36 protein-coding genes and 1 tRNA gene (1 of these 37 cut by a window edge) are annotated in these 46814 nt (G+C 39.2%); 32 read left to right on the top strand and 5 right to left on the bottom strand.

What is annotated here, in order from left to right:
- Nucleotides 1–123, top strand: a 123-nt coding sequence (locus DW862_RS05835) for a sugar transferase (protein ID WP_133304313.1), incomplete at its 5' end; no start/stop codon positions are given.
- Nucleotides 124–156: 33 nt separating this feature from the next.
- Nucleotides 157–1530, top strand: a complete 1374-nt coding sequence (locus tag DW862_RS05830) for a lipopolysaccharide biosynthesis protein (RefSeq protein WP_074911389.1) — start codon at nt 157–159, stop codon at nt 1528–1530.
- Between the two features lie 158 nt (nt 1531–1688).
- On the opposite strand, the gene DW862_RS26715 is transcribed toward DW862_RS05830, so the two are convergent.
- The gene (locus tag DW862_RS26715) at nt 1689–1895 is read right to left on the bottom strand and encodes a DUF4372 domain-containing protein (protein WP_074911391.1); all 207 of its coding nucleotides are present in this window, start codon (nt 1893–1895) and stop codon (nt 1689–1691) included.
- Between the two features lie 169 nt (nt 1896–2064).
- Here DW862_RS26715 and DW862_RS05820 point away from each other — a divergent pair, with 169 nt between their 5' ends.
- The 11 genes from DW862_RS05820 (at nt 2065) to DW862_RS05765 (ending at nt 13073) form a co-directional block, all read left to right on the top strand.
- Nucleotides 2065–3159 carry an alpha-1,2-fucosyltransferase gene (locus DW862_RS05820; protein WP_081357953.1) on the top strand — a complete coding sequence of 365 codons (1095 nt, stop codon included), beginning with the start codon at nt 2065–2067 and terminating at the stop codon, nt 3157–3159.
- Nucleotides 3152–3877 carry a hypothetical protein gene (locus DW862_RS05815; protein WP_133304312.1) on the top strand — a complete coding sequence of 242 codons (726 nt, stop codon included), beginning with the start codon at nt 3152–3154 and terminating at the stop codon, nt 3875–3877. Before DW862_RS05820 ends, DW862_RS05815 begins: the two co-directional genes overlap by 8 nt.
- A gap of 10 nt (nt 3878–3887) precedes the next feature.
- Nucleotides 3888–4976, top strand: coding sequence for an acyltransferase family protein (locus DW862_RS05810; protein WP_074911397.1), 1089 nt, complete (start codon nt 3888–3890; stop codon nt 4974–4976).
- Between the two features lie 72 nt (nt 4977–5048).
- Nucleotides 5049–5795, top strand: coding sequence for a glycosyltransferase family 2 protein (locus DW862_RS05805; protein WP_074911399.1), 747 nt, complete (start codon nt 5049–5051; stop codon nt 5793–5795).
- Between the two features lie 16 nt (nt 5796–5811).
- The gene (locus DW862_RS05800) at nt 5812–7119 is read left to right on the top strand and encodes an O-antigen ligase (protein WP_081357954.1); all 1308 of its coding nucleotides are present in this window, start codon (nt 5812–5814) and stop codon (nt 7117–7119) included.
- Nucleotides 7097–8188 carry a glycosyltransferase family 4 protein gene (locus DW862_RS05795; protein WP_074911402.1) on the top strand — a complete coding sequence of 364 codons (1092 nt, stop codon included), beginning with the start codon at nt 7097–7099 and terminating at the stop codon, nt 8186–8188. Before DW862_RS05800 ends, DW862_RS05795 begins: the two co-directional genes overlap by 23 nt.
- A gap of 16 nt (nt 8189–8204) precedes the next feature.
- Nucleotides 8205–9326 carry a glycosyltransferase family 4 protein gene (locus DW862_RS05790; protein ID WP_120067445.1) on the top strand — a complete coding sequence of 374 codons (1122 nt, stop codon included), beginning with the start codon at nt 8205–8207 and terminating at the stop codon, nt 9324–9326.
- The gene (locus DW862_RS05785) at nt 9323–10291 is read left to right on the top strand and encodes an NAD(P)-dependent oxidoreductase (RefSeq protein WP_074911406.1); all 969 of its coding nucleotides are present in this window, start codon (nt 9323–9325) and stop codon (nt 10289–10291) included. The genes DW862_RS05790 and DW862_RS05785 overlap by 4 nt, the downstream gene beginning before the upstream one ends.
- A 1094-nt stretch (nt 10292–11385) precedes the next feature.
- Complete coding sequence (locus tag DW862_RS05775; RefSeq protein WP_008770851.1) at nt 11386–11742, top strand: hypothetical protein; 357 nt, start codon at nt 11386–11388, stop codon at nt 11740–11742.
- A gap of 346 nt (nt 11743–12088) precedes the next feature.
- The gene (locus DW862_RS05770) at nt 12089–12535 is read left to right on the top strand and encodes a PepSY-like domain-containing protein (protein WP_004315194.1); all 447 of its coding nucleotides are present in this window, start codon (nt 12089–12091) and stop codon (nt 12533–12535) included.
- Nucleotides 12536–12572: 37 nt separating this feature from the next.
- On the top strand, nt 12573–13073 hold the full coding sequence (locus DW862_RS05765) for a PepSY-like domain-containing protein (protein ID WP_004315193.1): 501 nt from the start codon (nt 12573–12575) through the stop codon (nt 13071–13073).
- Between the two features lie 64 nt (nt 13074–13137).
- Here DW862_RS05765 and DW862_RS05760 read toward each other — a convergent pair whose 3' ends face one another.
- The 3 genes from DW862_RS05760 to DW862_RS05750 form a co-directional block, all read right to left on the bottom strand.
- Nucleotides 13138–14346: an L-serine ammonia-lyase gene (locus DW862_RS05760; protein ID WP_004305771.1), complete on the bottom strand. Its 1209-nt coding sequence runs from the start codon at nt 14344–14346 to the stop codon at nt 13138–13140.
- 19 nt (nt 14347–14365) lie between these two features.
- Nucleotides 14366–15418 (bottom strand): magnesium/cobalt transporter CorA, encoded by a 1053-nt coding sequence (gene corA / locus DW862_RS05755; RefSeq protein ID WP_008021512.1) that lies wholly within the window; start codon nt 15416–15418, stop codon nt 14366–14368.
- Between the two features lie 86 nt (nt 15419–15504).
- Nucleotides 15505–18006, bottom strand: coding sequence for an endonuclease MutS2 (locus DW862_RS05750; protein ID WP_120067444.1), 2502 nt, complete (start codon nt 18004–18006; stop codon nt 15505–15507).
- A 133-nt stretch (nt 18007–18139) separates the two neighbouring features.
- Between DW862_RS05750 and DW862_RS05745 the strand changes: the two genes are divergently transcribed.
- The 12 genes from DW862_RS05745 to DW862_RS05690 all read left to right on the top strand — a co-directional run bounded on the left by DW862_RS05745 (nt 18140) and on the right by DW862_RS05690 (nt 33813).
- Nucleotides 18140–18224, top strand: a tRNA-Ser gene (locus tag DW862_RS05745).
- Between the two features lie 174 nt (nt 18225–18398).
- A complete protein-coding gene (rlmF, locus tag DW862_RS05740; RefSeq protein WP_120067443.1) occupies nt 18399–19334 on the top strand; it encodes a 23S rRNA (adenine(1618)-N(6))-methyltransferase RlmF in 936 nt (311 codons plus the stop codon).
- Between the two features lie 50 nt (nt 19335–19384).
- Complete coding sequence (locus tag DW862_RS05735) at nt 19385–20152, top strand: N-acetyltransferase (RefSeq protein ID WP_120067442.1); 768 nt, start codon at nt 19385–19387, stop codon at nt 20150–20152.
- Nucleotides 20153–20306: 154 nt separating this feature from the next.
- Nucleotides 20307–22064 carry an AraC family transcriptional regulator gene (locus DW862_RS05730; protein ID WP_118407655.1) on the top strand — a complete coding sequence of 586 codons (1758 nt, stop codon included), beginning with the start codon at nt 20307–20309 and terminating at the stop codon, nt 22062–22064.
- Between the two features lie 65 nt (nt 22065–22129).
- On the top strand, nt 22130–22492 hold the full coding sequence (locus DW862_RS05725) for a DUF488 domain-containing protein (RefSeq protein ID WP_008021523.1): 363 nt from the start codon (nt 22130–22132) through the stop codon (nt 22490–22492).
- Nucleotides 22493–22576: 84 nt separating this feature from the next.
- The gene (locus DW862_RS05720) at nt 22577–23809 is read left to right on the top strand and encodes a Cof-type HAD-IIB family hydrolase (RefSeq protein WP_008021524.1); all 1233 of its coding nucleotides are present in this window, start codon (nt 22577–22579) and stop codon (nt 23807–23809) included.
- Nucleotides 23806–24921: an isochorismate synthase gene (locus DW862_RS05715; protein ID WP_008021526.1), complete on the top strand. Its 1116-nt coding sequence runs from the start codon at nt 23806–23808 to the stop codon at nt 24919–24921. Before DW862_RS05720 ends, DW862_RS05715 begins: the two co-directional genes overlap by 4 nt.
- Before the next feature lie 19 nt (nt 24922–24940).
- Nucleotides 24941–26608: a 2-succinyl-5-enolpyruvyl-6-hydroxy-3-cyclohexene-1-carboxylic-acid synthase gene (gene menD / locus DW862_RS05710; RefSeq protein ID WP_120067441.1), complete on the top strand. Its 1668-nt coding sequence runs from the start codon at nt 24941–24943 to the stop codon at nt 26606–26608.
- A gap of 3 nt (nt 26609–26611) precedes the next feature.
- Nucleotides 26612–27436, top strand: a complete 825-nt coding sequence (gene menB / locus DW862_RS05705; RefSeq protein WP_004310001.1) for a 1,4-dihydroxy-2-naphthoyl-CoA synthase — start codon at nt 26612–26614, stop codon at nt 27434–27436.
- 172 nt (nt 27437–27608) lie between these two features.
- Nucleotides 27609–28634, top strand: coding sequence for an o-succinylbenzoate synthase (locus DW862_RS05700; RefSeq protein WP_008021533.1), 1026 nt, complete (start codon nt 27609–27611; stop codon nt 28632–28634).
- A gap of 51 nt (nt 28635–28685) precedes the next feature.
- Complete coding sequence (locus tag DW862_RS05695; protein ID WP_120067440.1) at nt 28686–32720, top strand: DEAD/DEAH box helicase; 4035 nt, start codon at nt 28686–28688, stop codon at nt 32718–32720.
- A gap of 1 nt (nt 32721) precedes the next feature.
- Entirely contained in the window at nt 32722–33813 is a 1092-nt protein-coding gene (locus DW862_RS05690; protein WP_120067439.1) for an AMP-binding protein, read from the top strand.
- 768 nt (nt 33814–34581) lie between these two features.
- Here the strand turns inward: DW862_RS05690 and DW862_RS05685 are convergent.
- Complete coding sequence (locus tag DW862_RS05685; RefSeq protein WP_008021539.1) at nt 34582–35145, bottom strand: RNA polymerase sigma-70 factor; 564 nt, start codon at nt 35143–35145, stop codon at nt 34582–34584.
- A 172-nt stretch (nt 35146–35317) separates the two neighbouring features.
- Here DW862_RS05685 and DW862_RS05680 point away from each other — a divergent pair, with 172 nt between their 5' ends.
- The 7 genes from DW862_RS05680 to DW862_RS05650 all read left to right on the top strand — a co-directional run.
- Nucleotides 35318–37309, top strand: a complete 1992-nt coding sequence (locus DW862_RS05680; RefSeq protein WP_120067438.1) for an SUMF1/EgtB/PvdO family nonheme iron enzyme — start codon at nt 35318–35320, stop codon at nt 37307–37309.
- A gap of 94 nt (nt 37310–37403) precedes the next feature.
- A complete protein-coding gene (locus DW862_RS05675) occupies nt 37404–38324 on the top strand; it encodes a FecR family protein (RefSeq protein WP_120067456.1) in 921 nt (306 codons plus the stop codon).
- A gap of 254 nt (nt 38325–38578) precedes the next feature.
- Entirely contained in the window at nt 38579–41872 is a 3294-nt protein-coding gene (locus DW862_RS05670) for a SusC/RagA family TonB-linked outer membrane protein (protein ID WP_120067437.1), read from the top strand.
- A gap of 23 nt (nt 41873–41895) precedes the next feature.
- Nucleotides 41896–43509 carry a SusD/RagB family nutrient-binding outer membrane lipoprotein gene (locus DW862_RS05665; RefSeq protein WP_225449719.1) on the top strand — a complete coding sequence of 538 codons (1614 nt, stop codon included), beginning with the start codon at nt 41896–41898 and terminating at the stop codon, nt 43507–43509.
- A gap of 24 nt (nt 43510–43533) precedes the next feature.
- The gene (locus DW862_RS05660) at nt 43534–44619 is read left to right on the top strand and encodes an endo-beta-N-acetylglucosaminidase family protein (RefSeq protein WP_120067455.1); all 1086 of its coding nucleotides are present in this window, start codon (nt 43534–43536) and stop codon (nt 44617–44619) included.
- A gap of 22 nt (nt 44620–44641) precedes the next feature.
- Nucleotides 44642–45856: a DUF1735 and LamG domain-containing protein gene (locus tag DW862_RS05655; protein WP_120067454.1), complete on the top strand. Its 1215-nt coding sequence runs from the start codon at nt 44642–44644 to the stop codon at nt 45854–45856.
- A gap of 24 nt (nt 45857–45880) precedes the next feature.
- Nucleotides 45881–46814, top strand: partial view of a BT_3987 domain-containing protein gene (locus DW862_RS05650; protein ID WP_008021554.1) — the 5' portion only. The gene runs 347 nt beyond the window's last position; the window shows 934 of its 1281 coding nt (coding positions 1–934); it begins with the start codon at nt 45881–45883; its stop codon lies beyond the right edge, outside the window.

Genomic DNA, 46814 nt, shown 5'->3' with positions numbered 1-46814 from the left:
CAGATGGAGGAACGTGTAAAGGCTGATATTTGGTATATGGAGCATTGGACAATGTTGCTTGATATATATATCATTTATAAGACGGTGGCGAATGTAGTTGTAGGAGAAAAGAACGCATATTAAGACTAGTAAGGTCAAAGAAGAGAATTATAAAATATGGGTAGCATTTGTACATATCTAAGTTCACATATAGCATCATTTTTTTCTAGTGGTAGTGCACGTAGTATTGCTGTGAAGAAAAATATAGTGGGTTCTTTACTCCTTAAATGTATTAGTATTTTAATTTCTTTACAGGTCGTTCCTTTAACGATTGATTATGTAAATCCTACACGTTATGGTATTTGGCTTACAATCAGTTCCATTATTGCTTGGCTCTCTTATTTTGATTTAGGATTTGCGCATGGCTTTCGTAATCGGTTTGCGGAAGCGAGAGCAAAAGGTGAAAATGGTTTAGCTAAAGAGTATGTTAGTACTACATATGCAGTTCTTTTTTTACTTTTCTTTATTGTTTTCCTTATTGCATTTGTAGTTAATAATTTTTTAGATTGGGGGGAACTTTTAAATATAGCTCCTAGTTATAATAAAGAACTTCAAGTTGTATTTGGGATTTTAGCATGTTTTTTTTGTTTGAATATAGTAGCAAGTGTATTTACTACGATGTTAATGGCTGATCAAAAACCGGCATTAGCATCTTTAATTCAAACTGGAGGTCAATTACTAGCTTTCATTGCAATTTATATCCTTACTAAAACAACGATGGGTAGTCTTGTTGCTTTAGCTTTTGTTTTTTCAGGAATTCCCTGTTTCTTACTTATACTGCTGTCTGTAGTTCTTTTTTATACTAAAAAATACAAAGATATTGCTCCCTCTATTAAAAGTATCCGTTTCTCTTTGACTAAGAATATATTGGGTTTGGGAGGACAATTTTTTGTTATAACAATTTCAGCATTGTTCATTTTCCAATTTATCAATATTTTAATTTCTCGTATAAAAGGTCCTGAAGCTGTTACACAATATAATATTGCATATAAATACTTTAATGTAATCGGTATGGTAGTAGTTGTTGTTTTAACGCCATTTTGGTCTGCTTTTACCAATGCTTATGTGCAAAAAGATTTTGTGTGGATGAGGAATATTGTGATAAAGTTAGAACGAATGTGGTTGTTGACTATTCCAGTTCTTATTATTATGGTGTCATGTGCTGATTTTTTGTATAAATGGTGGGTTGGAGAGAAAGTACAAATATCTCTTTCTTTATCTATCAGTATGGCTGTATATGTTTGGTTTCAAATTGGGGGTAATGTATATATGTATCTTATTAATGGAACTAGTAAAGTCAGATTACAGTTGATGGTTTATTTAATATTTGCTGTTGTTTCAATTCCAGTCATAAATATTTGTTGTATTCATTATGGCATTGAAGGAGCTTTAATTGTTCCTACTATTGTTTTTGGGTTACAGGCATTAGTGGGAAAATTACAGATAACGAAAATTATAAATAAAGAAGCTAAAGGAATTTGGCTCAAATAAAGTTTAATAGTACTCTGTCGAAAGCATATACCATATCTTTGAGGGCGATTCTGAAATAATAATCTTTATACAAATCGCTTGCACGTTTGATAAGAACTTGAGCGAAATTTTTATAAATAAGACAATCTTTATTCTCATTCATCTTTGTAATAGTCGATTTATGTATGGGGTAGTCCCAAATGATATGGTTTGGAAGAGAATGCAGTAAGGGTAGCTTCTATTACTACTCGAAGACTAGAACTCCTTGTGAACTGAGCATAACTCATAACCATGAACTGGTCACGACAAGTGAACTTCTTGGTTTTGTAGTCTCTTTTATATTTGTAAATACATTTTTTGAGTTCATAGTCAATAACAAGAATCATGCCTTTGAGCAAAGGCAGTCTTTCCGTTTAGCATGATGAATCTAAATAAGAGGATTACATCTACCAAAAGTATTGATTCTTTATCGAAAAAATGATAAACCATTATAAACTATTGAATATTAATTAAAAATGTTTCGGAATTCTATTTCGGACACTAGTGTTATGAATAATGAAAATGTATTTCGTTACAACAGGGGGAGGCTTAGGTAATCAGATTATGTCATATGCTTTATGGCTATATTTGAAAAAATCGGGATGTCGAACGATTCTTTATCTTAGAGTTAATCATTTGTCGAAAATATTTAATGTAAAGGGGGGCTTGATAAAGAAGCCTTACTTTAATTTTTTTATATTTGTAATAAAGCAGTGGGGTAATTATATTAGAGTCTTTAATCGATTTTTTCATAGAAGAAAAGTTGTAGAATATTCTTCTTTGTTGGGAATAAATGTGATTGATTATCCGGAGTGGATGGATTATAAATTTATTAATAGGATACTACCTGAATTGAGACAAAATTTGTCATTTCCTGAAGATGATAATGATAATAATAAGCGTATTATAAATATGATGCGAGAGTCAGATTCTGTTAGTATCCATGTTCGAAGAGGTGATTATCAGAACTCTGTTCATTGGAGAGTTATTTTAGGAGATATTTGTGATAAAAAATATTATGAGGATGCAATTGAAAAAGTTTATTCTCTGTTGTCTAAACCTGTTTTTTTTATTTTTTCAGATGATATAGAATGGGTTAAGTCTAATCTTAATTTAGATCATCCAGTTTTTGTTGATTGGAATCAAGGAGAAAATTCGTTTCGCGATATTCAGTTAATGTCGTATTGCAAAGTGAATATAATAGCTAACAGTACTTTTAGTTTATGTGCATCTTGGCTTAATGTAAATACGAATCCAATACGAATTGTTCCTTCTAAATGGTTGAATAGCTATTTTGATAATTTATTAATTAAATATATACCTTCTGATTGGATTATTATTAATAACAAAAAACCAACCATTTCTATCATAACTAGTTCTATTCTTTCAGAGTGTTCTATAAAAGATATTTTAAAACAACGATATTCTGATTTTGAATTAATACTTAATGATAGTGGTGAGGTGAAAATTTTTGATGGTCGGATTAAAAACGGAGAGATAAATGGTAGATATATTTATAATTACACGCAGAGTGATTCTTTAAAATTTAGAAATCGAAATTATCTCTGGAATTGGTTATCGAAAATATATGCAGACGAATTATATGGATGATATCGTTTTATTATTAACAGCTTGTATTAATCCTAATGGGATGTCGTATACTGTAGTTCAGGATATTGAATTACGTAAAAAGCAGTATAGAGAGAGTTTGTCTTTTTATTTAACTCATACCAAATATAAAATTGTTTTTATCGAGAATTCAAATACAGATATATCTTGCCTATATCAAAAAGAAATTTCTGAAGGTAGATTAGAATGTATTACTTTTGATGGGAATAATTATGATCGTTATTTAGGGAAAGGCTTTGGAGAAGCTTTAATTTTGAATTATGCATACATTCACTCAAAATTAATTGCTCAATCCCATTATATCGTAAAAATAACTGGTAGAGTAATTGTTGAGAACGTGATAGAATTAATAGACTCGTGTTCTTTGGATAAGAAAAGTGTGTATTGTGAATTGGGGTTAAGAGAGAAAACTACAGTTTCAGTATTTTTCATAGCTCATAAAGACTTTTATCCATTATTTCTTTCGAAAAGAAATTTGATTAATGACTTTTCTAAGTGCTATTTCGAAAAAGTATTATTTCAGTCTATTTTAGAATGGAGAAAGGATATTCATCATAAATATTCTCCTTTCTATTTACCTGTCCATTTGAGAGGAATATGTGGAACTTCTGGTGCTGTATATCCTACTGGAAATAGAGTAAAGGCTTTTGTAAAATATATATTATACTTATTTTTTAAACGATTTCTTTTTATAGAATAACTAATGTCGCATGAAGGATACTATGGGAATTGGAGATGATTCTTCTCTATCATCTTGTGCTTCTTCTGTTATAGGGGAAGGTATTTCAGAGAAACATTATTCTAGCTTAAAATGCTCTAAAAAAAAACATAGTATTTTAGTTGATAATCTTTGTGTATTTGCTATGTTACTTGTTTTAATAGGGCATGCTGATGTCGTTGATCATTATCGTACATTATGGATTTATAAGTGGGTTTATCTTTTTCACATGCCTTTGTTTTTCTGTGTTTCGGGATATCTGTTTGCATTAACTGAAAGTTACAGTTTGAAAGTAAGTACATTTGTTAGGAAAAAGACATTTCGATTGTTGATACCTTTAGTCGTAATTACAACGATTGGATTCCTGCTAAAGTCACAAATAGGAATAGCAGCAGAACGTCCTGTTAGTACGGACTTTATATCTTATTTGCATTGTTTTCTATATCCTAATGATAATCCTGTTGCTTATCTTTGGTTTCTAACTGTCTTGTTTGAAATTCAAATTCTCATATTTGTTTACTATAATTTTTTGGCTATTAATGTAAAATGGTTGCTTCCTATTGCTATTGTGGCATTCTATATTATTCCAGAAATAAATTTTTTGTATGTTTCACAAGCAATTTATTACATTGTATTTTTTGTATGCGGAATATTGTTCTGTAGATATGAAAAAGAAGTTATTGATTACTTGCATTTAAGAAGCTGGGGTATGATGATATTATTGGGAGTGCTTTCTGTTAGTTCTCCATATATCATATTACCAATTTATTTTGCAATTATATATGCATTGATAGGAATATTTTTTAGTATTTCATTAGTGTTGAATCTGCAGAAAAAAAACATCAAAATATTCCCGAAATTACGTAAATATACTTATACTATTTTTTTGTTGTCGTGGTTTTCTCAATCATTTTGTCGTACGGTTCTTATGTCTCATTTTAATTTTTCTTATTGGCCTTATATTACTGTGATTTCCTTTATTTCAGGTTTATTTATCTCATATGGTATTGGAGCTGTAGCAAGTAGATATTTAAAAACAGGAGTGTTGGCCCGATTTCTTCGGATTTCTATGGGATTATAACTTGTTTTTGTTGCAAGTTGGTGATGTATGTGTAATTAATATTTTCAGTATAAATGTAAATCAAATTTTGAAATGAAGTTATTATCAATTATTATTGCTACATATAATGCAGGTAATACATTAGATGCTTGCTTGACAAGTATAACTAAACAGAAAAGTAGTGAGATAGAACTATTAATTATTGATGGGGGGTCCTCCGATAAAACTCTTGATATAATTCATTCCTATGGAGATAAAATAGATGTTTTAATATCTGAGCCAGATAAAGGTATTTATGATGCATGGAATAAAGGTATATCACATGCAACAGGGGCTTGGATTATGTTTATAGGGGCTGATGATATATTGGTTGAGAATTCATTGTCACCCTATATACAGTATGTTAAGCAAATATCTACCCAAAATTATGATTTAATAACTGCGTGCGCATATTTTGTCGATTTGAAAGGTAAATTGATAAAGAAAGTGGGTGAACCTTTTAGTTGGGAAAGAGAAAAAAGGAATATGAATATTTCTCATGGTTCCACCTTACATAATAGAAATCTTTTTCAAAAAATAGGTAAATATTCATTGGAATATAAAATATGTGCTGACTATGAGTTGTTGATACGAGAAGGACAAAATCTTTGTTGTGCATTTTATAATCAGGCGGTACTTGTGTTTAAAGTAGGTGGGGCTAGCTTTTCTATGGAATGTCAGTATGAGACATTCAGAATCAGAAAAAAATATCATACCGTACCTTTAGTTATCAATCTGTATCTGTGTTTGAGGAGAATGGTAGGGATTATGTTGAAATCTATTGTATACATTACCAAATAGAATAACAATAGTGTCATTGACTTCTAAGAAATATTACTTTTTACTTTTTCTTATTGTTCTATTGATTGGGTTTCAACAATTCCCAGTTCTTCGTATAGGGGGAAGTTTTAAAATATATGAGCTACTATCTTTGATTCTACTATTAAAATTTAGGAATCATGGATTTTGGACTAGTAAGCTTATTGCATTATGGGTATTATTTGTACTTTCTCCTATTGTCAGTTTTTGCTATTCATGGCTTTTTCTTGATATCCCTTCTGATTTTTATTTGCGTTACCCTGAAGCAACAGAGTCTTTCAAATTTGGAAATAGAATATTTTCAGTATTGCAAATAATATATATGCTTTTTTGTTTTTCAGCTCTCTCGGGTATCTATCGAGAACGACGACTATATAAATATTTTGATTATCTGCGGAGGTATATTGTGATTATAGGAACATGTATAGCTGTATATTCTTTATTTGCTCTTTTTGTTTATGATCCAATACCATATTTACCTTCGTTTCTTCAAAATAAGTCTGTTTATGATTTTAGAAGTAGCGGTCTATCTCAAGAACCAGGGAATTATGTAATCTATCAAGTGTGGGTTGTGTTATTTACTTATTATGCGAAAGAACTATTTTCAATAAAAGTTTGGTTATTTATGCTGACAATAAATGTTTTATCGTTATTTTTCACATTCTCAACTTCACTCATTGCTTTTGTTGTATTGATTATATTGTCTTATTTTCTTTGTTCTACAACTAAAAAACAAAAGATATCCATTGTATTTATATCCTTTATTTTCTTTTGTGTCGGATATTTTGTATTACTTGAAAGTGGGTACTATGATTTGTTTGAGACTTTATTTTTAAATAAAGCAACCAATTTTTTTTATGCGCCAGATCATACATTGGATAGTGGCAGTTTTAGGAGTTATACAGGTCGGATTGGATGGGAAATTTTTTATAATCAGCCTCTTTTGGGTGTGGGAGTAGGAAATAGTGTTTATTATATGCATTTATATGAATTTAAGATGGGAATTGTGAATTTTGGGGATACGTTGAGTTTAGGAATATTCCCTCAAAATCTTTATGCTTGCGTATTTGCAGAACAAGGACTTATTGGTGGTTGTGCTTTACTGTTTTTTTTATTAGCAGTAGTGAAGGAACTATGGAAATATCGGAATGAAAAACCTTATGGACGAATGTTTTTTGTAGGAGGTCTTTTTAATGTTGCAGTAACACTGTCTAATCCTCTCGTTTATGCATTGTTTATATGGGTATTTTTGGTATTGGCTTTGGGTTATAATAAGTATATTCATGAAAAAGATTCTAATTTTTGAGGGTAGAGAAACTATAGGTGGGGGACAAATCATAACGAAGCGTATTTGTGACATCCTCTCATCCAAATACGATGTCTCTGTATTTATTCCGGGTCAAGATAATGGTATATCTAACTTATTGTCTAATTATAAACAATACCACTACCAATTAGTGCCATATTCTAGTGGAAAAAAAAGAATAAAAGATTATTTTTTATTCTTTTATAATGCATTTTTTACATATCAAATGCTACGTAAGTTATTAAAGGAAAAGCATTTTGATTTGTTGTACATTCAACACCAAAATATTCTTCCTGTTTGTGTATTAGCAAATTGGGGGGTAAGAAATAAAATAGTATCCCATCTTCATGTTATTTATATCGATAAACAAGCAAGAAGAATGATATGTTGTTTTTTGAATCATAAGTACGTGAAAAGAATCTTTGGTGTATCAAGATATACACTTTCGCAGTTATCTCAGCAAAATTTGAAAAAGAGTTCTATATTATATAATCCGATTCCATTAAGAGAAAAAATAAAGATAAGTTGTTCATCTCATAAAATAGCAATAGTAGGGGATGTTGTTAGATTTAAAGGTCATCACATTGTGTTTGAAGCGATGCAATCTTTACCCGAAAATAGTGAGCTTCATGTAATTGGCAACCTTTTGGATAAAAAATATTTGGAACAACTGCAGTCTTTCTCGATTAAGTGTGTCTATACCGGATTAATATCAGATGTTGCAAATTACCTTGTTGAAAATCAAATAAGTTTAGTGATAATTCCTTCCATTTCTCCTGAAACATTTTCTTTGTCAATGACCGAAAGCTGGGCACTAGGTATTCCTACAATTGCTACTGATGATTATGGAATGAAAGAAATTGTTGAAAAATATATACCACTTTATTGCGATGTTATATTGTTTAACAAGGGGGATGTTGTTGATTTAGTAGCAAAAATTTTAAATCTTTATAATGATGAATGTTTATATCGGAAAGTTTCTGATGCTGTTTATTGTGTTATCAGAGAGCATTTAAATGAAGGAAAATTTAAAAAAAGACTTTTGAATGAAATATCATCAATTATATAAATAAGGTTGATCAAATATGAAAGTAGCTATCATCCAAGAATGGTTAGTAACCGTTGGCGGTTCAGATAAAGTAGTCAAAGCTATTGCGGATGTATTTCCTGACGCAGATATTTACACCTTAGTTGCTAAAAAACAAGTTTGTGACGAATTAGGGATTGACTGGAATAAAGTCCATACATCATTTATTCAGAAGTTGCCTTTAGGGGTAAAGAAGCATAGGATGTATTTGCCTATATTTCCGTTTGCAATAGAACAGTTTGATTTACGGGGATATGATGTGATTATATCATCTTCTCATGCTGTAGCCAAAGGAGTTCTAACCAAAGCGGATCAACTGCATATTTGTTATTGTCATTCTCCTATTCGTTATGTATGGGATATGTATCATGAATACTTGGAAGAATCGGGGTTGACAAAAGGCTTGAAAGGATATCTGGCTAAATATATGCTTCACCGTATTCGTAAATGGGATTTGATATCCAGCTTCCGGGTTGACTATTTTATAAGTAATTCAGATTATGTGGGACGTCGAATTCAGGAGACATATAGGCGGGATGCTGTAACAATTCACCCTAATATTGATATTTCTAACTTTGATTTGTGCGTAGAGAAAGAAGATTTCTATTTAACTAGTAGTCGTTTGGTGGGATATAAGAAAATAGATCTTATTGTCGAAGCTTTCAGTCGTATGCCTAATAAAAAGCTGGTTGTGATTGGTGGAGGTCCTAATTTGGAAAAGATACGTAAGATTGCCGGGCATAATGTAACTGTCATGGGATATCAGTCATTTGCGGTACTAAAAGAAAAGATGCAGAAAGCTAAAGCCTTTGTTTTTGCAGCAGATGAGGATTTTGGTATGATTCCGATCGAAGCGCAATCATGTGGGACTCCTGTTATTGCTTATGGCAGGGGAGGTTCTTTGGAAACAGTAAAAGAAGGAGTAACAGGTCTTTTCTTTTATGAACAAACTGTAGAATCGATTATTGATGCAGTAGAAAGATTTGAAAAACTAGAAACATCGTTTGATCCTAAAATAATACGTAACCATGCGGAGACTTTTTCGGAAGAACGTTTTAAGAAGGAAATAAAGGAGTTTGTAGAGTTAAAATATAATGAATTTAATCATCTATTGAAATGAGTTATTTTATATTTGGCGGTTCCGGTTTTATCGGTACGCATCTTATTGCTCTAATTGATAATTTATATCCGGGTACAAAAATATACAATCTGGATATTGTGGAGAATAGCCATGAAGGTAAATCTACATATATCAATTGTGATGTTCGTTCTGAAATAAATATTGATGTTCCCGTTACTTCCGAAGACGTCATCTTTAACTTTGCAGCCGTTCATCGTACCCCGGGGCATCCGGACCAGGCTTATTTTGAAACGAATATTCGTGGTGCAGAGAATGTATGTGCTTTTGCCGAGAAGTTCGGGATAAAGAAAATCGTTTTTACCAGTTCCATAGCTCCTTATGGTGCAGCAGAAGATTTGAAAACAGAAGAGACGCTTCCCACACCGAACACGCCTTATGGAATTTCTAAGTTAGTGGCTGAAAAAATACATACGATTTGGCAGGCAAAAAAGTCGAACGAACGACAACTTACTATTGTTCGTCCGGGTGTGGTATTCGGTAAAGGGGAAAATGGTAACTTTACTCGTTTGTATTGGGGTATCCGTGGCGGTAAGTTCTTCTATCCGGGCCGTAAAGATACGATTAAAGCTTGCATTTATGTGAAAGAATTGGTTCGCTTTATGTTTTATCGTTTAGAGAATCATAATGAAGGAGTAGAGTTATATAACTGTACATATGAACCAGCTTTTACTATCGAGCAAATAGTAGAAACGATGAAAAAGGCTACGGGAGTACAACGTACTGTTGTCGAGGTGCCGGGAAGTCTTCTAATGACAGTTGCAAGGATTGTCGGTCCGTTAGGGGGAAAAGCTTTAGGTATTTGTCCTGCTCGTGTGAAGAAGTTAATGATTTCTACTAATATATGCGGAAAGAAATTGGCTGATTCGGGGTATAAGTTTCATTATACATTTGAAGAAGCTATTAAGGATTGGTATAGAGATAACGATAATAAGTATTTGAGATGATTTTTCTGAAACAATTTGGGTATATAAAATAAATGTTGAGATGTAATAAACACGTGAGTGTTTCGTATGTGAGATGAAAAAATGTAGGTCCCTAGCTTCATGCTGTTTACAGCATGATTCTCCTACATTGTGGATTAGAAATAGCGCGACGGCGCATTTCTAATCTACGCCCTGACATCGGAGGTTAAAGCCGATGTGAATTTCCCACTATATCAACTGTCTGTGAAGATCGTTGATATTTCCTGATTTTACGTATAGTGATGTATTTAGATACACAAATATAAAGAAAAAACATTGGGAGATTTGTATCGAAATATCCCAATGTTTGATTTCAATCATTGAGATGTTTTTTTCAAATCTTCCGATGTTTTTCTGACTCTCCAAAAGGACAAAAGGACAAAAAGGACATATATGACTGTTTTTATTCATCTTAGTATAAGAATCATGAGGTATATTGCTGATCTTTATTATGTTAAATGATTTTGTAGACGTGTTACCTTACGAATGTTGAAATCGTGTTTTGCGCCAACCTGAATCGTTTTGTCTGTCATGAAATGATTGGGCAACTCTTGAACAAAATTACCTATATTGTCAGGATTATTTGGTGAAAGGGCCGTGCTTGGAAAGAAGAGCGATATCTTGTTCGCGTTTGCTTCCGCCTTCAATAATACAATCATTCGACAATAAGGTAAAATTATTGTGCAAATTTCGGGGGAATAAAGGAGTTCCTTTCTGGAATTCCTCTCCCAACTAATAGGCTTCGTCGTTGGTATTGGAATTTTTATAGTACCATAGGGGATTTTTGTCCTTATGTCCTTTTGTCCTTTTGAAAGGAGGGCGCGTTGGTGGGGGAAAGAAGAGGTGTGTTAGATTTGTAACTTGCTTGTATCCAGTAGATAAACTCTCGTTGCTTTTTTAGGGACGAAAATTTGTATGCTCGAAAAAATGCAGGAAGCTCACGTAATATGCTTTTTTGTGAATAGTGTCAGTGACAGTTGATTTTAGCAGTGAATCGCTAATTGTTTCCCTATGTGGACAATATTTGATAAGGTAATAAAAACTGAAATATTATAAATTATTAATCATAGAATGACATGGCAAAAGAAAAACAGAAACCATACGAGTTTTTAAGCAATTTGGTATTGGCTTTAATGGGAACGGATCGTATTTTCAGTAACAGTTTCTTTTCCAGCGAATTTGCTATTTCTCCTAATACTCTGAGTGAGATAAGACGGGGAGAGGATATGTGCATTTATCAGTATGTACGGGTGATACGGTGTATGATGAAGTATCTTCATTTAATTGTTCGGATGGATATGTTATTGAAGGAATTAAGAGCCGTATTAGCTTCCAATTGTGATTTGGTGGTTGCTACGGTTCCGCACCGTTTTCACGGAACTTACCAACCGAAAGAGTGGGTGGTAGTAATGCATTGGGATGGTATAAAATAAATGTTGAAATGAAGAAATATGTAGGTCCCTAGATTCATGATAAACTCATGAAATCCCTACATTTTGCAGGTTAGAAATCGTACAGCGGTATATTTTTAACTTGACCCTCGTATCGGTGTAAAAACTGATATGTATCTATATGTGAAATATACCAACTGTCTGTGAGGATCGTTGGTATATTGCGCTTTAAGGGAACGTTGTACCATAGGGGAGTGGAAAATAGAATAGATGGTTAAAGAATACAAAAAAAGAGCAAACTCATAATATTCCTAAATCTTTCCGGAATCTGTATCGTTATTTGTAGCATAGAATAAAGTATAGTATTAACGCTAAAAGAATAACGATTATGAAGAAATTTCTATCTCTACTTGTACTGGCTCTGGTAGCCGTGCAGTTTTCATTCGCAAAAGATGTGATAACTAAAGACATGAATCAGTTGCCGCTTCCGGCACGTAATTTTATCAATAGTAATTTTACAAAGCCACAGGTTGCCCATATCAAAATTGATAAGGATATGATGGAATCTACCAAGTATGAAGTGTTATTGATGGATGGTACGGAAATTGATTTTGACAGTAAGGGAAACTGGGAAGAGGTAAGTGCTAAGAAAGGGCAGACTGTTCCTGTTAGTATTGTTCCGGGATTCGCTGTCAACTACCTGAAAGCACATAATTTTGTGAATGAAGGAGTGACGAAAGTGGAACGTGACCGCAAAGGGTATGAGATTGAATTGTCTACCGGGCTTTCTTTCAAATTTGATAAGAAAGGAAAATTTATCAAGGCTGATGATTAACTAGTTGCAGTAAATAGACCTAAACAAGAAGATAACTATGTGGAGATTTAAGTTTAGCGCATGGGCAGTAGTGTTGCTTATGACTGCCCTTTCTTTCGGCGCATGTGATAATGACGATGATGATACTTTTGTTCCGCCCAGTAATATTACGGAGGCCTTGAAACAGGTATATCCGGCTGCCCAGAATATAGAATGGGAGATGAAAGGTGCTTATTATGTAGCTGACTGTTGGGTGAGCAATGATGAATTGGAAGTCTGGTTTGATGCTAATGCCAACTGGGTGATGACAGAAAATGAACTGAACAGTATCGATCAGTTGGTGCCGGCTGTTTATACGGCTTTTATAGATTCTAAATATAACGCGTGGGTAGTGACAGATGTATATGTGTTGACATTTCCACAGAATCCGATGGAATCTGTGATTCAGGTGAAACAAGGTAGCCAGCGCTACTCGCTTTATTTCACGCAGGATGGCGGATTGATACATGAGAAAGATATCAGTAACGGAGACGATACGAATTGGCCGCCAACTGAATAATTTTTAATCATAAAAATGACAACGGACTATTTCTATAAAAGGAATGGTCCGTTGCTTTTTATAATTACATTTGTTTGTAATCCTTGGCCAATCCTCCTTCACTTGTTTCTTTATAGAGTGACGGTAGGTCATGTCCGGTCTGTTTCATCACTTGCACTACTTTGTCGAAAGAGACACGGTGCATGCCATCGGTGAAAGCTGAATAAAGATTAGCATCCAGCGCACGTGCGGCGGCGTATGCATTTCGTTCGATGCAGGGAATTTGTACCAATCCGCATACCGGGTCGCAAGTCATTCCCAAATGGTGTTCCAGGCCCATTTCTGCTGCATACTCAATTTGTGCAGGACTGCCCCCGAACAATTGATTGGCGGCAGCCGAAGCCATTGCGCAGGCAACACCTACTTCTCCCTGACAACCTACTTCTGCTCCGGAAATGGATGCGTTGAATTTGACGATGTTGCCAAACAAGCCGGCAGTGGCTAACGCACGTAAAATGCGCATATCGCTAAAGTCACGGCTTTTTTGAAGATGATAAAGTACGGCGGGCATGACTCCGCAGGAGCCACAGGTAGGAGCGGTTACTATTTTACCGCCGGAAGCATTTTCTTCACTTACTGCCAAAGCATAAGAGAAGACGAGCCCTCTGGATTGCAGGGATTGTTTGTATCCGGTAGCACGTATGTAATAAGTGGAGGCTTTCCGCCGGAGATTTAGTGGTCCGGGTAGTACGCCCTCTGCTTCGAGTCCACGGTGAATGGCATCTTTCATGGTAGCCCATACTTCAGCCAGGTAGTCCCATATATCTTCTTCCTCACATTCCTTTACGTATTCCCAATAACTTTTTCCGGTATCTTCACACCATTGGAGTATTTCAGTCATGTTTTCCATACCATATACATCGGGGCTTTCGATGGTTGGATTGTCATTATTTTCTGCCAGTGCACCACCACCGATGCTATAAACAGTCCAATTCTCCTGCACTTTATCGTTGCTATCCAGAGCTGCAAATGTCATTCCGTTCGGATGGAACGGTAGAAAGACTTTGGGCTGCCACACAATTTCTACCGGGGCAGTGGGTTGCAAAGTGTCTATAATGGCTACATCCGTCATGTGTCCTTTGCCTGTAGCAGCTAAACTGCCGTAAAGGGTTACTTTAAAAGATGCAGCATCCGGATGACGTTCCAGAAACATTTCGGCAGCTTTACGCGGTCCCATAGTGTGGCTACTGGAAGGTCCTGTGCCTATTCTATATAGCTCTTTTATCGATTTCATGACTGATGATGTGTTTTTGTTAATACCATTTCTTTTTTCTGAAGTACAAATATACAATAATACCGATAATTGCCATTACAATCCAGGCAAATAAATACCCGTATTGCCATTCGAGCTCGGGCATCCATTTGTAATTCATTCCCCATACTCCGACCAGAAATGTCAAAGGGATAAAGATGGTGGATACGATGGTTAACCTCTTCATGATGTCGTTCATACGTAAATCATTGTTGGAGATGTACAGATCGACTAATGAGGAAAGAGTTTCCCGGCAGATCTCAATGGTCTGTAATACAAATTGCAAGTGGTCGTTTACATCATTGAAAAAGGCACGGTTCACTTTGTGAATAAGCAGGTTTTCTGCCCGTAGTAACTTTATATATTGTTCTTTTAGTGGAAGGATAGATTTTTTCATCAGCATATATTGGCGTCGTAATGCCTGAATCTGAATACCGATGTCATCACCGCTGGTGATGGTGAGCAGTTCTTCTTCCAAATCTTCGAGTGCGTCATCAATGGAAGAGATTGTTGAAATATAGTTTCCCATGATGCTGTTGAGCAGCACGCTAAGTAGATAATCAGTCTGGCGGCTACGTATCTTCAGGACATCATTGCGCAGGGCGGAACTGACATCATCGAAGAAGTCGGTTTCTTTTTCGAGGAAAGTAAGTACGTAGTTATTACCTAGAATAAGACAAACTTGCTGTTGGAGCAACTCGTCCAGTTCGTCTTCTTCTTTATGTTCGTTGGGGTAGAATATTTTTAAGATCAGGACGATGTATTTGTCATGCTCTTCTATCTTGGTAGGATGATCCGCATTCAGTATATCTTGCAGGACTAGGAAGTCTATTTCAAAATGACTGCAAATTTCCCGGATAGTCTCCGTATCTTTCATTCCGTGTATTTGTAGCCAATTGATCCGATCGCTGTTCAGTGTTCCCTTGATGGCTTGAAAGGTGTCGTTGGCGCTTTCCTGCATCTCGGTAGCATTGTAAGTACAAAGATGTAAGTGGGTAGGAGTAAGACTGGCTCCTGTGTAAATAAGCTTTTCGCTTAACAGATTATTCTTCATGCTTTATTCTCGTTTTAGAAAACCACTGTAACAAAGGTAGTGGTTTTCTAAATGAGAACAAGTTCTTTGGACGTTTTGTTTACAGGTTAGTCAAAATCGACTACTGTGATTCCGGCACCGCCAAACTGCACATGTTCGTCGGCATAGTGGCTCACTCCCGGTACGGTGGCCAGATACTGGCGGATTAATGTACGAAGTATTCCCGTTCCTGTGCCGTGAAGGATGCGTACACGGTCCATGCCGACTAATATGGCGTCATCGATAAAATAGGTGACTGCTTGCAGAGCTTCGTCTCCACGCATTCCACGTACGTCAATGTCTTGTTTGAAGCTAAGCTTCTTTTCGTACATTTGGTCATGCGTCTGGCTACTGACAAAGGTGCTTTTGGCGATTCCTTCCATCTTGGGTGCATTATTACTACGTTCCAGACGGTCTATTTTTACGGTCGTTTTTATGCTTCCAAAAGCAACGGTTGCATTTTTACCATTGATTTCCATCACTTGACCGACACTTGTCTGTCCTTTGATTTTTACATTTTCACCTACTGCAATCGGCACTACTTTAGGAGCACTTGACGGGGAAGAGACTGCGGCTTTCGGTTCGTTTTTCTTATTTTTCTTCCGTTCTTGTTTCTCCTTTAATTTCTTCATTTTCTGTGCAATCTTCTCTTCGTGCTCTTTAGAAGCCAGCGCATCTAAAGAAGTACGGAAGTCTGTCAGTTCCTGACGTGCCTGGCGTGTCTTTTCCTTTTCAGCTTGTGCTTCCTTGATTGTGCGTATTGTGTTTTCAATGCGTGCATTGGATTCCTGAAGCATCCGTTCCGCTTCTTCTTTTGCTTGCCGGATGATCTCTTTCCGTGATTTCTGCAACTCTTCCATTTCCGTTTGGTAGCGGGCAATGGTTTCTTCCATGTGTTTTTCCCGTTGACGGATCGTTTGACGTTTTCCTTCCCAGTAACGCTTGTCGCGCACGATGTCCTGAAGGTATTTGTCGGCATTGATATATTCACTTCCTACGATTTCCGAAGCATCTGCAATGACATCTTCCGGCAATCCGATTTTTCGTGCGATTTCTACGGCAAACGAACTTCCGGGATTTCCGATTTGTAGCTGGAAAAGTGCTTGCATGAGATGGCGGTCGTAAAGCATGGCTCCGTTCACTACTCCTTCATGATCTTCGGCAAAATGTTTCAGATTCTGGTAGTGGGTGGTGATGACTCCGAATGTTCCTTTCTGGTTGAAACGTTTCAGGACGGCTTCGGCAATAGCACCTCCAATTTGCGGTTCCGTACCTCCACCGAACTCGTCAATCAGGATGAGGCTCCGTTCGTTGCAACTCTTCATCATGATTTTCATATTGGTCAAGTGAGAAGAGTAGGTACTCAAATCGTCTTCAATAGATTGCTCATCACCAATATCGATAAAGATGCTGCTGAATATACCGGCGTGACTGCGTTCGTGCAAGGGAATGAGCATACCGCATTGCAACATATATTGCAGTAAACCGACTGTTTTGAGGCAGACGGACTTACCTCCGGCATTCGGACCGGATATAATAAGAATGCGTTGTTTTTGATTCAGTTCTATATCCAGTGGTACGACTTTCTTTCCGTGTTTGGCAAGTGAAAGTTGTAATAAAGGATGCACAGCCATTGTCCAGTCCAGTAGTTGCTCATTCTCTACGGCGGGTTTCAGACTATTGGTCTGTATGGCGAAATAGCTTTTCGCGCGGATAAAATCTATTTCTGCCAGAAATTCGTATGATTGAAGAATTTCCGGGATAGACGGACGGAGAATGTTTGAAAACTCGGTAAGGATGCGAATAATTTCGCGTCGTTCGTCGCCTTCGAGTTCGCGAATACGGTTGTTGGCTTCTACGACTTCCGCCGGTTCTATAAACACTGTTTTCCCGCTAGCGGATTCATCGTGTACAATACCTTTGATTTTTCGCTTGAGTCCGGGTGCGACGGGGATCACCAAACGTCCGTCACGCATGGTGGGAGCTACGTCTTTATCTACGTATCCTTCGGATTGTGCGCTGCGCAGAATGCTGTTTAACGAGCGGGAAATATTTCCCATTGTACTGGCAAGCTCGCGACGTATACGGGCTAATTCGGTGGAAGCATTATCCTTGATTTTTCCATATTTGTTAAGGATGCCGTCTATTTTTCCTATCAGTTGAGGGAAAACGGCTATATCTCCTGCCAGTCGTTTCAGACTGGGGTAGGGGGTGTCGTTCTCTTCTTCATCTTCATTCCGATGGAGAAAGCGTACAATGTCACGGATGGTTTCTAATGAACGGCGCAGGTCGAATAGTTCTTGCTCGTCCAGATACATTCCTTCTATCCGCACTCGCTTTAGTGAAGGGCGGACATCAAAGAAAAATTGATCGGGAAATCCGTCTTCTTCCTGGATGATACGGACAAACTCTGTTACCTGGTTTAATTTCTCCTCTACTTCTTCATGTTGCTCGGAAAAGGTCATGTCTGTAACTCTTTCTTCGCCTAAAGTGCTAAGACACTTATCTTTTAGTAACTGTCTGATCTGGTCGAATCCTATCTTTTGCTCAAAATTTTGAGGGTATATCATATCTTTGTTCTTACTAATGGACTGCAAAAATACGATTAATTCGCGAAAAAATTATCAGAATGTTTGCAGATTTAAAAATGATTCGTACCTTTGCACCGCTTTCAACGGAAAGCACTTCTGATAAAGGAGTTTTGGAGAGGTGGCAGAGTGGTCGATTGCGGCGGTCTTGAAAACCGTTGTACTGCGAGGTACCCGGGGTTCGAATCCCTGTCTCTCCGCTTTTAAGCATTGAATATCAATGTGTTATAGAATAAGCATCCTAATTAAGGTATCAGAAAATGACCTTATGGGATGCTTTTTTATTTTATGATATTTTGGGGTGATTTGATTCCAATTTAGTGTATTAACAGGGAAAATTTGCAGACAGGAAAATTCTCTGTATCTTTGCCGACATGGCGCAAAAAGGTGAGTTACATATAAGAAATAAGCACAATGGTCAATACGATTTTTCGTTGTTGATAGAAAAATATCCTCCACTTAAGAGATTCGTATCACTTAATCCTCTGGGTGTACAAACTATAAACTTTTTTAATCCGCAAGCAGTAAAAGCTTTAAATAAAGCATTATTAATCAGTTATTATGGCATTCGGTACTGGGATATACCGAAACAATACTTGTGTCCACCCATTCCCGGAAGAGCGGATTATATTCATTATATTGCCGATCTTATTCAGCCGGATAGGGTAGCGAACGATTTGCAGACAGAGGAGGAAGATGCGAACGAACAGAAAACGAAATGCAGATGTCTGGATGTTGGGGTAGGTGCAAATTGTATTTATCCGATTATAGGGCACACAGAATATGGATGGACATTTGTGGGCAGTGATATTGATCCGGTCTCGATTGAGAATGCACGAAAGATAGTGACTTGCAACCCGGTATTGGCACATAAGATTGACTTGCGACTTCAGAAAGACAGTCAGAAAATTTTTGATGGAATTATCATGCCTGGCGAGTATTTTGATGTTACGATATGTAACCCTCCGTTTCATAGCTCGAAGGAAGAAGCGGAAGACGGAACCTTGCGCAAATTGAGTAGCCTGAAAGGGATGAAGGTGAAAAAAGTACAATTAAATTTTGGCGGGAGTGCGAATGAACTTTGGTGTGAGGGTGGAGAAATCCGTTTTATACTGAATATGATCTCCGAGAGTCAGAAATATCAGAAGAACTGTGGATGGTTTACCAGCTTGGTTTCAAAAGAAAAGAATCTTGAAAAGCTATGTGCTAAATTGAAGTCTGTGAATGCATCGGAGTATAAGATTATCAGAATGCAGCAGGGAACTAAAAGCAGCAGAATATTAGCCTGGCGATTTTCTAATAACTCATAATAATGAGTGCTTATTGATCTGTTATTTTTAAACCTATTAAATAAAATATTATGGAAACAAATTACATCACTTTGACGAAGGAGAATATTGCGGACGAACATATATGCTGTGCCTTTTCGGATAAGAAATGCAAAGATAGTTATGAGTTAAAAAAAGCATGGCTGAAAAAAGAGTTTGATAATGGTTATGTTTTCAGACGTATTGATGAACGGGCAAAAGTGTTCATCGAATATGGTCCTGCTGAAAAGGCGTGGGTTCCTGTCAGTGCTCCTAATTATCTGATGATAAATTGTTTCTGGGTATCGGGTAAATATAAAGGATGCGGGCATGGCAAGGCTTTGCTGCAGTCTGCTATTGATGATGCGAAATTGCAGGGAAAAGATGGTTTAGTTACCGTAGTGGGCACTTCTAAATTTCATTTTATGAGTGATACAAAATGGCTGCTGCGACAAGGTTTCCAAACTATAGAAAAACTTCCTTACGGATTCAGTTTGTTGGCTTTGAAAATAAATCCGGCTGCTCCCGATCCTTCATTCAACGACAGTGTATTGACAGGTGAGTGTCCCGACCGGGATGGAATAGTAGTGTATTATACTCATCGCTGTCCGTTTACAGAATTCCATGTTCGCGGTTCTTTGGTCAATGCAGCCAAGAGCAAGGATCTCCCATTAAAAATAATAGAATTAGAAACCATGGAACAAGCACAATATGCGCCTACACCAGCCACTATCTTTACTCTTTTTTATAATGGGAAGTTTGTTACAACCGATTTGAGCGCGTGTATTGAAGCCCGGTTGGGGAAGGCTTTAGGCTTGTGATTCTGTGAGATGAAGATTTATCAGAAACTAGGATTGGGATAAGAAGATAGCTAATGTTTCTTATTTTAATTTTGCAAAATTAAGATGCACCTTGCACTTTTTGTGGAAAATACATATCTTTGGATGCTGAATGATTAAAACACGGTAAGATCTTATGCGTTTTTTTGTATGTATTTTGGTGCTTTTATTTGTACACAATCAATTTTCGAGGGCTGATAAAACTTTAACTGATGATTCTCTGTATACGGAGAAATATATCAGGAATATTTATATTCCCGAACCTAGGCGTGCTCTGCAATTACTGGACGAAGTGGAGAACAGGAAAACGATTCCTTTGCGGGTTGTAAATGAATTGCGTAGTTTATCATATAGTAATATGTATATGAATAAACTAGCATTTATGTATGCAAGGAAAGCTTATTTGCTTGATTCTCTATATCAAAAAGATCCGAAACACATGCTGAAAATGACAGTACATTTGGCTGAATTTTCGGCAATGATGAGCAAATATAATGAAAGTATGCGTTATGCATTAGATGGAATCAGGCAGGCGCAAGAATTAGGGAACAGGGAAGCCAAAGCCAGGTTATTTTTCTGTATGGGGGAGAATAATTGGAGATTATCTTTTAAAGATAAAGCATACGATTATTTTAACCGGACTATTGAGCTTTTGCGGGGCTCAAAGGAGATGCGGGAAATGATGCTGCTCTCTTATTACTATGGAGCAGAAATGAGCTTTTTAATGAATGATTCTCGAATTGATGAGGCATTGAAAGTGGGTTTTGAGCGTGAAAAGCAGATTGAACGGCTTAAGGAAGTACCTCAAATCTCTGAAGATTATGTAGATGGCCAATATAGTTATTTATATGCCAAATTAGCTTACATCTATTGCATGGAGAAGAAATATGAGAAGGCGGAGCAATATTATCAGAAATACTTATCAAAGAAAGAGTCTCATACTCCCGACGGAAAAATGTACTCGGTTCCTTATTTGGCGCTTTCCGGACAATATGAAAAGGTTATTGATAATTGCAGGGGGTTCAAGGAATTGATGAGAACCCAGCAGGATACTTTGAATGAACAGTATCTGACTGTCCTTCGACAGGAGGTGAAGGCATATTTGGGTATGCATAAATACAAAGAAGCTGCCGAGATACGTGAAACGATTTTAACTATAACAGATAGTATCAATACCCGGGATAGAAACAATGCTGCATTGGAATTGAATGCAATGTACGGCGTTTCTGAAAAAGAAGAATATATTGCCGAACAGGCTTTTCAATTAAAAATAAGAAATATTACCCTCTGTTTTCTTGCATGTATTGTTGTGTTGACTCTGTTTATCGTTTGGCGTTTGTGGCATTTCAATCATATAGTCGAATATAAGAACAGGATGCTTGCCAGGCTTATAAACGAGAAATTTGCTAATAGAAAAGATGGGAACCAGTTATCGGAAGTATACGAACAACTGGCTGTTGTGTCGGAGGTTGAACCGGAACGTATTTCACCCGAAGAACTGGAAGAACTTGCTAACGATACAGATAAAGAAAGTGGGGAAGAAGAAGAGAATAAGAAGATATTTCAGGAACTGAATGATATCGTTATTCAGAAACAGTTATATCTTTCTTCAGAATTGTCGAGAGAAGATCTGGCACAAATCGTACATCTGAATAACGCACGTTTTGCGAGGATGATAAGAGAATGTACCGGAACCAATTTCAATGGATATATCAATGAATTGCGCATTAATTATGCCATTGAACTGATGAAAAAGCATCCTAATTATACGATACGTGCCATTGCGGATGAGGCCGGATTTAATAGCACCCCGATTTTATACAATCTTTTTAAGAAAAAGACGGGAATGACTCCTTACGAATTTAAAAAAGCACAGGATTCGTTACAGAATTGAGTGGATTCTGCTAAACAATTTTCGCATTTTCCGGTTTATCTATTTATAATTAACTATAAATAGAAATGATACAGGTTAGGATAAAGCGGGTTTACGAAGATTTTTCAGAAACAGATGGCTACCGGGTACTGGTAGATAAATTATGGCCACGTGGAATGAAGAAAGAATGGCTTAAGTACGATTATTGGGCAAAAGACATCACACCGTCTTCCACATTGCGTAGATGGTTTCACGAAGATATTCCCGGACACTGGGAAGACTTCGTCATACAGTATCAGAAAGAACTTGACGCTTCTTCCTCAATGGCTGATTTTCTGACTCTTATCAAGCCGCATCCGGTGATAACATTGCTTTACGCTTCCAAAGAACCGGTGTATAATCATGCCCGTATCCTCCGCGATTATCTGGAAATGCGTTTGAAAGAGTGAAATTAAAGTAATTTTTATCTGTTTACGCTTTCTGTCGTTCACTCAATTTCCTACCTTTGTAATCTAAATCAAAATCGTGTAATCATGAAGTATAAATTATTGGTTCTTGATGTAGACGGAACACTCCTCAATGATGCGAAAGAAATTAGTAAGCGTACATTGGCTGCCCTGTTGAAGGTTCAGCAAATGGGAGTACGTATTGTGCTGGCATCCGGCAGACCGACTTATGGCCTGATGCCGTTGGCCAAGATGCTCGAACTTGGAAACTATGGAGGTTTTATCCTTTCCTATAATGGCTGTCAGATTATCAATGCACAAAACGGGGAAATTCTGTTTGAACGTCGGATTAATCCCGAAATGTTGCCGTATCTGGAAAAGAAAGCCCGTAAAAACGGTTTTGCCTTATTCACTTATCATGATGATACGATTATAACGGATTCTCCTGAAAATGAACATATCCAAAATGAAGCCCGGTTGAATAACCTGCAAATAATTAAAGAAGAAGAATTTTCTGCTGCCGTTGATTTTGCTCCTTGTAAGTGTATGCTGGTGAGCGATGACGAAGAAGCACTGGTTGGTTTGGAAGATCACTGGAAGAGACGACTGAACGGAGCGTTGGACGTATTCCGTTCAGAGCCATATTTTCTGGAAGTAGTTCCCTGCGCCATCGACAAAGCCAACTCTTTGGGCGCTTTGCTGGAGGTGCTGGATATGAAGCGTGAGGAAGTGATTGCTGTAGGCGATGGTGTGTGTGACGTAACAATGATTCAATTGGCCGGGCTGGGCGTAGCTATGGGACATTCACAAGACTCGGTGAAAGCCTGTGCCGACTATGTGACCGCTTCGAATGAGGAAGACGGAGTGGCCGTTGCAGTGGAGAAGGCTATTATAGCTGAAGTGCGTGCTGCTGAAATTCCCCTTGACCAACTGAATGCGCAGGCACGCCACGCATTAATGGGAAACTTGGGAATTCAATATACATACGCCGACGAAGACCGTGTGGAAGCAACGATGCCGGTAGACCATCGTACCCGTCAGCCTTTCGGCATTTTGCATGGGGGAGCTACTCTTGCGTTGGCGGAAACAGTTGCCGGACTCGGTTCGATGATTCTTTGCCAGCCGGACGAGATTGTAGTAGGAATGCAGGTCAGCGGAAACCATATATCTTCTGCACATGAAGGAGATACAGTGCGTGCGGTAGGAACAGTTGTACATAAGGGACGTTCCTCCCACGTATGGAATGTAGACGTGTTTACTTCAACAAACAAACTGGTGTCTTCCATACGGGTAGTCAACAGTGTGATGAAAAAGAGATGACCGACGAAGAAATAAGTAACTTGACAACTATTGATGCATTTATTCAGCGGAAGCAGCCGTTTGCTGTTTACCGTATTCCCGGAGAGAAAGTTCCCCGTCTGTTGACGCAGGCGGAAGGAGCGGTCCGTTTGATATACGATTTGAAAGAACTGAATGGACAGAGAGGATTTGTAATTGCTCCGTTTCAGGTGAGTGAGTCATGTCCGGTTGTGTTGATTCAACCCGATCAGTGGGGGCAGCCTTTACCCGTGGATGATGATACGGAAGAAGACCGGGAGATAGCCTTGCGCCTGCAAGGACAAGAATCATTTCTGACTTCTTCTACGGAAGAATATGCGGCATGCTTTCATACCTTTATAAATGCGTTACGTGACAGGACGTTTGATAAACTAGTGCTTTCCCGTCATCTTACAGTTGATAAAGTTGCGGATTTTTCTCCTTTGTCCATCTTTCGGGCGGCTTGTAAACGTTATATTCATTCGTATATTTACTTATGTTATACTCCGCAGACGGGCATCTGGCTGGGAAGTACTCCCGAAATCATTTTATCAGGTGAGAAAGACGAATGGCATACGGTTGCACTAGCCGGAACACAGCCTTTGCAAGATGGCAGATTGCCGCAAGTATGGGATGAAAAGAACCGGAAAGAACAAGATTATGTTGCTTCTTATATCCGTCGGCAGCTTCTTTCACTGGATATTCATTCTACGGAAAACGGGCCATATCCTGCTTATGCCGGTGCTTTGTCACATTTAAAAACTGATTTCCGTTTTTCTTTGAAAGATAATAAAGGTTTGGGAGACCTTCTGAAAGTTTTGCATCCGACACCTGCCGTATGCGGCTTGCCGAAGGAAGAAGCCTATCAGTTTATTTTGCAGAATGAAGGTTACGACCGCCGCTATTACTCCGGCTTTATCGGATGGCTCGATCCGGAAGGACGAACAGACATCTATGTAAACTTACGCTGTATGCATATCGAAGATAAACAACTTACTCTTTATGCCGGCGGTGGATTATTGGCCTCTTCGGAATTGAATGACGAATGGCTGGAAACGGAGAAGAAGTTGCAAACCATCAAACGGCTGATTGCAGTGCCTCCTTTAAAATCATAAACTACTAATAATTATCATCATGTATACAGACAAGAAGAACATACTCCAGTTGGTTGCGTTGCTCGAGGCGCATGGGATTACTAAGGTTGTATTGTGTCCGGGTAGTCGTAATACGCCCATAGTACATACTTTGTCTAACCATCCGAATTTTACCTGCTATCCGGTGACGGATGAACGGAGTGCCGGCTATTTTGCCATCGGTCTTGCGTTGAATGGTGGTAAGCCCGCAGCTGTCTGTTGCACTTCCGGTACTGCATTATTAAACCTTCATCCGGCTGTGGCAGAAGCATTTTATCAAAATGTTCCTCTGGTCATTATTTCTGCGGATCGTCCCGCTGCCTGGATCGGGCAGATGGATGGACAGACAGTACCACAACCAGGCGTATTTCAGACATTGGTTAAGAAGTCAGTAAACCTTCCGGAGATTCATACGGAAGAAGATGAATGGTATTGCAATCGTCTGGTGAATGAAGCTTTGCTGGAAACGAACCATCATGGAAAAGGACCGGTACATATTAATGTCCCTATTTCTGAACCGTTGTTCCAGTTTACGGTTGATTCGCTTCCTGAAGTGCGTGTCATTACCCGTTATCAGGGGTTGAACGTCTACGATCGTGATTATAATGATTTGGTCGATCGGATGAATAAATACCAGAAGCGAATGATTATCATCGGTCAGATGAATCTTATCTACCTGTTTGAAAAAAGATATATCAAGTTATTATATAAACATTTTGCCTGGTTGACTGAACATATCGGCAACCAGACAGTTCCCGGTATTCCGGTAAAGAACTTTGATGCGGCGCTTTATGCCATGCCCGAAGAGAAGGTCGGCCAGATGGTTCCGGAGTTGTTGATTACTTATGGAGGACATGTCGTTTCCAAACGGCTGAAGAAGTTTCTCCGTCAGCATCCGCCTAAAGAACATTGGCACGTATCGCCGGACGGTGAGGTGGTCGATTTGTACGGCTCATTAACTACGGTGATCGAAATGGACCCGTTCGAGTTTCTGGAGAAGATAGCCAGTTTGTTGGACAATCGGACTCCTGAATATCCCCGTGTGTGGGAAAACTATTGCAAGATCATTCCCGAACCGGAGTTTGCTTATTCGGAAATGTCTGCCATCGGTACGTTGTTGAAAGCCTTGCCGGAGTCATGTGCGTTGCATCTGGCTAACAGTTCGGTGGTGCGCTATGCACAATTATACTCTATTCCTTCTACGATTGAAGTTTGTTGCAACCGGGGAACAAACGGTATTGAAGGCTCGCTGTCTACGGCTGTCGGTTATGCGGCAGCTTCCGACAAACTGAACTTTATAGCTATCGGAGATTTGAGCTTCTTTTATGATATGAATGCGTTGTGGAATGTCAACGTTCGCTCCAATCTGCGTATCCTTCTGTTAAATAATGGAGGAGGAGAGATTTTCCATACCTTGCCGGGGTTGGATATGTCGGGTACTTCGCATAAATTTATTGCGGCAGTCCATAAAACGTCCGCCAAAGGTTGGGCAGAAGAGCGTGGGTTTCTTTATCTGCAAGCGCAAAATGACGAAGAACTGGCTGAAGCGATGAAAACTTTCACTCAACCGGAAGCTATGGAGCAGCCTGTGCTCTTGGAGGTGTTTACCAACAAAAACAAGGACGCGCGCATGTTGAAAAATTATTATCATCAATTAAAACAAAAATAGATTATGTCAACACAAAGAGAGTGGACAACCATCAGAGAATACGACGATATTCTTTTTGATTATTATAATGGAATTGCCCGTATCACGATCAACCGTGAACGCTATCGGAATGCGTTTACTCCGACAACTACTGCTGAAATGAGTGACGCATTGCGCATCTGCCGTGAAGAAGCGGATATTGATGTGATTGTGATTACCGGAGCCGGTGATAAGGCATTTTGTTCGGGCGGCGACCAGAATGTGAAAGGACGTGGCGGATATATCGGAAAAGACGGTGTGCCTCGTCTTAGTGTATTGGATGTGCAAAAGCAGATTCGCAGCATCCCGAAACCGGTGATTGCTGCCGTGAACGGTTTTGCTATTGGTGGCGGACATGTGCTTCATGTGGTATGTGATTTGTCCATTGCGTCGGAAAATGCTATTTTCGGTCAGACGGGTCCTCGTGTAGGTAGCTTTGATGCCGGATTCGGTGCGTCTTATCTGGCACGTGTGGTCGGTCAGAAGAAAGCACGCGAAATCTGGTTCCTTTGCCGGAAGTATAATGCACAAGAAGCATTGGATATGGGATTAGTGAATAAAGTAGTTCCCTTGGAGCAGTTGGAGGACGAATATGTACAGTGGGCGGAAGAAATGATGTTGCTTAGTCCGTTGGCTTTGCGCATGATTAAAGCAGGATTGAATGCCGAACTGGATGGTCAGGCAGGTATTCAGGAATTGGCAGGTGACGCAACGTTGCTCTATTACCTGACTGATGAAGCACAGGAAGGCAAGAATGCGTTTCTGGAGAAACGTAAACCGAACTTCAAACAATATCCGAAATTCCCTTAAAATCGGCTTTGCCACAGAGTACCACAGAGTTTGCTTTTCCTGCGTTTAAGCCCGATTTTCTGCAAAGCAAGACTGTGGAGGAGAGAATGGTAGGAGAACTGCAAGAGATATAACTTATTAAAACTTCGTGAGGCTCTGTGTTATTCTGTGGTGAATTGAAAAATTATTCACGATGAATTGTAAAATAGAAATTATTCCCCGATTGCTCCATTTCAAGCAACCTGCCGGGACTTCCAGAGGAACATATACTACGCGTAAAGTTTGGTATCTTCATTTTACCTCTCCTGACTTCCCTGGCAGAGTGGGAATAGGGGAGTGTGCACCTTTGCCCGCTTTAAGTTGTGACGATCTTCCTGATTACGAAGATATATTAGTGAAAGTCTGCCGGAAAGTAGAGAGGGAACAAGGCAGATTGGATATGGATGGCTTGTGTGACTATCCTTCAATTTTATTTGGTCTGGAAACGGCCATCCGGCATTTCTTTGCAGGAAACTGGGCTTTATGTGATACGGCTTTCTCACGTGGAGAAGTTGGTATTCCGATTAACGGCCTTATTTGGATGGGAGATTTTCAGAACATGTTATCCCAGATTGAGAAAAAGATGGAAGCCGGATTTCGTTGTATCAAGTTAAAGATAGGTGCCATCAATTTCGAAGAAGAACTGACATTGTTGCGCCATATTCGTACGCATTTCTCTTCTAAAGAAATAGAGTTGCGTGTAGATGCAAATGGTGCTTTCTCACCCGTGGACGCAATGGAAAAACTGAAACGTCTGTCCGAGTTTGATTTACATTCTATCGAACAGCCAATCTGTGCCGGACAATGGGAGGAAATGGCTCGGCTTGCTGCCGAATCTCCATTAGCGATTGCTTTGGATGAAGAACTGATAGGATGCAATACGCTGGAAAGGAAACAGGAGCTGCTTTCAACAATTCGTCCGCAATATATCGTTATTAAACCTTCTCTTCATGGAGGAATATGCGGAGGAGACGAATGGATTACCGAAGCTGAAAAACAACAGATCGGCTGGTGGATAACTTCCGCTCTGGAATCAAACATTGGGCTAAACGCCATTGCCCAGTGGTGTGCAACATTCAGCAATCCGTTGCCACAGGGACTGGGAACAGGGGCGCTCTTTACAGACAACGTGGAAGTGCCTCTTGAAATAAGAAAAGATTGCCTGTGGTTTTGTAAATGATGGTGTTAAAGGATAATCGACTGGTAACGACAAAACATAGAACTAAAAAAGATGGCAATATTAGCTGCTGATAAAGACAAAGAGATTAAAACCCTTTTCTTAAAATATATGGCTTGGAACATGCTTCCATTGCTATATAACGATGCATTGAAGAAACTCTGTAAGATGGGATTTAGCCCTGCCAAGGCTACTAAGTTGCTGAAGTCAATGCAAGAGAATGGCGAGATAGAAATCGTTTCAAACCTGCATTATTTCGGGAATAAAAGATGTCGGTTGCTGCCCGGCATCCATCTCCGGTATTTATGGCTGATGCGAAATGAATCGTTTGAAGAATTTGAAAAAGAACAATCTCTCCCCGGATATATTGAGCTGCAAGCGAGAACATTGTGTAATGCGATGTTACAATGGGCTGCGACGAAGGAATTGGATAATGATATAATAACGCATTGGCCGGTAGACGAATTGACACTGCCTCTATTTCGTGAAATGGCATATTCTACCGAATGGCGAGATTTATACAGTAAACTTTCTGTCGGTGTTTTATATTGTATTATCGATGGATATGCCAATCGTTGGAATTACTGGCTGGAAGAAATAGACGAGCTTTTTGTTGAAAATCTATATCTAAGGAATCAATCAATGCCTACTTCCGTTAAAGCGTATTTTCGGGAAGTTTATTCATTTTATGAATATGTATTGTCTGGTCGTATCAATGAAATCCCGGAGAATGTAACGTCCCGCTCTGTGGATGGTTTATGCGCCCATGCGCTTTATGCCCAATATCATGGAAATTATTCAGAGGCACTTAAAATATATCGGCAAGCTCTCAAAGATATAGAAAGTACCTATCTTTTTGATACGCCTTTCTATTCGTTAACGTATGTCATAGCATTAATGCGCGAGGGTAGTGAGGCTTCAAAGAAAAAGATGAGCGGATTAGTGACAAAGAAACGGATTCGTGAAGAAAGGCAATGGCTGCCGGCTTATCTGATGCTTTTGATTGCTTTAGGAAGAGATACTAAAGAATTAGTCTTATGGATAGAGCGGAACTATGACCTGCAATCGAATATGGTAAAAGCATTATTGTATTTACTTCTCGAACATTATAAGCTGAATGAGAAAATCTATATAGACAATCGCCCTATTGAGAAACTGCTTGAAAACGATCGTTTTAAAGCATTGCAGTTAGAATATTCATGCGACTTTCAGGCTTTTATTTCTAAAAATGCGCAATTGAGGGAAGAGATGGGAGTGGCTCCCCTGCTTCCTTCTTATGCTAAACAGGAACCTTGGGAAATTGCGTTGGACAGATTAGCGGAGCTGGTTCGGAATCAGGAAACCAGAGAAGTAGCGAAAGGAGCCGCTGATAACATAGCTCGGTCACGCATTGTATATCATATAACGAATTATGGTCAGATCATTCCCCGACTTCAAAAGTCGAAAGACGGAATAACCTGGACGGGAGGGAGGAATATAGCTTTGGCTACTTTCCAGCAGAACGCAGTAGAAGGGATGAGCGAACTAGACAAGAGCCTTGCGGCATGTGTCAAGTACTTTAATGCCGGATATTCTATAGGAGACATTTATGAGTTGAGCGGACCCAAGGCGTTATCTCTTTTGGCGGGTTATCCATTTGTGTATATGGAGAGAAATCCGGATATTCCTATTGTAATTACGAAAGAAGAACTACAGTTGGTGGTTACTCAACTGAAAGACGGTTATCAGGTGAGCAGTAATGTGAAACAGTTGGGAAGTTCGAATACTATTTTAAATAAGGAGAATGATCAGCTCTATCGGATTGTAGAACTGACCTCGGAACAGCGTGCCATATTGGAACTCTTCAAACAATCCTCCCGCTTTCCGTTAAAAGCTAAAGACCAGTTGGCGGACGTGTTGGGGAAATTGGGAAGAAACGTGACGATACATTCGGACTTGGTACGCAATAAAGAAAACCTCAAGCAAATAAAAGGAGATTCATTGATAACCGTTCAGCTGTTGCCCGTAGGAGACGGAATCAAGGTGGAACTTTTTGTAAAACCTTTCATCGAACAGCCGCCTTATTGCAAAGCCGGTGAGGGAGTGGGAAGCGTGATTGGAACAATGAAGGGCGAACGTGTGCAGGCGGTACGCAATTTGAAGAAAGAAAAAGAAAATTATGTGATAGTCAACCAGCTACTTCAACGGGTCAGCGGAGACTTTATGGCTACGGATACGGCTTACTTTGCAGATTACTATCAATGTCTGGATCTGATAGAAGAGCTTCGCGAGCTGTCAGATGTGTCGCGTACCGAGTGGCCGGAGGGTGCTAAATTGTCTATAAAGGGCATTGCGGATTTTCCACAACTGAAGCTTTCTATGAAAGGGGTAGGATACTGGTTCGAGATAGATGGAGAGTTGGAGATAGAAGACGGAGTCCGGATGAAGATTTCCGAACTTTTGCGGAAAACCCGTGAAAGCAGGGGGCGTTTTATAGCGTTGAATGACTCTGATTTCATCGCATTAAGCAATCAGTTACGTCGGAAGTTGCAAGAACTTGATTCTATCCTGCTGAATGATAAAAGTCTGAAAGTTTCCAGCTTTAATGCCACTTTGCTTGCTGATATGGAACAACAGGGAATCCTGCTGAAAAAAGACCATAAGTTTAAGGAACTACAGCAAAAAATAGAACAGGCAGAAAATGTCCGGTTCATCGTACCTGCCACGTTACAGGCTGAATTGCGTGATTATCAGATGGATGGATTCCGGTGGTTATCACGATTGGCGTATTGGGGAGCCGGTGCTTGTCTGGCGGATGATATGGGATTGGGAAAAACGATACAAGCCATTGCTCTGATGCTCAGCAGAGGGAAGAAAGGTGCTTCTTTGGTTGTCGCTCCTGCATCCGTATTGCTTAACTGGCAGAGTGAAATCAACCGTTTTGCTCCTTCGCTTACTTGCCGGGTGCTACATGACAGCTGCGGTGATCGGGAGCAAATGATACAGGAGACAGGTGATTATGATATATTGCTTACTACTTATGGATTGCTGAATGCGGAGGTTGTATTGTTGAGCAAGAAGCAGTGGAATGTCATCCTGCTGGACGAAGCCCATACAATTAAGAATAAAGACACCAAAATGTCCAAGGCGGCGATGCAACTCAACGGTGAATTCCGTTTGTTGTTGACCGGAACTCCCATACAGAACCATCTAAGTGAAATCTGGAACTTATTTCAGTTTGCCAATCCCGGTTTACTGGGGACATTTCCGCATTTTAATGAAAAGTTTATTCTGCCCATTGAGAAAAACGGAGATAAGCAACGGCAAAAACAATTAAAGAGAGTGCTGCAACCTTTTCTGCTTCGACGTACCAAAAATGAGGTTTTGGACGAACTGCCGCAGAAAACAGAAATAGTGCAGAAGGTAGAACTGTCTTCCGAGGAAATGGCTTTGTATGAGAATCTCCGTCAGCAGGCTGTTGCTAATATCGAGGAAAGTTCGTTGGGGGCTATGCAGGCATTGGCGGAAATCACTCGTTTACGTCAGGCGGCCTGTCATCCGGCTTTGATCAATGATAAGCTGAAAATTGACTCATCCAAGACAAAAGTATTTATGGATTTGGTAGATGAACTTATCGGCAATCAGCACCGTGCGTTAGTATTCAGCCAGTTCACGTCTCATCTGGCTTTGATTCGCAAAGAACTTGATTTGCAGGGTATTTCCTATCTTTATTTGGATGGAACGATGTCTGTAAATGAGCGTGAAAAACAGGTCAGTCGGTTTCAACAAGGAGAGGGACACCTGTTTTTGATTAGTCTCAAAGCGGGAGGTACAGGGCTGAACCTGACAGCCGCCGATTATGTGATTCATTTGGATCCATGGTGGAATCCTGCTGTCGAAGACCAAGCTTCAGACCGTGTTTACCGTATCGGTCAAACTCGCCCTGTCACCATCTATCGGCTGATAGCTTCCAATACGATTGAAGAGAAGATTGTCACGCTGCATCAAAGTAAGAAATCATTGGCGGATTCTCTACTGGATGGAAGCAATATGGCGCATAAATTGACTAAAGAAGAAATGTTGGAACTGTTGCGAGGAGGCATTCAATAAAATGGAATTTGAGAGAGAAAAGCAATCGCTTCTGCTTGAAGGAGTACGATATACAGCCAATGATTTGCATTTGTTGAAAACAAAGGCGGTAGGAGCATCCGATTCTTCTACAGGGCAGATGTTGTATGACTTCCTGCAAGAGTGGTTTACCGAATCTCCTTGGATGACAGTTCATACTTCGGGATCTACCGGAAAACCGAAAAAGATAAGGATTAGCAAGGATAAAATGATGCAAAGCGCACGTCTGACCTGCGAATTTCTGAATTTGCAAATAGGAGACACTGCTTTGTTATGCATGAATCTCCGTTATATCGGAGCTATGATGGTAGTCGTACGCTCTTTGGTTGCAGGTTTGAATCTGATTATACGTCCCGCTTCCGGTCATCCGTTAGCGGATATGAAACAGCCTTTGAGATTTGCGGCAATGGTTCCTCTGCAAGTTTATAATACCCTGCAGGTGCCTGAAGAAAAAGAACGGTTGCGACAAACGGATGTTCTGATAATCGGTGGTGGAGCAATCGATGAGGCTTTGGAAGCAGAAATCAGAAATCTTCCGGGTGCTATCTATTCTACTTATGGCATGACCGAAACGTTGTCTCATATTGCTCTCCGCCGTCTGAATGGGGTATTAGCTTCCGAACGCTATTACCCTTTTGCTTCTGTGGAACTGTCTTTATCTTCTGAAAATACATTGGTCATTAAAGCCCCTTTGGTATGCGATGATATTTTGCAAACCAATGACATTGCGCATATCTATCCCGATGGAAGTTTTACTATTCTCGGTCGGAAAGACAATGTCATCAATAGCGGCGGAATAAAAATCCAGGCAGAGGAAATAGAAAAAATCCTTCGCCCGTATATTCCCGTGCCGTTTGTCATCACTTCCGTACCGGATCAACGTTTGGGGCAGGCGGTGACTTTGTTGCTGGAAGGGCAGCCGGACATAGAAGAAATAGAAGACAAACTACAGAGTATATTAGAACCTTATCATCGTCCTAAATACGTTTTATATACAGACTGTATACCGCAGGCGGGTAATGGGAAGATGAATCGTGCGGGTTGCCGTGATTTGGCGGAACGGTTATTATCGTAGTTTGAAAGTGAATGTTATACCGTCGACCACCGCAAATTGGTAAAGATAGGTGTGGACTTCGACAAAGAAACCCGTAATATCGGTCGCTGGTTGGTTCAATAAGAGAGCCGGGGCTCATCTCATACTTCTTCTAAACGCATCAAACACCATTTTCCAGTTTGTTGAGAACAACATAACTATGATGCTCATATCGAAGGTTCATAGGTTTCACACTTGTTTGAATTGTTATAAATCAGACGACTACGGTGATAGAAATCTGTGAATCTAGGATAAATAATCCTTCACCCCTTCACCTCATTATAAGCTATCAAGATATTGGGTAAGTTTATTCAGGTTCATACACATTCAGATGTCAGATACCTTCATCTTAAGAAATCCGGAGGTGACCTACTTTTATCTGTTAATTTGAAGTTTAACGAACTATTGTAGATGCTCCCTCATAATATACTAATAGATAAACTCTAGGCTATTAATAGAAAACTTCCACTCTGTTACGCCTAAACTTCTTTTGTATGGCTTGCAAACTTATATTCTGCTTATTATAAACTATAAACGAAGCTTTCATTTTTATAAATGTAACCTTTGTTTTTATAATTGCAACTTGCGTTTATAAAAACAAAGCTTGCATTTATAGTTTGTTGTTAGGCAAATATAACTTTGTAACTAATGCAAAGAAAGTTTGGTCTTAATAGGAAGGAAGTTATCTATTAATAGTTTGGAGTTTACTTACTAATAGACAATATGACAATTGACAATAAAAAAATAAACTTATTGATAAGGTAATAATAGAAGGAGTAATGGCATATAGTCTTTCAATTCATTCCTCAAAAGTTCCATCGTCTTTTGTTTGTATCGGTTGATAGATTTCACGCTAAGATTCATTTCTTCTGCGATCTCTGCATGTGTTTTACCTTCAAAGAAACTTTTCATAAAAACAGTGCGATAGTTTTCGGGTAACTTATTCAGTGTCTCGTACAACATTCTGTATAGTTCATCGAGAGTATACACACTATCTGGCTCTGTCTCATAGATAGGCGCTTTCTTTTGAATGTTTTCGGCATAACTCCATTCATATTCTTGGTGTTTCAGGAAATTCAGACAACTGTTTTTTACACACATCTTGATGTATCCCAATGCCGTGTCCGATTGCAAGTCAAAGGATTCAGTTTCAAACTTATCCCATAATGAAGTAAATACATCTGAAACGATATCTTCACGTGTTTCTTTATCATCAACAAACCTTTTTGCATACAGACAAAATGGGGCGTAATATTCCTCATAAAGTTGTTTGAAAGTCCGTTCTTTAGTTTGTTTGGAAAAAGATATTTTCATTATTTAGAGATTCTGTAGTTTTTCATTTTGCTGCAATATATAATAAGATAATTATCAGAGCCTAATTTTCGATTCTTTTTTTTGCTTTCACCCCTAATGAATGGAAAATAATCAGATAAGACTGTCCTTTTGTATATAGGTTGATTGTATTATATATAAACAGGATTAAAATATGAAAAACAAGTTTTTTTTATTGGCTATAACCTTTTGTTTGCCAATACATCCTCAAGAAGTTTCCAAGTCTTTTATTCCGATGGTTGAAATACCTGCCGGAAGTTTTTATATGGGAAGTGACGGATTAGGCGAAGATTTTGATGAGGCTCCTATCCATCAGGTAGTAATCTCTCGCCCGTTTCGTATGGGAATCACTGAAATAACGAATGCGCAATATGAGTCATTCCGTCCGGAACATCGGGCATTACGAGGAAAAAACGGTGTTTCGCTGGAAGATGATGAAGCAGTCGTCAATGTGAGTTATTCCGATGCTGTTGCCTTTTGTGAATGGCTTAGCCGGAAAGAAGGCAAAAACTATCGTTTGCCAACAGAAGCGGAATGGGAATATGCTTGTCGGGCAGGCACATACACACTATTTTCCACAGGAGACGGGTTACCTGCAGTTTATCATCGGAATCAAAAAGTGGTTCGTGACTTTGATCCGGTATCTTTAAAAGTAGCTCAGACTCCTCCTAATACATTCGGGCTTTATGATATGCATGGAAATGTGGAAGAATGGTGCTTGGATTGGTATGCTTCTTATTCCGCAGAAAAGCAGAAAGACCCGGCAGGACCATTGGCAGGAGAGTTTCGGGTCACTAGAGGAGGGAGTCATCACACCCCGGAGAAATACTTGCGAAGTGCCAATCGACTGGCTATGCTCCCGGAAGATAAACATTCCCAAACCGGATTTAGAATTGTGGAAGCAGATACTCGTTTGAATGTATCGGGAACATCTGCCCCTGTCCCGTTCAATCAGGAATCTGTAAAAAATACATCTATAAAATGGAAAAAAGTATCTGCTATCACACCGATGTTTCTGCCTCCGATACCATTTGTGGTACGTCCGGCATGTGATTCGAATACCCCATTTTATCTGCATAATCATCAGCCTGCAGTTACGTGGTGTGATAATGGAGATTTGCTGGCAATATGGTTTTCTGCAAATGAAGAGAATGGGAGAGGGATGGTAGTACTCGGTTCCCGCTTGCGTGCCGGGCATACTGATTGGGATGTGGCTTCTTTATTCTTTAAAGTTCCGGATCGGAATATGACAGGAAGCGCTTTGCTCAATGACGGAAAAGGAAAATTGTATCATATCAATGGAATGGAAGCATCGGGTGACTGGCAGAATCTCGCAATGGTACTACGTACCAGCACAGATAACGGTGCTTCATGGAGCACTCCTAAACTGATAGCTCCCGAACATACCAAACGTCATCAGGTAATAGCTGGTACGATTCGCACACGTGAGGGATGGCTGGTTCAAGCCTGTGATGCGGGTCCCGGCAGTCATGACGGGGCAGCTGTTCAAATCAGTAAAGATGGAGGAAAAACATGGTGCGATCCTTGGGATGGCGCTCCTTTGCCGGATTTCAAAGAAGGAGGAACGGGAAGTACAATCGCAGGTATCCATGCGGGAATTGTACAATTAGGGAACGGAAGTTTGATGGCTATGGGACGTGGTAATAGCATACGGAATAAAGAAGGAAAACTCCGAATGCCAATGAGCATATCAGATGATATGGGAAAGACCTGGAAATATGTAGCAAGCGAACTCCCTCCTATTGACGGAGGTCAGCGTCTTGTTTTAATGAGACTGAATGAAGGCCCTTTATTATTGGTGTCTTTTACAGACCATCCGCAACGTACGCCTTTGGAAGAACGTGGTCTGGAATTTAAAGATAAAAATGGAAATGTGAAGAAAGGATATGGCATGTATGCGGCTCTTTCCTACGATGAGGGAAAAACATGGCCGGTAAGAAAACTACTGACGGACGGTGAATATCGCTTTTTAAACGGTGGAGCATGGACGGGATATTTCGAAATGGATGAAAATCATGCTGAACCACGTGGCTATCTTGCAGGAACACAAACTCCTGATAATGTGGTTCATATCCTTAGTAGCCGATTGCATTACCGCTTCAATTTGGCATGGCTCGAAAAATAAAATAAAAAAAGTTTGTTTTTGCTGTCCTTTTCCAATTACTTCAGTTGTATTATAAGTGTAATTACAATTAAAAGATAAGATTTTGAAAGAAAATATGGAAAATATGAGTCCGGAATCATTGCTCCGTAAAGCACAAGCATTGGGAGATGATATTAAAGAAATGGAATCCATTGATGTATTGGGTGCCTATTATCAAGCACAAGCCAAACTAAAAACTAATAGAAGAAAGAACATGTATAATCAACTGATGCGTTATGCAGCATTTCTGACTATACCTTTATTTCTCTCTTCTCTGGTTTTGGGATATTTATATTTTAGTGGAACAGAAACCGACGAAAAATATGCAGAGGTGGTAACCGCTACCGGTTCTGTCATACGTTATGAACTTCCGGATCATTCTGTAGTATGGTTGAATGCAGGTAGTACATTGTGTTATCCTACCACTTTCAAGAAAGACAACCGGTTGGTAGAGTTGAAGGGTGAAGCATATTTCGAAGTGCAGGCAGACAAAGATCGTCCTTTCTATGTAAATACTCCGAATGGCTTGAGCGTATATGTTTATGGTACCAAATTTAATGTAGCTGCTTATGAGGATGATAATTATATAGAAACAGTATTGGAAAAGGGTAAGGTAAATGTGATAACCCCCGATCAGGAAACAATTGTATTGGCTCCTGGAGAACAGTTGCTTTACGACAAACAGAGTCAAAAGTCGAAAAAAAATAAAGTGGATGTCTATGGAAAGATAGCTTGGAAAGATGGAAAACTAATTTTCAGAAATGCTTCATTGGAAGAAATCCTGAAGCGTCTGGAACGACATTTTAATGTAGAAATTCAGTTTAACAATAGGTCTGGAAAAGAATATAAGTACCGGGCTACTTTCCGGACTGAAACTCTGTCGCAGATATTGGATTATCTGGCCAGGTCTGCCGATTTAAAATGGAAAATTGAAGAACCGCAACAACAGGCAGATGATACATTATCAAAGACTAAAATTAGAGTAGATTTATATTAGAGTAGTAACCCTTAAAATAAAAGCCCATGGAATAACACAAGAGAATAAAAGAAAAAAGGAAGAAAGCTGCTACCAACAGCTGTCTTCCTCCGAATTTTCCAGATTCACGGTACAAGGTCTCGCAAACACTAGCCGGAATCAAACCATAGTTCATTTAGTAATAAACTTTAGTTAGCCACAAATGTATGAAAAAAAATCATTCATTTACAGCATTATGTCCTAAATATGCTTTAAATCTAAAACTTCCTTTAGTTATGAGGATTAGTCTAGCACTACTTTTCGCAGTAGTATTACAACTTTCTGCCGAAGATGGTTATGCCCAGCGAACGCGGGTTGCCATTTCAATGAACAATGTATCTGTAGAACAGGTACTGAATAAAATAGAGGAGACGTCCGACTATGTTTTCCTTTATAATGATAAAACAATTCAGAAGAACCGTATTGTTTCTGTGAGAAACAATTCAGGTAAGATACTGGATATTCTTGATGAGGTGTTTAAAGGAACCAACATTACTTATACAGTGGTTGATAAGCAGATTATCTTGTCTACCAATAAATTGAATGTAACAGAGCAAGATCCGACTATCCAGGTAAAAGGTACAGTGAAAGATACAAAAGGAGAACCTTTGATCGGAGTGAATGTGAAAGTAAAAGGAACAACTACCGGTGCTATTACAGACTTCGACGGAAACTTTCAGATTCAAGCTAAAAAGGGAGCGGTATTGGAGATCTCTTATATTGGATATGCTTCTCAAGAGGTGAAGGTTGCAGATAATAAATCGCTTTCCATTGTGATGACGGAAGATACCAAAGTCTTGAATGAGGTTGTTGTAACGGCTTTGGGCATTAAACGAGAAACTAAGTCTTTGACATACAATGTGCAGCAGATTGGCGGAGACGAAGTGGCAAAGGCGAAAGATATGAATGTGATGAGCAGTCTTGCCGGTAAGGTGGCGGGTGTGAATATCAATGCAAGTTCATCCGGTATTGGAGGTGGTGCCCGTGTGGTAATGCGTGGTACGAAGTCTATATCCGGTAATAACAACGCTCTATATGTAGTAGATGGAGTTCCTTTGGCTAATATATCAGGTGAACAACCTGACGATCAGTATACGGGTGCCGGACAATCCGGTGACGGATTGGCTAACTTCAACGCTGATGATATAGAATCAATTTCAGTACTTAGCGGATCGGCCGCCGCTGCACTATACGGTTCGGCTGCTGCCAATGGTGTGGTACTTATCACAACGAAGAAAGGGGTTGTAGATAAAACCAGATTGACTTACAGTAATAATTCAACCTTCTATTCACCATTCCGATTGCCGGAATTCCAGAATACGTATGGTTCGGAAACTGGAGAGTGGTATAGTTGGGCATCTAAATTGTCATCTCCTACCGATTATGAAGTTAAAGATTTTTTCCAGACAGGTTACAATGTAGCAAACACTGTAAGTCTGACTACAGGGACACAAAAAAATCAAACCTATGTATCCGTAGGTGCTGTGAATGCCCGGGGTATCATTCAGAATAATGACTTGGACAGATATAATTTCTCTGTTCGTAACACGACCTCTATGCTGAATGATAAACTGACGATGGATTTAAGTTTTATGTATTCTAATGTAAAGGAACAGAATATGTTGTCGCAAGGAGAGTATGCCAATCCATTGGTTCCCGTTTATTTATTTCCTCGCGGTGATGATTTCTCGAAATATCAGTATTATGAACGATATGATGTAGACCGTAACATAAAAACACAGTTTTGGCCATTGAAAGAAAATGGATTATCCATGCAGAATCCTTACTGGATTACGAACCGGAATATGTATACCAACAAGAAAGACCGTTTTCTGGCAAGCGGTTTACTAAAATATACGATAACAGATTGGTTGAATGTTTCCGGACGCGTGAAACTGGATAAGGAAACTATCAACTCGGAAAAGAAAATGTATGCTTCCACTTTGAATGTGATTGCTGAAAACTCGGATAAAGGAGCATACGTGCAATCGAACAAGAATACCAGTCAGATATATGCGGATGCCATGTTGAATATCAATAAATATTTCTATCACGACACATGGAATCTGACAGCATCTTTAGGTGCCAGTTTATTGGATTTGGATTATAAGGAGCTTAATTTTGGAGGAGGATTACTGACCATTCCTAATCTGTTTACTTCTAACAATGCGAACGTTTCCGGTAAATTAACCTATAAAAATACGAACTATCACGACCGTACCAATTCTTTATTCGGAACATTCTCATTAGGATATAAGGGCATGGTTTATGTAGACGGTTCGTTGCGTAATGACTGGATATCCGCTTTGGCAGGAACAAACCATTCTTCCATATTATATCCTTCTATCGGTGCTTCAGCAATTCTGACTAATATGTTTACAATGAAATCTAACATTCTTTCTTATGCAAAGGTTCGCCTTTCATATAGTGAGGTGGGTAATGCACCGGAAAGATTCAGGGCTATCACTACGTACGCAGTGTTGGGAGGATTGAATACCACTTCTTATTTCCCGATAAAAGACCTTAAACCGGAGAGAACTCATTCATGGGAAGGAGGATTTAATTTAGGTCTGTTTGATAATAAACTGACACTGGACGTGACAGCTTATAAGACATATACGGAGAATCAGCTCTTCAGTCCGGAAATTTCTACAACAACCGGATATTCTAAATTATATGTAAATGCAGGTAAAGTAACGAATAAAGGTATTGAGTTAGCTCTTGGCTTTAAACAGAATATAGGGCCTGTAGATTGGAAAACAACTTTACTATGGTCGCTCAACAGAAACCGCATTGACCAATTACTCCCTGAATATACAAATGAAGAGTTGGGAGTGACAGTACATCTGGACGAAATGGATGTCTATTCGTTAGGCGGTGCCAAACAGCGGCTAACAGTAGGGGGCTCTATGGGAGATGTATATGTGAATACAATGAGAACTGATGAGCATGGACATATCTGGATGAATTCAATGACGGGTACATTGGAAACAGATAAGAATAATTATGTCTATGCTGGTAATACCAATCCGAAATATACTCTTAGCTGGAGAAATGAATTTAATTGGAAAGGAATCAGTCTCGGATTTATGTTGAATGCCCGTGTAGGTGGTATCGGAGTTTCTGCCACTCAAGCTGTAATGGACTATTATGGAGTGTCTAAGACATCGGCAGAAGCGCGGGATAATGGTGGCGTGAAAGTAAACGGTCAGATGATTGATGCCCAGACATGGTATCAGACTATCGGAGCTAATGGTACAGGTTATGTAGGTTCTATGTATGTATATAGTATGACGAATGTTCGTTTGGGAGAATTGACATTGGGATATGATATTCCGATCAATAAATGGTGTAAATGGATTTCTGGATTGAATGTGTCCTTTGTAGGGCGTAATTTATGGATGCTGTATTGTAAGGCTCCATTTGACCCGGAATCTACCGCAAGCACAGGTACTTATAACCAGGGTATGGACTATTTCATGCAACCGAGTTTGAGATCGATGGGATTTTCTGCAAAGATTTCTTTCTAATTGGATAACCTTTAAAAAAAATAATGATGAACATACGTAAGTTTTTTAAAGTAAGGAACTACTACTTACTCCTTGGAGTAATCATGATAAATGTAGGTTGTACGAAGAATTTTCTGGAGTACAATACCAATCCTAATGAAGCAACCGATGAGATGACGGATTGGGATAATGTGAGAACAGGTTCTCTTCTTTTACAGATGGAGCAGAACGTACTGGTGGTAGCACAACCGGGACTTAATATCGGTTCGGACAGATATCAGACTGTGGAAGTGATGGGTGGAGATGGCTATGTCGGCTATTTTGGTTTTCCTGCTCCCAGTATCAATTCTGCCGGTCGTTACAATTGGGATAAAAGAAGTTGGTATGGTGATATGTTCACTACCAATTACCTGACGACTATGAATGCCTGGCGTGAAATAAGAAAAGCGATTAACAATGACGAAGATCCCCGGTTTTCTATGGCGCAGATTCTGAAAGTAGCGGCAATGCACCGTGTGACAGATACCTATGGGCCTATTCCTTATTTGAATTTTGGAGTTTCAAAAGAAGTGCCTTATGATTCGCAAAAGGATGTTTATTACAGATTCTTTGAAGAATTGGATGGAGCTATCAATAACTTGGATAGTTATGCTGCATCCGGAAGTAAAGTTTTGTCATCATGGGATTGTGTGTTCAACGGTGATGTTACATCTTGGATAAAGTTTGCCAATTCACTTCGTTTGCGTCTTGCATTGCATCTTGCCTATGTGGATGAAACAAAGGCAAAAAGTGAAGCCCAACTGGCTATTGGCAATAGTTATGGATTGATGAATGTAAAGTCTGATTTAGCAGAACTTCAGCATATTACTCCGATAGCGACTTATGAAAGTCCTCTGTATATTCTGAAAGGATGGGATGATATTTGTATGGGAGCGACGCTGGATTCATACATGAATGGTTATCAGGATCCACGACTTTCTGCTTACTTCGAGGCAGGTACGGGTGGAAAATATCGGGGTATAAGAGCCGGAATGTCAAAGGACGTAAGTAAGGATAAATATATAACAGGAATCTTTGCCGAACCACAGGCAACTGCTACTTCCAATGTAGTGTGGATGCGTTCATCCGAATCATATTTCTTGTTGGCGGAATATGCTTTGCGTTGGGGAACGAATGCTGATGCTAAAAAGTATTATGAAGATGGAATAAGAATGTCTTTTGATGAACATGGTGCATCAGGAGCTGACGCGTATCTGACAAGAACTGCGGCGGGTGGATATGTGCCTGCCAATTATGAGGATCCCGTGACATCATCTCATTCCATGGATGCTTTGGGGACTGTTTCTATCGCTTGGGATGAATCGGGAGATTTTAAAACAAATCTGGAACAAATCATTACTCAAAAGTACATTGCTCTTTATCCGGTGGGACAAGAGGCATGGACAGAGTTCCGCCGTACCGGTTACCCGAAAGTATTTCCGGTTGTTGTGAACGAAAGTTCCGGAGGTTCTGTAGACACAAATATACAAATCCGCAGATTACCTTATCCGGAATCGGAATATAATACGAATAGAACAGAGTTGGATAAAGGCATCACACTTTTAGGTGGCGTAGATAACCCGGGTGTCAGATTGTGGTGGGATGTGCCTAATAAATAATTGGTTACTTAAATAATGCAGAATATGAAAAGAAATTATGTATATTTTTTGTTCACCTATCTCTTGACATTTGTTGTGAGTGGTTGTGATACGGATATTGAACCGGAAGTTATACAGGCGGCTAATACTTATAATGAAGAATATTATCAGAACCTGCGTGAATATAAGAAAACAGATCATGCTATTTGTTTCGGCTGGTATGCCGGTTATACTTCAGAAGCATCTCCTTCGCAGGGACTTCATTTCATTGGTTTACCGGATAGTCTGGACATCGTCAGTCTGTGGTCAGGTATTCCTTCCAACAATCCGGCTTATGTAGAAACTAGTTATTATAACGAGCGTTATTTGCCGACTGCTTATGAGGAAATGAATTATATCCGTGCAGTAAAGGGGACTCGCGTTGTGATGTGTACGATTTGCCGTATTGGAAGTACGGAGTTTCCTAAAACCGACGCAGGTATCGAGGCTTATGCTTTACATCTTGTGAGATGTGTGTTGCGTAACGATCTGGATGGTTTGGACTTGGACTACGAACCGGAAGGCGACTGGTTGCAAAATGATAACTTTACAAAGTTTATAAAGGTATTGGGAAATTATTTCGGTCCTCAATCGGGTACAGGCAAATTATTAATTGTTGACTTCTATAATCAGCTGCCTCCTAAGGAAACAGAACCTTATGTCGATTATTTTGTACGACAATGTTACACCACCGGTAGTGCTCAAAGTTTGCAATCTAAATTTGACCAGCTTAGCAGCTGGTGTCCTCCTGAAAAATTCGTTGCTACGGAACAAATGGGATGGTACTGGCAGAATGGTGGAGTCGAATTTACGGAAGCCGATGGAAATAAAGTAGATTCATGGGGCAATCCAATCTATTCTGTAATAGGTATGGCACGCTGGAATCCTACACAAGGACGAAAAGGCGGATTCGGCGGATATTATTTTGAATATGAATACAATACCACTCGTCCTGCTAATCAGGCTATAGGTGATAAAGAGAAAGCCGCTATTCCTTATTATAGCCTTCGACGTGGTATTCAGGAACAAAATCCTGCCGGAAAGCCTGTACAACAGTCTACTAAACAAGAAACGGAAGAAGAAAATGGATGAATTTTAAATTTGTATGCAAGGTATGAAAACATTGAATAATATAAAAAAGATATGGGGAGCTGCTTTGATAGGAATAGCTTCTTTTATGCTGCAGGGATGCCAGGAAGCCGCTCAAAAAGGTGACGGGTTGTTAATGACCGGAACATCTTCGGATAGATTGGTAAAGTTTGCCATTGATGGATTTCCATCTGCGTATGCTGTTTCTGTGACTTCAACTTCTCGCGTTGAATCGGATATTCAGGTGAATCTGGCTGTTGATGCAAGTCTGGTTGATACTTATAATGAGGAAATGGGAACCAATTATTATCCCATTCCGGATGAATCATATACATTTGAAAATCCGGAGGTTACGATTTCAGCAGGACAGGCAATTTCTTCTGCTGCCTCTCTTTCAATTGCCGATGATTCGGAATTTGTTCCGGGACGTGTTTATTTGGTACCGGTTACCATAAAAAGTGCGACGGGAGATTTGGATATTATAGAAGCAGGGCGTACTATTTTTCTGAAAGTATCCCGAACATTGCGCTTCCATGCTCCGTATGTAGGACAGGCTTCTATGGCTTATCAGTTTTTACTTCCAGAGCCTATTCCTTCATTGCCTACTTATACATGGGAAGTGAAGATTTACGCTACTCAATTTCGTTCTTCCGGAGCTTCCGGTACTACCCGTGTTTGCTCATTTGGAGGTAGTGAAGCGTCTGTAGAAGGGGGAGCGATTGATGATGGAGGCTTTAAATGTGACCAGAACCTGCTTCGTTTTGGTGAAGGAACGGATGAGCCGAACCAGTTGCATGTAACAACTAAACAGGGTAAAATGTCATCGAATACTCGCTTTGCTTTAAATACCTGGTATGCTGTTGCCTTGGTAAATGACGGCAGTACGTTGACATTGTATATTAATGGAGAGAAAGATAACTCAATGACAGTTGCTCCGTATGAATATGCGCTTTATGGAGTACAGATCGGTATGCCTTCAAAAGGTTATCAATCTTCACAATTGTTTTATGGTCGTTTGAGTGAGATGCGCCTTTGGACTCGTCCTTTGTCTGCTCGTGAAATTAAAGCAAATGTATGTGGGGTAGATCCTTCTACCAATGGGCTTGTGTCTTATTGGAGAATGAATGAAGGAGAAGGAACTACTTTCTATGATTTATCTCCGTCCAAGCGTGATATCAGTTATAAGAATGGAATCACGATTGACTGGACTTATGATGATACGAATAAATGTCTTGAATAAGGTAATAATAAATGAATAGACTGTATGATAATGAAAAACAATATAAATAGATTAACTCTCCTTTTGCTTGTTTTATTGGGAGGAGTAGGATTCACATCCTGTTCGGATGATGACAATGATTTTATTGAATTGCCGACAATAGAGATGCCACAGTCGGAAGCAGGACCTGTTTCTATTGATTATAGGGAGATACTGGATGCAGGAAGCTATGTTTATGATTATACTATCAAACTGGATAAACCTGCTGCTACTACTTTATTGTGTGACATTGCCGTGGACGAAAGTATGGTAGAGGCTTATAATGCTGCAAATAACACGTCTTATAAGATGATGCCCGCTTTTGTCTATGAGTTGCAAGCTAAAAATGCGATAGTGAAGGCAGGACAGCAAGAATCCAATTCCTTATCAGTTAAGTTTTCATCATTGTTCGGTTTGGTGGAAGGTGAAGAATATTTGCTTCCTATTGTTGCAACAATAGATGAAACGTGTGTAGGACAATTTGTAACGGACACTCGTTCTGTTTCTTATTTTACGATTAGCATTGATGGGGAATTGGATTATATACCGGGATTGAATATGAGTTCTTATTCAACGGATATGTATCGTACGTTAAGTTTCGCAAATGATGAAGTAGTTACGATTGAAGATAATACACATACGTTTGAAATGCTTGTATATCCATATAGTTGGCACAGTGGAACTAATTATATAGGTACATGGCGTGGTAAAGATACCAACAATAATAATGAGGTTTTTAGTGGTTGTGAACTACGTGTGACCGGTGCAACGGGAGCGTCTAATATTGGTAATCGTCAATGTGACTTGACATTGGCTAATCAAAATATAACGTTGCCGGCTAATCAATGGGTAAGGTTGACTATTACTTGTGACGGAACAAAAACGGGCCAGAATATTGAGGTTGCTTATCGTTTATATATTAACGGTGAGGAAGTTGCTT

It is taken from the genome of Bacteroides sp. AM37-9 (genome assembly GCF_003603455.1).
Taxonomy (GTDB): domain Bacteria; phylum Bacteroidota; class Bacteroidia; order Bacteroidales; family Bacteroidaceae; genus Bacteroides; species Bacteroides xylanisolvens.
The sequence above is the reverse complement of the archived record's forward strand: the minus strand, read 5'-3'. Positions and strand labels throughout refer to the sequence as shown.

What these genes read in the sequence shown, in the direction of transcription:
- corA (WP_008021512.1), bottom strand. Translation starts at nt 15,418, where the DNA reads ATGAAGAATAATCTGTTAAGCGAAAAGCTTATTTACACAGGAGCCAGT.
- DW862_RS05675 (WP_120067456.1), top strand. Translation starts at nt 37,404, where the DNA reads ATGGAAAATATGAGTCCGGAATCATTGCTCCGTAAAGCACAAGCATTG.
- DW862_RS05725 (WP_008021523.1), top strand. Translation starts at nt 22,130, where the DNA reads ATGATACAGGTTAGGATAAAGCGGGTTTACGAAGATTTTTCAGAAACA.
- DW862_RS05785 (WP_074911406.1), top strand. Translation starts at nt 9,323, where the DNA reads ATGAGTTATTTTATATTTGGCGGTTCCGGTTTTATCGGTACGCATCTT.
- DW862_RS05715 (WP_008021526.1), top strand. Translation starts at nt 23,806, where the DNA reads ATGACCGACGAAGAAATAAGTAACTTGACAACTATTGATGCATTTATT.
- DW862_RS05690 (WP_120067439.1), top strand. Translation starts at nt 32,722, where the DNA reads ATGGAATTTGAGAGAGAAAAGCAATCGCTTCTGCTTGAAGGAGTACGA.
- menB (WP_004310001.1), top strand. Translation starts at nt 26,612, where the DNA reads ATGTCAACACAAAGAGAGTGGACAACCATCAGAGAATACGACGATATT.
- DW862_RS05760 (WP_004305771.1), bottom strand. Translation starts at nt 14,346, where the DNA reads ATGAAATCGATAAAAGAGCTATATAGAATAGGCACAGGACCTTCCAGT.
- DW862_RS05820 (WP_081357953.1), top strand. Translation starts at nt 2,065, where the DNA reads ATGAAAATGTATTTCGTTACAACAGGGGGAGGCTTAGGTAATCAGATT.
- DW862_RS05765 (WP_004315193.1), top strand. Translation starts at nt 12,573, where the DNA reads ATGTGGAGATTTAAGTTTAGCGCATGGGCAGTAGTGTTGCTTATGACT.
- DW862_RS05660 (WP_120067455.1), top strand. Translation starts at nt 43,534, where the DNA reads ATGAAAAGAAATTATGTATATTTTTTGTTCACCTATCTCTTGACATTT.
- DW862_RS05655 (WP_120067454.1), top strand. Translation starts at nt 44,642, where the DNA reads ATGAAAACATTGAATAATATAAAAAAGATATGGGGAGCTGCTTTGATA.
- DW862_RS05700 (WP_008021533.1), top strand. Translation starts at nt 27,609, where the DNA reads ATGAATTGTAAAATAGAAATTATTCCCCGATTGCTCCATTTCAAGCAA.
- DW862_RS05680 (WP_120067438.1), top strand. Translation starts at nt 35,318, where the DNA reads ATGAAAAACAAGTTTTTTTTATTGGCTATAACCTTTTGTTTGCCAATA.
- DW862_RS05790 (WP_120067445.1), top strand. Translation starts at nt 8,205, where the DNA reads ATGAAAGTAGCTATCATCCAAGAATGGTTAGTAACCGTTGGCGGTTCA.
- DW862_RS05830 (WP_074911389.1), top strand. Translation starts at nt 157, where the DNA reads ATGGGTAGCATTTGTACATATCTAAGTTCACATATAGCATCATTTTTT.
- DW862_RS05770 (WP_004315194.1), top strand. Translation starts at nt 12,089, where the DNA reads ATGAAGAAATTTCTATCTCTACTTGTACTGGCTCTGGTAGCCGTGCAG.
- DW862_RS05695 (WP_120067440.1), top strand. Translation starts at nt 28,686, where the DNA reads ATGGCAATATTAGCTGCTGATAAAGACAAAGAGATTAAAACCCTTTTC.
- DW862_RS05805 (WP_074911399.1), top strand. Translation starts at nt 5,049, where the DNA reads ATGAAGTTATTATCAATTATTATTGCTACATATAATGCAGGTAATACA.
- DW862_RS05795 (WP_074911402.1), top strand. Translation starts at nt 7,097, where the DNA reads ATGAAAAAGATTCTAATTTTTGAGGGTAGAGAAACTATAGGTGGGGGA.
- menD (WP_120067441.1), top strand. Translation starts at nt 24,941, where the DNA reads ATGTATACAGACAAGAAGAACATACTCCAGTTGGTTGCGTTGCTCGAG.
- DW862_RS05810 (WP_074911397.1), top strand. Translation starts at nt 3,888, where the DNA reads ATGAAGGATACTATGGGAATTGGAGATGATTCTTCTCTATCATCTTGT.
- rlmF (WP_120067443.1), top strand. Translation starts at nt 18,399, where the DNA reads ATGGCGCAAAAAGGTGAGTTACATATAAGAAATAAGCACAATGGTCAA.
- DW862_RS05815 (WP_133304312.1), top strand. Translation starts at nt 3,152, where the DNA reads ATGGATGATATCGTTTTATTATTAACAGCTTGTATTAATCCTAATGGG.
- DW862_RS05750 (WP_120067444.1), bottom strand. Translation starts at nt 18,006, where the DNA reads ATGATATACCCTCAAAATTTTGAGCAAAAGATAGGATTCGACCAGATC.
- DW862_RS05685 (WP_008021539.1), bottom strand. Translation starts at nt 35,145, where the DNA reads ATGAAAATATCTTTTTCCAAACAAACTAAAGAACGGACTTTCAAACAA.
- DW862_RS05670 (WP_120067437.1), top strand. Translation starts at nt 38,579, where the DNA reads ATGAGGATTAGTCTAGCACTACTTTTCGCAGTAGTATTACAACTTTCT.
- DW862_RS05775 (WP_008770851.1), top strand. Translation starts at nt 11,386, where the DNA reads ATGGCAAAAGAAAAACAGAAACCATACGAGTTTTTAAGCAATTTGGTA.
- DW862_RS05665 (WP_225449719.1), top strand. Translation starts at nt 41,896, where the DNA reads ATGATGAACATACGTAAGTTTTTTAAAGTAAGGAACTACTACTTACTC.
- DW862_RS05735 (WP_120067442.1), top strand. Translation starts at nt 19,385, where the DNA reads ATGGAAACAAATTACATCACTTTGACGAAGGAGAATATTGCGGACGAA.
- DW862_RS05730 (WP_118407655.1), top strand. Translation starts at nt 20,307, where the DNA reads ATGCGTTTTTTTGTATGTATTTTGGTGCTTTTATTTGTACACAATCAA.
- DW862_RS05720 (WP_008021524.1), top strand. Translation starts at nt 22,577, where the DNA reads ATGAAGTATAAATTATTGGTTCTTGATGTAGACGGAACACTCCTCAAT.
- DW862_RS26715 (WP_074911391.1), bottom strand. Translation starts at nt 1,895, where the DNA reads ATGATTCTTGTTATTGACTATGAACTCAAAAAATGTATTTACAAATAT.